We start from the raw sequence: 56,884 nt of genomic DNA on the forward strand, positions 1-56,884 counted from the left end.
AGAGCCAGAGCCAGAGCCAGAGCCAGAGCCAGAGCCAGAGCCAGAGCCAGAGCCAGAGCCAGAGCCAGAGCCAGAGCCAGAGCCAGAGCCAGAGCCAGAGCCAGAGCCAGAGCCAGAGCCAGAGCCAGAGCCAACACCCGCGCCTGCGTTGCAAGACAAACCGGTGGCCAAAAGCGACCAAAAAGGTTGGTTTGCGCGTATCAAGTCAGGCTTGGGAAAAACCCGCGCCAATTTAACCGACGGTATTGCCGATCTGTTTCTAGGTAAAAAACAGATCGATGACGAGCTGCTGGAAGACTTGGAAACGCAGCTATTGATGGCCGATGTGGGGATTGACGCCACTAGCGAGATTATTGGCCGCCTGGAGGCGCGTGTCTCGCGCAAAGAGTTGAACAACCCTGAGGCACTCTACCGGGGCTTGCAAGAAGAGCTGTCCACCATGCTGGCGCCGGTGGCCAAGACGCTTGTTCTTGAGAAGGCAGGCACAGGGCCCTTTGTTATTTTAGTCGTGGGCGTTAACGGGGTGGGTAAAACCACCACCATCGGCAAGCTCACCCAGCGTTTTCAGCGCGAAGGCAAAAGCGTTATGTTGGCGGCCGGTGACACCTTCCGTGCCGCGGCTGTCGAACAGCTCAAAGTATGGGGCGAGCGCAACAAGGTACCGGTGATCGCCCAGCATACCGGCGCCGACAGTGCCTCGGTGATTTACGATGCGGTAGCGGCTGCCACCGCCCGGGGTATTGATGTGCTGATCGCCGATACCGCCGGGCGGCTGCATAACAAAAGCCACCTGATGGAGGAACTGAAAAAAGTCCATCGGGTGATGCAGAAGCTCGACGATACGGCGCCTCATGAAGTAATGCTGGTGCTGGATGCGGGCACCGGTCAAAACGCTATCTCCCAGGCCAGCACCTTTAACGACGCCGTACCGGTCAGCGGTATCACGCTGACCAAGCTGGACGGTACCGCCAAAGGCGGGATTATTTTCGCGCTGGCCAAACAGCTGGAAACGCCCATTCGCTTTATTGGCGTAGGGGAAGGCATCGACGATCTGCGCCCCTTCGAGGCCAATGATTTTGTCCACGCGCTGTTTGACCGCCAAGAGGACGATGCCAGCGCATGATCGCTTTTGAGCATGTAGGAAAACGCTACGGCGGACGCTTTGAAGCGCTGGCGCATCTTAACTTTCGGGTTGCCCGGGGCGAGATGGTGTTTCTGACCGGCCACTCCGGCGCAGGTAAGAGTTCACTGCTACGCCTAGTGATGCGCCTTGAGAAGCCTAGTCGCGGTCGCGTTGTCGTGGCGGGGCACGATATTGCCCAACTGCATGCCAGCCAAGTGCCGTTCTATCGGCGCCAAATTGGCGTGGTCTTCCAGGATCACCAGCTGTTATTTGATCGCAGCATTTTTCACAATGTCGCCCTGCCTCTGGAAATCCAGGGCATTGAGCCTCGTGAGTCTGCACGCCGCGTGCGCGCCGCGTTAGATAAAGTGGGGCTGTTGCATCGTGAGAAAGCGCTGCCTATCGAGTTGTCGGGCGGTGAGCAGCAGCGGGTGGGCATTGCCCGGGCGGTGGTCAATAAGCCCGCGCTGCTGTTGGCCGATGAGCCAACGGGCAATCTGGATCCCCAACTCTCGGCGGATATCATGGGGCTGTTTGAGGATTTTAACCGGATTGGCACGACGGTGATGATCGCCAGCCACGATTTGGCTCTGATTGCTCGGCTGCGCCATCGTATCCTGCGCTTGAGCGACGGTCGCCTGGTCGCGGATGAGGGGGCGATATGAAGCCGTCGACGACGCCAAAGCGCCGACAGGGCGCGGCATTAAAGACGCCGCGCAAAGCCGCTGCTAAACCAGCGGTCGATAAGGCCCCTCAGCGGGGCGCCAGATCGCAGCAGACACGCTTTTCCAGCCGGTTACGGGCATGGGGGCGCCACCACCGTAGTATGGCGTGGGATAGCTTTCAGCGCCTGGTGCGCTATCCGCTGGGTAATCTGCTGACCATGTTGGCGATTGCTATCGCGCTGGTACTGCCCGCGGCACTATGGCTAACCCTGGACAGCGCACGCCTGTTGGATGCGGAGCTTGATGAGAGTGCGACTTTAACGGTTTATCTTGAGTTGACTGCTGACGATGCCCAGTCGATGCGTATCGAAGAGGCGGTTAACGCGGAGCCCAACGTGCTCGAAACCCGGTTGATCAGCGCCGAGCAGGGTATGGCGGAGTTCCAGCAGTCGCTGGGACTGGATGATGCCCTGGCAGGGCTGGAGAGCAATCCGCTGCCTATCAGCATGGTGGTGCGCCCGGAAAGCGTTGACCCGGTTGCCATGCAGCAGTTGGCCGCCCGCCTTGAAGCGCTTTCTGGCGTTGATGAGGTGCGCCTGGATCTGGCCTGGGTGGAGCGGTTGAGGAACCTGGCAGAGTTGGGCCGCCGTGTGGCGCTGGCGCTGGGGGCGCTGTTTGGCTTAGGCGTGCTGCTGGTGGTCGGCAATACCATTCGTCTATCGGTGGAGAGTCGCCGCCGGGAGATTGAAGTGGTGATGCTGATTGGCGCCACACATGCGTTTGTCAGGCGGCCTTTTCTGTATAGCGGTGCCTGGTACGGGTTGGGCGGTGGGCTGTTAGCGTTGGGGTTGTTAGGCGTGGGCAATCACTGGCTGTCAATGCCGGTCGCTGCGCTGGCGGCGAGCTACGGGGCGAGCTTCTCTTTACCCCAACTCGATGTGACAGGCTCTACAATTCTGCTATCTTGCAGTACACTACTAGGCTGGTTGGGTGCTTGGTTGGCGGTTACACGTCATCTCTCAAGCATTCGGCCAAGATGATGGGTGAGTTTTAGGTAGATAATGCGATACGGCTGAATTACTTAACGTGCGAACTTTATTTTTACGTTAAGGTCTGAGAATTACAGGCGTCGTATCACTGAATTAGTATCACGATTTTGTAATAGGTTATTGATAACGTGCTACGTCAACCACGATGGGTTACAGGGGAGACCACCTGCACATGAGCACTAGTCTTCTACCGGTGGGGCAGCTTTCGCCCGGCGGCGATCTGGGCGGCTACATCCGCGCGGTCAATGGAATTTCGGTATTAACGGCCGATGAAGAGCGCGAACTCGCTTATCGCCTCTATGATGAAGGCGATCTGGAAGCCGCTCGTCGTTTGGTGCTGTCGCATTTGCGCTTTGTGGTGCATATCGCGCGTAGCTATTCGGGCTATGGGTTGCCTCAGGCAGATTTGATCCAAGAAGGTAACGTCGGCTTGATGAAAGCCGTCAAGCGTTTCGACCCGAACCAGGGCGTTCGTTTGGTCTCGTTTGCCGTGCACTGGATTAAAGCGGAAATCCACGAATTTGTGCTGCGCAACTGGCGCATCGTTAAAATCGCGACAACGAAGGCGCAGCGTAAGCTGTTCTTTAACCTGCGCGGGGCGAAGAAGCGTTTGGCCTGGCTGAATAACGACGAAGTTGATGCCATTGCCAAAGACCTCGACGTCAAACCCGAGGTTGTGCGCGACATGGAGGGGCGGCTCTCGTCTTACGATGCGGGTTACGACGCCCCGGCAGGCGATGATGAAGAGAGCACCTACCAAGCGCCAGTGCACTTCTTGGACGATGCTGCTTCCGACCCTGCCACGCAGTTGGAAGATAGCAACTTCGAGGAAGACTCGACTCGACGTTTACAGCTTGCTCTCGAAGGGCTTGATGAGCGCTCGCGGGATATTCTGCAGCGCCGCTGGTTGGCCGATAGCAAAGAGACGCTGCATGATCTGGCTGACGTCTACGGGGTCAGCGCCGAGCGTATCCGTCAGCTTGAAAAAAATGCCATGAAAAAACTGCGTCAGAAAATGGGCGAAGAGATGGTCGCCTAAGATCATACTTACTGCTCGATTAGCGGTTTTTCAGTATCAAAAAAACCGGCTCCTTTAATGGGGGCCGGTTTTTTTTGTGCCTCCATCACGCTGGTCTAAGCGGGCTGAGTCGTGGCGCGCAGTAATTGGGCTGACAGCAGCGACCACTGATCTTCCCAGTGTTCGGTGGGCAGTCGCTTAAAGTCGCTACGCACATACTGAGAAATTCGTCCCTCTGCCTGGGCCGCCAGCAAATTGGCAGCGGCAGAGGCGGGAATCGTGGGGCGCAGGCCTTCACGCAGTTCGGCTTCGCGCAGAATCTGCTTAAGCTGCATCTCCAGGCGCTCAAACAGCTGGTTTACCCGCTGGCGTAGTCGGGCTGTTTCGCCGGTGAGCACGTCGCCGCCCATTACCCGGGCCAGGCCAGGGTTTTTTTCAGCAAAGCCCAGCAGCAGCGCGAGTATGGTGCCACAGCGGGTGGTAGCGTCGGGAACGTCTTCTAAAATGCGCGTGATGCGGGCAAAAATGCTCTCTTCAATAAAGTCGATCAGCCCCTCGAACATACGTGCTTTGCTGGGGAAATGGCGGTAGAGCGCCGCTTCTGAAACGCCGACCTGGCGGGCGAGGGCGGCTGTCGTGATGCGCTTGCCGCTATCTTCCTCGAGCATTAACGCCAGGGCCTGGAGAATCTGCTCGCGGCGGCGTGGTTTTTGATCTTCGCTCATGATGTGGCCTCCGTCGCGGTTAGCTCGCGTCCTTGATTTGAGTACCTACCCCAGCGTTGGTGAAAATTTCCAGCAACACCGCATGGGGGACACGGCCATCAATAATGTGCGAACTATTTACGCCGCCCTTCACCGCATCCAGTGCGCAGCGGATTTTAGGCAGCATGCCGCCATAAATCGTGCCATCGGCGATCAGTTCATCCACTTGAGCAGTGCTTAAGCCGGTGAGGACTTCGCCTTCGGTGTTCATTAGGCCGGCCACATTGGTGAGCAGCATCAGCTTCTCTGCATTGAGCGCTTCAGCGATCTTGCCCGCAACCAGGTCAGCATTGATATTGTAGCTGTGGCCTGCGGCGTCGACGCCAATCGGCGCAATCACCGGGATAAAGTCCCGCGCCGCCAGCATCTCGATCAGCTCGGTTGAGATCGACTCCACTTCGCCCACGTGGCCAATATCGATAATCTCAGGGGCCGTCATTTCGGGGCTCTGGTGCTCAACCTTGAGCTGTCGGGCACGAATTTGTGAGCCGTCTTTACCGGTTAGGCCGATTGCTTTGCCACCGCTCTGGTTGATCAGGTTGACGATGCTTTTGTTGACCAAACCGCCCAAAACCATCTCCACCACATCCATGGTTTGCGAGTCAGTGACCCGCATGCCGTTGACGAAGCGCGACTCGATGTTGAGCTTTTTGAGCAGGTCGCCGATCTGCGGCCCGCCGCCGTGCACCACCACCGGATTGATACCGACTTCCTTCATTAGCACGATATCGCGGGCAAAGGAGTCGATCAGGGTGCTTTCGGTCATGGCGTTACCGCCGTATTTGACCACCACGGTTTTGCCGGAGAACTGCTGGATATAAGGGAGGGCTTCGGAAAGCACCTCCACAACGACCTTGGGGTCGCGACTGGCTGAACTCATGAGGTTGTCCCTTGCGAACGTTTATTGTGCTGCTAACGTTTATGTTGATTAAGTGATGAGGGTCGCGCTTTCTAGGTGGTCGCGATCCCTTCAGCGCCGAACTGTTTGGCGAGCTAGCTACTGAGTTCCCGCGTCAGTGGGGTAGCTCGATGTCTGGCGCGACGTGCCGAAGCGCGTCGTTAAAAACGGTCTTGATGCGTGCTAGCGCGGCCTCGTCTTTACCTTCAAAGCGCATGACCAATGCAGGCGTGGTGTTGGAGGCGCGACACAGTCCCCAGCCATCCTGGTAGTCAACGCGGATACCATCCAAAGTAGTTTTGATACCTTCGCCGAAGTCGCCCTCGCGAGCAAGCTTATCCATCAGAGAAAATTTGTTAGCGTCGCTAACCGCAATATTAATTTCCGGGGTCGCAACGTCTTGGGGGAAGTGGGCAAAAAACGTATCGGCGTCGGCGGCTTGGTTGGCGAGAATTTCTACCAGCCGAGCGGCGGCATAGAGGCCGTCGTCAAAACCGTACCAGCGCTCTTTGAAAAAAATGTGCCCACTCATTTCTCCACCCAACTGTGCACCGGTCGCCTGCATACGGGCCTTGATCATCGAGTGCCCGGTACGCCACATTTCGGGTTCGCCGCCGGCCTCGCTGATCACTTTGACCAGGTTGCCGGTGCACTTGATATCAAAAATAACTTTGGCACCAGGCTTACGCGCGAGCATATCGGTGGCAAACACCATCAGCAGGTGGTCGGGATAGATCAGCTTGCCGGTGGGCGTAACAACGCCCAGGCGGTCGCCATCTCCATCGAAAGCAAGGCCAATATCGGCCCCGGTTTCATGAACTGTGCGGATCAGATCCTGCATATTTTCTGGCTTGCCAGGATCGGGGTGGTGATGGGGAAAATGGCCGTCTATTTCGGCAAACAGCGGAATGGTCTCGATACCTAATCGTGCCAGCAGCTGTGGGCCCAGCTCTCCGGCAACGCCATTACCACAGTCGACCACGGCTTTAACCGGTCGATTGATCTTAACGTCGTCCAGAATGCGCGTTAGATACGTTTCACGGATATCTTGCTGAATGATTTGGCCTTGGCCATTGGCCAGGTTGCCCGATTGAATACGCTCGAAGAGCGCCGTAATCGCATCACCGGAGAGCGTTTCGCCGCCAAGCACGATTTTAAAGCCGTTGTAGTCAGGCGGGTTATGGCTACCGGTGACCATCACGCCCGATTGGGTGTCTTCCAGTATATGAGTGGCGAAGTAAAGCACCGGGGTGGGCACCATGCCGATGTCGATTACATCGCGCCCCGCGGCGCTCAGGCCTCGCATCAGCGCCGCTTGTAGCCGGGCGCCGGAAAGGCGGCCGTCGCGGGCGACCACCACGCTGGACTCGCCCCGCTCAGCGGCTTCAGAGCCCACCGCACGCCCGATCAGCTCGACAGTCTCTTCGGTTAGCGTTTCGTCAACGATACCGCGAATATCGTAGGCGCGAAAAATCGAAGCGGGTACAGGCTGTGCGTTCATAGGGCTTCCCTGCTAAACAGAGGTTGCCTTAACAAGGCTTCCTGGATAAGCGCGATCATTGGTTACTGACTGCCAGTACTGCCAAACCCACCGCTGCCCCGGGAGGAGTCCTCAAAAGCATCCACCAGAGAGAGTTCGGCCTGTACGACAGGTACAAGCACGTACTGTGCCAGTCGATCGAAAGGGGCTAGCGTAAACGTACTTTGACCACGGTTCCAGACCGAAACCATCAGCTCACCCTGGTAATCAGAGTCGATTAAACCGACTAAATTGCCTAGCACGATGCCATGTTTATGCCCCAAACCGGAGCGTGGCAGGATCATACCCGCCAAACCTGGATCTTCAATATAGATGGCAATGCCGGTGCGTACGAGCTGACAATCGCCGGGGGCTAATAATAACGGCTCATCCATCAGGGCGCGCAGATCCATTCCCGCCGAGCCTTCGGTGGCATAGTGCGGCATGTAGTCATGCAGGCGCTCGTCTAATACTTTGCACTGCAGGCGGGGACGGGCACTCATGGGGACTCTCCAGATGTTTGCGTAGGGGCTTTGGTGGGTAGCAGCGCGAGGGCTTGACGGATGATGGTGGTGGCCAGCTGTGGCTTTGGCTGCGCTGCTTCTGCACGGCACTCGACGCCTTCGGGGGTGCGCCAGAGCAGCAATGCAGCATTCTGGTCGCTGCCAAAGCCCAGGCCAGCCTGGGACACGTCGTTGGCGACGATCATGTCCAGCCCTTTGCGCTGTAATTTATCCCGCGCGTAGCGCTCAATTTCCTGGGTCTCGGCGGCAAAGCCGATCACCAGCGGGCGCTGTTTTTCGGGGAGCGCGGAAACGCTGGCGATAATATCGGGATTTTTAATCAGGGTAAGCGTGAGCGTATCGCTATCATCCTGCTTTTTGAGCTTATGCTCGGCAGGCGCTGCCGCGCGATAGTCAGCGACCGCCGCGCAGCCGATAAACAGCGCTGACTGAGGCGCTAGTCGCTGCGCTTGTGCGTGCATTTGCTCGGCTGACTCAACGTCAATCCGCGTCACACCCTGGGGCGTGGGTAGGTTAACCGGCCCGCTGATCAGCGTTACTTTGGCCCCTTCAGCCACGGCCGCGGCGGCCAGGGCAAAGCCCATTTTTCCCGAGCTGTGGTTGGAAATGTAACGCACGGGATCCAGCGGTTCCCGGGTAGGGCCGGCGGTAATCACCACATGAGGGGCATTACTGTGCGGTGCTGTGGTGAAAGGAGCTGCAAACAGCGCCGTTACCGCGCTAAAGATCTCTTCAGGTTCACTCATGCGACCTGGCCCCACATCGCCGCAGGCTTGGTCGCCAGCGGCGGGGCCAATCAACTGCCAATCATCGTCCGCCAACTGCTGTACGTTGCGCTGGGTAGCAGGGTGGCGCCACATGGCCTGGTTCATTGCTGGGGCAATCAGCTTGGGCGCTTCTGAGGCTAAGCAGAGTGTGGTGAGCAGGTCGTCGGCCATGCCGTGCACCAGACGGGCGATAAGGTCGGCGGTGGCCGGAGCGATCAGCACCAGATCCGCCCAGCGGGCCAATTCAATATGGCCCATGCCCGCTTCGGCTTCGGGGTCGAGCAAAGAGGTGCGCACAGGCTCGCCAGAGAGTGCCTGAAGCGTGAGCGGGGTAATAAAGGCCTGGGCTCCGTCGGTCATCACCACGCGCACCTGGCAGCCCGCCTGCTTGAGTAGGCGCACAAGCAACGCGCTTTTGTAAGCAGCGATACCCGCACTGACGCCGAGCAGTACCCGCTTGCCTGCAAGTGTCGATGTGCTTGTCGTGTTAACAGCAGAGGCCATGGTCAGCGATCCCAATCCACGTTCGTAAGGAGGCTTACCATACCACTGGCACCAACAATTTGGCATATTGGGCGCAAACAAGGTTAAGCTAGGTTTAATGAGCTTATTGTTGTGAGGCTAAGTGTGGTGAGGCTGGCTTTGATTAATAAGGACGGGCAACGCAGGTAAGGTGCGATGGGAATCAATCACTGGCCGGAAGGTGAGCGGCCCCGGGAAAAGTTACTTAATGTCGGTGCCCAGGCGCTCTCCGACGCTGAGTTACTGGCGATTTTTTTGCGCGTTGGCGTGCAGGGGCGTTCGGCGGTCGATTTAGCGCGTGACTTACTCAGCAGTTTTGGTGGTTTGCGCCAACTGCTAGAGGCCGATCAGGATAGTTTCTGTTCTGCCCGTGGGTTAGGTAGCGCCAAATATGCCCAGCTCCAGGCGACGCTAGAGCTATCGCGACGCCATTTAGCCAGCCAGTTGGCGCGAGGCAATGCGCTGACATCGCCTGCCTTGGTGCGTCACTACTTGAGTTCGCAGCTACGCCATTTAGGGCATGAGGAGTTCGCGGTACTTTTTTTGGATACCCAGCACCGAATTATTCGCTATGAATCGCTGTTTCGCGGTACCCTAGACAGCGCATCTGTTTACCCCCGCGAAGTTGCCAAGCGTGCATTAGAACTTAGCGCTGGCGCCGTTATCCTGGCTCATAATCACCCTTCGGGTGTGGCCGAGCCAAGCGATGCTGATCGACGTATCACGGAACGCCTAAAAGAGGCGCTGGCACTTTTTGAGGTGCGCGTGTTAGATCATTTCGTGGTGGGGGATGGAGAAGTAATTTCTTTTGCCGAGCGCGGCTGGCTATAAGCAGCATCAAACGAGGTGCTGCTAATGGCAGTATTGACTAAGTAAAATGAGCAGAAAAGCGCTTTTTCGGCCTTTTTTGTGGGTTTTGCTTGCTGCAAGTCGGGTGCTCTGGTATAAAGTGCCACCTTTAAACTTGGGTTGAATAACGGATTTGGGTAAAGCTTGGCGGTTTATTGCGTCGACTCCTCCCTGCTCCGGTTTGCCCGACAGTTTTGAACACTCAGGTTATTATATCCTGGCCAAGCAGTTGGAGGCTCTCATGTCCAAAGTATGTCAGGTTACCGGTAAGCGTCCGGTAACTGGAAATAACGTTTCACACTCAATGCGTAAGACACGTCGTCGTTTCTTGCCAAACCTGCACACCCATCGTTTTTGGGTTGAGTCTGAAAACCGCTTCGTCAAGCTGCGCGTTTCCACTAAAGGAATGCGTATTATTGATAAAAACGGTATCGACGCAGTTTTGGTTGATATTCGTAAGCGCGGCGACGCTATCTAAGCCAGCTTTTGGGGCCAAGCGTTTCGGACCAAGCATTTTGGAAGGATTAAACCATGCGCGATAAAATCAAGTTGGTGTCTAGTGCCGGTACAGGACACTTCTACACCACTGATAAGAACAAGCGGAACACGCCGGATAAGTTCGAATTCAAGAAATTCGACCCGGTCGTCCGTAAGCACGTGATCTACAAGGAAGCCAAGATCAAGTAATCGCTTCCGCGATAATGATTGGCTTCCACTGCAGGCGAGCGCCTGTTCAAAAACCCGGCCCCAAGCCGGGTTTTTGCATGCATGCCTGTTACCCGTGGCATGCTTTGCAAACTTACCTTCACTAGGCTGTCACTGTAGGCCGTTACTGTTCCCAGATATGCTCAACTATGCCCGAACTGCCTGAAGTTGAAACCACCCGCCGCGGGATTGCTCCCTATATTGAAGGTCAGGAAGTGACCGAAGTGCTGGTGCGCCAGCCGCGGCTACGCGTCCCCGTGCCTGATGACCTGGCCGAGCGGTTGGTGGGGGCGCGCATTGGGGTATTGAAGCGGCGGGCTAAATACCTGCAGATTCCTATCCAGTCTACTGATGCGCTTGAAGGCGACGCTAACACGACGCTGCTATGGCACTTGGGTATGTCAGGTAGCCTGCGGATTGCCCGGGTGGGGGATTTACCTAAAAAGCATGACCACGTGGATGTTGTCACTGCCAGCGGCTATGTGCTGCGCTATCACGACCCCCGCCGTTTTGGCTTTGTGGATTGGCAGGCCACAGACGAAGCGCAGGATAAACGGCTCGCTCACCTGGGCCCAGAGCCGCTGTCGGATGCGTTTAATGGCAAATGGCTCTACACGCTCTCACGCAATAAGCGCGTGGCAGTAAAGCCATTTCTGATGGATAACCAGGTGGTTGTCGGCGCCGGGAATATCTATGCGGCGGAAGCGCTATTTATGGCCGGTATCGATCCGCGCCGCGCGGCGGGAAGGGTTTCCCATGCGCGCTATGACGCCTTGGCCCTAGCCGTAAAAGAGGTGCTGGCGGCGGCAATTACCCAGGGCGGCACCACGCTGCGAGATTTTGTCAGCGGTCAGGGCGAGCCCGGTTATTTCGCCCAGCGTTTGAATGTTTACGGTCGCCACGGCCAGCCCTGTTTGCGCTGTGGTGCGGAGCTTCGCCGCATTACGCTAGGCCAGCGTGCTAGCGTGTTCTGCCCCGGCTGCCAGCGCTGATGCCTACCTATCAGTGCTACTGTTTTAGTTAAGTATAGCTTTGCTTACGTTTTTTTGGAGATTGCTGTGACCCAACGTCTGCGCCTGAATAAAAATGCTGACCGCCGCTTGAAAGCGGGCCATCTCTGGATCTACTCCAATGAAGTGGATATAAAAGAGACGCCGCTAAAAAACTTTGCGGCGGGCGAAACCGCCCTGGTCGAAGCCTCCAATGGCAAAGTGATGGCTGTTGCGTATGTGAACCCCCATTCGTTGATTGCTGCCCGGGTCATGTCACGCGATCCTGAGATGCGTTTGGATCGCTCGCTGTTTGTGCACCGCTTTAATCAAGCGCTGGCATTGCGTCAGCGCCTTTATGCGCAGCCGTTCTACCGCTTGATTCATGGCGAAGGTGACTTGCTCCCAGGCTTGGTGATTGATCGTTTTGGCGATGTCCTCGTCGTGCAACTCAACACTGCGGGTATGCAGGCGCTGGCGGATGAGATTGTCGACGCGCTGGAAAAAGTCATCAAACCTGAAGTAATTGTTTTCCGGAACGATACTGGTGGCCGTCGTCAGGAGGGGCTAGAGGCCCACGTTGAGGTTATCAAAGGCACACTGCCAGACGAAGTGGTGCTCGAAGAGAACGGTGCTCGCTTTGTGGTGCCGGTGCTTAATGGGCAGAAAACCGGCTGGTTCTTTGATCACCGTGTTAATCGCGAATGGATCAATCGCCATGTGGAAGGTAAGCGCGTGCTGGACGTATTCAGCTACGTGGGCGGTTGGGGCGTGCAGGCGGCGGTGCACGGCGCCAAACAGGTAATGTGCCTGGACTCATCCGGCCCGGCGCTGGATCAAGTCGCCCGCAACGCCGCGCTTAATGGTGTGCAGGAGAAGGTAGCGGTGAGTGAGGGAGATGCGTTTGAAGTCCTGGCGGCGCTTAAGGCGGAGGGCGAAGAGTTTGACGTGGTTATTCTTGATCCGCCCGCATTCATCAAAAAGCGCAAGGATATTCCCAACGGCGAGCGTGCCTATGCCCGCTTGAACCGTGAAGCCATGCGGCTACTGGGTCGCGATGGTCTGCTAATGTCAGCCTCTTGCTCTATGCACTTGGCGCCCGAGCGTCTAATGGACGTAGTACGTGGAGCAGTTCGCCACCAGGATCGTCATGGTCAGGTGATTTTCCAAGGTCACCAAGGGCCAGATCACCCGGTGCATCCGGCTATTCCGGAAACATCTTACCTGAAAGCGCTCGGTGTGCGCGTGTTCCGCGACTAGCTCACGGAGTCAGGGTAGAGGGGATAAGTAGAGAGGAAACAGGGAGCTAAGGAGCTAAGCGATGGAGTGGGCGCTGCCCGATCCTTTTGTGATCGATATCCGCGTGGCTGATGAAGCGATTGATGCCTATCAGCACGTCAACAACAGCGAATACCTACGCTGGGTTGAGCAGATTAGCTGGGCGCACTCCGAGGCGCTTGGTCTCTCTCTCGAGCGCTACCGCGAGCTTGACCGCGCCATGGTGGTTCACCGCCATGAGCTGGATTACCTGGCACCTGCCTTTGCCGGCGATGCGCTACAGCTTGCTACCTGGATTGTCGATTGTGACGAGCGCTTCAGTCTGACCCGTCGTTTTCAATTGGTGCGTGTCGAAGGTGCCAAAACGCTGCTGAAAGCCCGCACGCGCTTTGCCTGCGTGGCGCTCTCAACGGGGCGGCCCAAACGCTTACCAGAGGAGTATCGGCGTATCTACGGCAACGCAGTTATTATGGAGTGACGAAGAATAAAGTGGATTTTTTCGTGTATAACCGGCAGTCGCTAGATTTTTCTCCTAAAAAACGCCTTAACCGGCGTTTTTTTTGTTTTGCTTTGCCGGGGTGGTGGTGATCGTCAACTGTGTTGTAATTTGCTTAACAAGAACACTGACCTTTAAAAGCACAGGAATACGCCAATGAAAATCGCCGTCCCCAAAGAGATCAAAAATCACGAATATCGCGTGGCCTTAACGCCGACCGGCGCACGGGAGTTAACCGGGCGTGGTCATCAGGTGAGCGTTCAGGCGAGCGCTGGCGAAGGCGCGGGCTTTGCTGATGCTGACTTTGAGGCCGCTGGCGCGCAGATAGAAGCCGATGTGGAGGCTTTGTGGCGCAATGCCGAGCTGATCCTCAAGGTGAAAGAACCCCAGCCAGATGAAGTGGCGCGTCTAACGCCGCAGCATACGCTGTTCACCTATCTGCACCTGGCCGCCGAAGAACCGCTTACCCGCGGGCTTATGGAGAGTGGTGCCACCTGTATCGCCTATGAAACGATCACCGATGCCCGCGGTGGTTTGCCGCTGCTGGCGCCGATGAGTACCGTAGCCGGCCGAATGGCGGTGCAAGCCGGTGCCCATAGCCTGGAGAAGGCCCAGGGTGGCGCAGGCGTGCTGCTGCCCGGTGTGCCTGGCGTGGCGCCGGGTAAGGTCACCGTGATTGGTGGCGGTGTGGTGGGTGAGAACGCTGCTCGCATGGCGTTGGGGTTGGGTGCCGAGGTGACTATTCTGGATAAGTCGTTAGCACGGCTGGAAGTGTTGGACGACCGCTATCAGGGTCGCATTAAAACGGTTTATTCCACCGCCGACGCACTGGAAACGGCCACCCGCGAGTCGGATATGATTATTGGCGCGGTGCTGGTACCCGGCGCCGCTGCGCCCAAGTTAATCACGCGCGCCATGCTGGCCGATATGAAGCCGGGTAGTGTACTGGTCGATGTGGCAATCGATCAGGGCGGCTGTTTTGAAACCAGCAAGCCCACCACTCATGCCGAGCCGACCTATATTGTCGATGGGGTGGTGCACTACTGCGTGGCAAATATGCCCGGCGCGGTGGCGCGGACGTCTACCCAGGGCTTGACCAACGCCACGCTGCCCTTTGTGCTCGCCCTGGCGGATAAAGGCTGGCAGCAGGCGCTACGCGATGATCCGCACTTCCTGCCGGGGCTCAACGTGCACGCAGGCCAAGTGACTTATCAAGCCGTGGCAGATGCCTTTGGGCTGGAAAGCAGTGATCCTGCGAGCGTTGTTGGCGGCTAAACGTTGGGAAACTAGCCGCTGGTGACTCATTAATTAGTCGCATTGGGGCTATCGGTCAGGGCTATCGATCAGGTCTAACGTTAGCTCAGTAGTGGGGCGGAACATCATCCTCGGGGCGCTGGTCGCCCTGGGGTTCGCTTGCTTGTAGGGCCTGGTGCTGCTCGCGCAGGCGTTCGCGCATTAGCCCACTGAGTTGCTCAAGTTTTTCCAGGCGTCGCTCCTGCTGAACCACCGCCTGATCCAGGGTGTCCAGCCAGTGCTCTTGGTGGGCTAAACGGCTCTCTAAAGATTCAAGACGTTGAGCCAGGTCAGCAGGCGATAATTCGTGGGTCATGATATCATTGCAACCTTATGTAGTAGTATGCCGGTGCTATTGGGAATGGGCCTGATAGTGCGGGTATTGTCCTTCGTCTGTTACCCATACAACAAGAGAGCTTTTTTTTTCTATGAATCCAAAAGTTGTGTTTCGCTGTTTCTTAATCAGTGTATTACTAGCCGCCCCCACGCCACTTCTGTTGGCGGGGATTGTTCATTTAACCAATAGTGCCCTCGCCGAGCTGTGGTTGGCCGAGTTGGCAATCAGTGGAGTTGGCAGTGTCTATGTCGCCGTTGCTATAGGGTGTTTTATTGTTCTGTGGATTGGCACATTAGCGTCAGCCGCTTTTGCGCCCTCGATTGTGGTGGCGCCGGTGGCTACTGCCAAGCCAACATCACGCCACCCCCAGGCAGCCGCTCCGTTGGACGATGATGAGGAGGAAGATATCATCGATCCTAACGATGGCCGTGAAGAGGGCGAAGTGAAGTGGTTCAATACCAACAAAGGCTACGGTTTTATTACCCGCGATAATGGCGAGGATGTGTTTGTGCACTTCCGGGCCATTCGGGGCCGTGGCCCGCGTATGCTGGCAGAAGGCCAAATCGTGCGTTATCACGTGATTAAAAATGAGCGTGGTTTGCAGGCCGACGATGTCAGTATTATTGAGTAAACCAAGCGTATAGATAGACAGTTGCCAGCTTCGTATTGATAGATGTTTATGCGTAGCTGGATAGCAAACGACCCCGCCTTGGCGGGGTCGTTGTCGTTAAAGCGCTCGGTTAACGCCCTGAATCGGGCCACTCTATTGCCCCCTCTTTACCGCCGGGCAGTACTTGCCAGAAGCGGTCAGGGTCATCGCCGGGGTGCCAGCCGCCCAATGAACAGCGCACTTCGGTTTGCAACGCTTCCGCGGCCTGTTGGGCGCACTCCTGGTCGGTCATCCAGGGAGTGTGGCTGCTATCAAACCAGAGGCTGGCAAATCCATCGGCGGCTTTATCGACCAGTAGCACGGGTACGCAGTCGCCCTGGTACTGGCCGCGGGTTTTCCATTGGCCTTTACCCGCAGGACTCAGCGGCGGTGCTATCAGCGCACTTTTAAGCCACTCATTGAGCGCATCGAGCGACACGCTGGCCAGGTAAATCTCTATATCGGGGTAACGCTCCATCATCGGTTTACCTCGCCGGAGCAGAGCAGCGCTTGCAGCGTCGCTTCGTAAATCCGGCTTAAATCGTCCAGGTCGCTGGCGCGAACACGCTCATTGACCTTGTGGATGGTGTCGTTGAGCGGGCCTAATTCAACCACCTGAGCACCGAGCGTGGCAATAAAGCGGCCATCCGAAGTGCCGCCGCTGGTGGAGAGCGCCGGGCGCTTGCCGGTTACCGCTTCAACGCCTTTAATGGCGGCGTCCACCAGCGCGCCTTCAGCGGTTAAAAACGGCTCACCGTTGAGCGTCCAGTCTACCTGATACTCCAGGCCATGCCGGTCTAGAATGGCCTCCGTGCGCGCTTTGAGCTCATCAGCGGTCACCTCGGTAGAGAAGCGAAAGTTAAACACCACTTCCACATCGCCAGGAATCACGTTGGTGGCGCCGGTGCCAGCCCGCAGGTTGGAAACCTGAAAGCTGGTGGCGGGGAAAAAGTCGTTACCCGCGTCCCAGTGCTCGTTAACTAACGCGTCCAGCGCTGGCATCGCCTGATGAATAGGGTTGCGGGCTAAATGCGGGTAGGCAACGTGACCTTGAATACCTTTGATGTGCAGCACGCCACCCAGCGAACCGCGGCGACCGTTTTTAATCGCATCGCCCAGGTAGGTGGTCGAGGAGGGTTCGCCGACAATGCAGTAATCAAGACGCTCATTACGCTCGCGCAGGTGTTCTACCACTGCGCGGGTGCCATCCACCGCCGGGCCCTCTTCATCGGAGGTGATCAGAAAGGCGATACGCCCATCGTGATCCGGGAAGTGGGTCACAAAGCGCTCAACGGCGGTCAGCATTGAGGCCAGACTGCCTTTCATATCGGCGGCGCCACGCCCACATAGCATGCCCTCATCATCGATGCAGGGCTCAAAAGGTGGATACTGCCAGTTAGTATGCGGGCCACTGGGAACAACGTCGGTGTGGCCAGCGAACGCCACCACCGGGCCATGATGGCCGCGTATTGCCCAAAAATTCTTCACATCGCCAAATGGCAGTTGCTCAATATGAAAGCCGAGCGCCGTTAAGCGCTCGATCATTAACTCTTGGCAGCCTTCGTCATCCGGTGTTACCGAGGGGCGGCTGAGCAGTTCAAAGGCGAGCTGCAACGTCGGCGACAGGGCTTCCGGCTCAGTTGTGGGCATGCAGCGCCTCGTTCAGGGCGATAGCGCTTTTGTTGGTCAAGCACTCAATGCGACCACTCTGCGAGTTGCGGCGCCAAAGCTGGTCGTCTTGGCCGGCCAGTTCGCGGGCAGCGACGGTCTTCACTACTTGGCCTTGATCATCCAGCAGTGCGACTTTGGAACCCGCAGTGATGTAAAGGCCGGCTTCCACCGTGCAGCGGTCACCCAAGGGTATGCCGATGCCCGCGTTGGCACCGATCAGGCAGCCTTCGCCCACTTTAATGACGATATTGCCGCCACCGGAGAGGGTGCCCATGGTGGAGCAGCCGCCGCCCAAATCCGAGCCTTTGCCGACCATCACACCGGCTGAGATGCGACCCTCGATCATGCCGGGGCCTTCGGCGCCCGCATTGAAGTTGACGAAGCCTTCGTGCATCACGGTCGTACCTTCGCCCAGGTAAGCACCCAATCGTACGCGGGCGGTGTCAGCAATGCGGATGCCGGTGGGTACCACGTAGTCGGTCATCTTGGGGAATTTGTCCACACAGTCGACGGACAGCGCGCGGCCTGCCATACGTGCTTTCAGGCGCCGGGTAGGCAGTTCCTCAATATCTATCGCGCCTTCGTTAGTCCAGGCAATATTGCGCAGCAGGCCGAACATGCCGGTGAGATCAAGGCCGTGCGGCTTGACCAGTCGGTGCGACAGCAGATGCAGTTTTAGATACACCTCGGGGGCTGTTTGCGGTGGTTGGTCGGTGTCCAGAAACATGGCGACCAGCGGGCGCTGGCTGGCAGAGAGTGCTTCGGCAAGCTCGGCCTGAACTGAGTGTCCAGCGGCTTCCAGGGCCTTGGCCAAGCGTGTGCAGTCTTCAGGCAAAAAGCTGATGGCGGCGTTGCCTTGGGGGGCGTCCAGGGCCTGTTTGGCGGCTTCCACTAGGCTTGCGGGTGGGTTGAGCAGCGGCGCCGGGTAGTAGATTTCCAGCCAGTCGCCCTGGGTGTTTTGAGTGCCGATTCCAAGCGCAAAGCTCAGCATAAGAGGTTGTCCTGTGAGGTTGAGAGTGAGTGGTCAAAATAGGTGTGTTAATGCTTAGCCGCTTAGCTTGTCATAATCGCCGTCGCGGTAGCCGACTAAAATGGTGCCATCGTCTTTTTCCAGCAGCGGCCGCTTAAGCAGCGTAGGGTATTTCATCATTAGCTGGCGGGCGGAGTTGGCGTCGTAATCCTTTTCGTCATCGGAAAGTTCGCGCCAGGTTTTGCTGCGCTTGTTAATGACCTCGACCAGCGGCACACGATGTAAAATATGCTCCAGCAGCGCAGCGGAGAGACCATCTTTGCGCAGATCGTGGGTTTTATACAGCAGCGCTTTTTCATCCAAGGCTTTACGCGCTTTGCGGCAGGTATCGCAGTTATCGATGATATACAGCGTCAGCATGTGGCCTCCCTAGCATGTTGAAATAGCATGTTGAAACAGAGTGTTGAATCAGTTAACCACGCTCTACGAGATGACGAATTCGCTGGGCGGCTTCAAGGGTGGGCGCCAGTTCAGCCACCAGCGCCAAGCGTAAACGGCCTGCACCGGGATTAACGCCGTTTGCACCCGTGCGGCCCATTAGGCTGCCGGGCAGTACGCTAACGTGTTGCTCGGCAAACAGGCGTTGGGTAAAGGCGATATCGTCGCCACCGGGTACCGCGGGCCATAGGTAAAAGCTAGCTTGCGGCGCGGGAAAATCCATAACCGGGGCGAGCGCCTTGGTCACGGCACTAAATTTTTCGCGGTAGGCGTCGCGGTTGGCGTGCACGTGCTGCTCATCCTGCCAGGCGGCGATAGAGGCGTGCTGCAGCGGTAGTGACATGGCGCAACCGTGGTAGGTGCGGTAGCGCTTGAACGGCGTGAGTAGCATCGCATCCCCCGCGACAAAGCCTGAGCGCAGACCGGGCAGGTTGGAGCGCTTGGAGAGCGAGTGAAAGACCACGCAGCGGCGGTAATCATCGCGACCCAGCTCGGCGCAGGCTTGCAGTAGCCCCGGCGGTGGGGCAGCTTCGTCGAGGTAGAGCTCCGAGTAACACTCATCTGAAGCGATGATAAAATCGTGTTCGTCGGCCAGCGCAATCAGCTGTTTGAACTCATCAAGGGGTGTGACGGCACCGGTAGGATTGCCCGGCGAGCAGATAAACACGATCTGTACGTCTCGCCACGTCGTGGCGGGCACGGCGCTAAAATCTGGGCGAAAATTATTCTCGGCGGTGCAGTCTAAATAGAGCGGTTCGCCACCTGCCAGCAGCGTTGCGCCTTCGTAAATTTGATAAAACGGATTGGGCACGGCGACTTTCGCCGGGCGGGTGCGATCCAGCGCCGCTTGTACAAAGGCAAAAATGGCCTCCCGGGTGCCGTTCACTGGAACGACATGCTGCTCGCTGTCGAGTTCGCGTAGCTGAAAGCGTTGGCTTGCCCAGCTGGCGATGGCTTGGCGCAGCGCAGGCAAGCCGTTGGTTGCCGGGTAGCGGGCCATTTCCAGCTGGTGCGTTACCAGCGCTTCCAGTGCCGCGGGGTAGGGCGCGTGCTGGGGTTCGCCAATGGTCAGCGGGATATGCGCCAGGTTGGCTGGAGGCGTTAGGTCGGCTTTCAGCGCAGCCAGCTTTTCAAACGGGTAGGGATGCAGGGCGTCGAGGTCGGCGTTCATGATGTGTCCGTTGATGGCTGGCGGCGTAAACCGCCGATTATAGGCAAGCCCCGGTGCAGGCTCAAACCCCCAGCACCTCAATCAAACGTTCGCGCAGCTGCTGCTGGCGCTCGGGGTCGGTGAGCGGTTCGCCTGCCTTGGTGGTGATGAAAAAGACGTCCTCTACCCGCTCGCCGAGGGTGGCGATTTTTGCCGCGGAGAGGGAGATATCCTGCTCCATAAAGATGCGTCCTACCCGGGCCAGCAGGCCGGGGCGGTCAGGAGCCGTGAGTTCCAGCAGAGTGCGCTCATTGGCTGGATCCTGCTCAATCAGCACCTCTGTGGGCACCTTGAAATGCTTGAGCTGGCGTGGCGTATGGCGCGTGACGATATTGGGGTAGTCGTCCGGGTCATCGAGCTCTTCGACCAAATGCTGACGCATTTCCTCGATATGGCCCGGGTCACGGATGGGCTGACCGTGGCTGTCGAGAACGATAAAGGTGTTAAGCGTCCAGTCGTTGTGGGAGGTGGCGATGCGCGCATCGTGAATTGAGAGCCCCAGCTGCTCCATGGCAGCGGCGGTGGCGGCGAACAGATCATCCACCGAACGGGTATGGATAAACACCTTGGTGCCACCTTCGGCCATATCGGCGGTGGGCGCGCTGATCAGCACCAGCGGCAGCGGCGACTGGTTGTGATTCAGTATGCCCTGGGTCTGCCAGACGATTTCGCTGGGCGCGTACTGCAGGAAGTAATCCTCCCCTAGCGATTCCCAAAGATGATCAATCTGCTCACGATTAACGCCTATGGTTTGCAGCAGCGAGCGTGCTTCGGTGCGCGTCTCCCGCACCCAGTCGTCGCGGTCGGGCGGATTATTCAGGCCGCGGCGCAGGGCACGCTTGGTCTCCGCATGCAACTGGCGCAACAGCGATGCCCGCCAGCCGTTCCACAGCGTCGGGTTGGTGGCATTGATATCGGCGACGGTGAGCACGTACAGATAGTCCAGGCGGGTTTCGTTACGCACGATCAAGGCGAAATCGCGAATCACGTCGGGGTCGCTGATATCGCGTTTTTGCGCGGTCATCGACATCAATAGATGGTGCTCAACCAGCCAGCTGACCAAGTTGGTATCGTGCACCGAGACATTATGACGCCGACAGAACTGCTCAACGTCCCGGGCGCCGATTTCCGAGTGGTCGCCGCCGCGGCCCTTGCCGATATCGTGAAATAGCCCGGCGATCCACAGCAGATCCAGCTTGGGCAGTTGCTGCATGAGCGCCGCCGCCACCGGGAAGTCGCCTTTGGCTTCCGGTTTGCGGAAGCCGTGCAGAAACTTCAGCAGCCGCAGGGTGTGGGCATCGACGGTGTAGATATGAAAAAGGTCGTGCTGCATCAGCCCGACAGCACGGCCAAATTCGGGCAGGTACTTGCCCAGAATGCCGTAGCGGTTCATGCGGCGCAGCTGGCGCGGTACGTTGCCAGGGGCGCGCATAATGGCCATAAATAGCCGCTGGTGGCGCGGGTCTTCCCGGTAATGGTCGTCGATCTGGTGGCGATGATCACGAATTAGCCGGATGGTATCCGCACGCACCCCCTCAATTTCCGGGTGCTTGGCCATGAGCAGGAAGAGTTCGAGCATAGCCGCTGGCCGCTCGCGAAACAGGCTGCGCGAACGTACCTGGATATAGCCGCCCTTGGTCTCGAAACGTTCGTTGAGCTTAACGGTCTCCAGCGCCTCTTTGCCGCGCAGGATCACTTCGTCGAAATGTTGCAGCAGCATATCGTTGAGGCCCGCCAGCGCGGTGACATGGCGGTAGTAGCGCTTCATAAACTGTTCAACCGCCAGACGTTCCGGCGTATCGCGGAAGCCAAACATCTCGGCGATGGTGCGCTGGTGGTCAAACAGCAGGCGGTCTTCGGCGCGGTCGGTGAGCATATGCAGGGCATAGCGTACCTGCCATAAAAACGCCTGACCCTGGCTTAAAATGCGCAGCTCGGCATCGTTCATAAAGCCGTTGGCGACGATGTCGGTGTACTGTTCGGTACCGAAGTGGCGCTTGGCCACCCAGCCGATCATCTGGATATCGCGCAGTCCGCCGGGAGAGCTTTTGAGATTCGGCTCCAGGTGGTACTCGGAGTTGTTGTAGCGGTAGTGGCGGGAGATCTGCTCCTGCCACTTGGCTTCAAAGAAACGGTCGGCGGGCCAAATGTGCTCGGCGCTGAGGCGTTCGCGCATGGCTTCGCGCAGGCTTTCGGGCCCGGCGATCAAGCGTGATTCGAGCAGGTTGGTAATCACCGTGACATCCGCTTCGGCTTCACGCTCGCAGTCGCTGAGCGAACGCACGCTATGGCCAATCTCGAGGCCAATATCCCACAAAAAGGTGATAAAGGCGGTGAGTGGTTCGCGGTAGGGCGTGTCGTCGTCCTGCTCTAGCAGTAGCAGCAGGTCGATGTCCGAGTGGGGGTGTAGCTCGCCACGGCCATAGCCACCCACCGCTACCAGGGCAATGCCATCATCGGGCCATTCGTGCTGTTCCCAGGCAATCGCCAGCAACTGATCCAGGTACCAGGCGCGACCACGCACAAGGTCGCGAATATCTGCACCGGCGCGAAACTGTTCGTCTAGCCGGGTTTGCAGCTCACGCAGTGCGGCTTTAAAGGGCGCCACCGGGGAGCGCGAGCCGGCAAGCTCGGTGCGGAAAAGATCCAGGTCGTAGAGCGTGGTGTCCGGTTCAAACCGGTGGTGGTGAAGGAGCATCAGTTGGTCAGAAAGCTGAAGTCTTCATCGCCGCGCGCGGTCAGCACTTCGACGCCACTCTCGGTAACCAGCAGCGTGTGCTCCCACTGGGCGGAGAGGCTGCGGTCTTTGGTGACGGCGGTCCAGCCGTCGCGCAGCACTTTGGTTTTATAGCCGCCGACGTTAATCATCGGTTCGATGGTAAAGCACATCCCTGCGGCGAGTTTGATATCGGCATCCGGTGCGTAGCCGTCGTAGTGCAAAAACTGAGGCTCTTCGTGAAAATCGGCGCCGATGCCGTGGCCGCAGAAGTCGCGCACTACGGAGTAGCCGTGCTCTTCAGCGTGTTTTTGAATGACTCTAGCCAGTTCAGAAAGGCGCACGCCAGGTTTGACCAGTTCAATGCTTTTATACAAGCACTCCTGGGTGATTCGGCACAGCCGTTCGCCCTGGATCGTCTCACCGACCACGAACATCACGCTGGAGTCGCCGTGGTAGCCGTCGGTGGTCTTAACGGTGATATCCAGGTTCATGATATCGCCATTTTTAAGCTTCTTGGCGTCGTCGGGGATGCCGTGGCACACCACATGGTTGATCGACGTGCAGGTCGCTTTGGGGAAGCCGTGGTAGTTCAGCGGTGCCGGGGCTGAGCCCAGTTCGTTAACAATATACTCATGACAGAGACGGTCGATTTCACCCGTGCTGATGCCCGCTTGAATATGGGGGGTGATCATTTCGATCACGCTAGCCGCTTGGCGCCCGGCTTCGCGCATGTATTCGATTTCAGAAGGCGTCTTGATAGGAACGTTCATGAATGCTCGATATGAATGCAAAATGGAAAATTGAATGGCGCAATTTAAGACCGTCAAACGGAGTGCGACTTCATCTTGGCAATGATCTATGGTATAAAGCCGCGCGCTTTCCTGCAATCGTGATTCCGAGCTTCTTTGTTGGCTGGGTAGCACGCTGAAGGGCGGGGCGATGAATCTGTAGTGTGCCACTAAGGGGCGCACCACTTAACTACTAAGCCTTAAAAACACACATGCACCGGCACATGGTCCCGGGTGCCGCTGGCAGCGTTTTACGCCGTCAACGGTCGGATCCATGGGGTGCGTGGAGGCCTAACCCGAGTTTTAGGAGTTTTACCATGTCTCACGTTAATATGCGTGACCTGCTTAAAGCAGGCGCTCACTTTGGTCACCAGACCAAGTACTGGAACCCGAAGATGAGCAAGTTTATCTTCGGCGCGCGCAACAAGATTCACATCATCAACCTTGAGCACACCCTTCCGGCGCTGAACGAAGCGATCGATGTGGTCGAGAAGATGGCGGCATCCAACAACAAGATTTTGTTTGTTGGCACCAAGCGTAGCGCTAGCAAGGTAATTAAAGAAGAAGCTAACCGTGCGGGCCAGCCGTTCGTCAACCATCGCTGGTTGGGCGGCATGTTGACTAACTTCAAGACTATCCGTCAGTCCATCAAGCGTCTGCGTGATCTTGAAACCATGCGCGAAGACGGCACGTTCGAGAAGCTGACCAAGAAAGAAGTCTTGATGGCCACTCGCGAGCAGGACAAGCTTGAGCGTTCTATCGGCGGTATCAAGAACATGGGCGGCCTACCGGACGCACTGTTCGTGATCGACGTTGACCATGAGCGTATCGCGATCAACGAAGCCAACAAGCTGGGCATCCCGGTTATCGGCGTGGTGGATACTAACTCCAACCCCGATGGCGTTGACTATGTAATTCCTGGCAACGATGACTCTATCCGCGCTATCCAGATCTACGTAAAAGCGATTGCGGATGCGTGTGGTCGTGCCAAAGAAGCCAACGCTGAAGAGTTCGTTGAAGTGACCGAAGAGGCCGCTGCAGCTGAAGACAATACTGCCGCTGAGTAAGTGCAGCAGTAGGTGCGGTGAGAAAGTGAGCCGCATCGTGATGAAGGGGGCTATGCCCCCTTTTTCCCGCTAGAGGTTTCTAGCTGTAGGTTGTTAACTGTAAGTTCTTAACTTTAAGTTATTAACTACAGAGAAAGCACCTAGACGGGACGAATTTGCCGGCTGTTGAATGCCGGCTCCGCAATGCAGAGAGACATAGGGCAGCGTGATACATGATGGTCATTTATCATGCCTATACTCTGTGTTGCGTCTAACTCTCATAGAACCATTTCAGAGGTGAATTCTCATGGCAGCTATCAGCGCCTCTCAGGTCAAGGAACTTCGCGAACGTACCGGTCTCGGCATGATGGAGTGTAAAAAAGCACTCACCGAAACCGACGGTGATATCGAAGTTGCGATTGAAAACCTGCGCAAAAGCTCCGGTCTAAAAGCGGCGAAGAAAGCCGATCGTATTGCCGCCGAAGGTGTAGTGGTTACGCGTGTAGCGGAAGATGGCAGCTACGGCGTAATGGTTGAAATCAACTCCGAGACCGACTTTGTCGCTCGTGATGACAACTTCATCGCCTTTGCCGACAAAATCGCCGCGGCTTTCTTTACTGCCAAAAGTGAAGATGTCGCTGCCGTTATGGCAGGCGAGCTGGAAACTGCCCGCGAGCAGTTGGTTCAGAAAATCGGTGAGAACATCGGTGTACGTCGTGCCATCGTCGTGAACGCTGCTGACGGTGGACTGGTAGGCGAATACGTCCACGGTGGCCGCATTGGTGTTCTGACCGTGCTGAAAGGCGGTACTTCGGAAGTCGCAAAAGACGTTGCGATGCACGTTGCAGCCATTAACCCTGCGGTTGCGCATCCTGCCGATATGCCCCAAGAACAGTTGGATCAGGAAAAAGCGATTATTCTGGCACAGCCGGATATGGCCGGTAAGCCGGAGCAAATCGCTGAGAAAATGGTTCAGGGCCGCTTGAAAAAGTACCTGGCAGAAAACAGCCTGACCGAGCAGCCGTTTGTTAAAGATCCCAACCAGACGGTGGCTGAGTACGTCAAAGCGGCGGGTGGCGAAGTGGTTGGCTTTACGCGCTTTGAAGTTGGCGAAGGTATCGAGAAAGAAGAAGTCGACTTTGCTAAAGAAGTTATGGAACAGGCTGGCCGTCGCTGAGGTCAGAGGTTTCAGAAAGAAGATGGCGTGCGCGGGAGCGCACGCCTTCGCGTATCCGGCCCCTGTATAAATAATGCTAGTATAATCGGCCCTAATATAGCTGGTTTATACACTGGTTTTATACCAAGGGACTGCCCCGCCTGCCTGTTTACAGGTTTGCCTCAGGAGAGATGCCATGTCGAGTGATGTTCAAGAGCCTACCCCCCATGTAGCACCCAGCAAAGCCCCGGGCACCAAGTCAAAATACAAACGTATTTTGCTCAAGCTGTCTGGCGAAGCGTTAATGGGGGAGCACGATTTTGGTATTGATCCTAAGGTACTTGACCGCATGGCGCTGGAAATCGGCCAGCTCGTCGGTATTGGGGTGCAAATAGGCATCGTGATTGGTGGTGGTAATCTTTTCCGCGGGGCGGCGCTTAATGAGGCTGGCATGGATCGTGTCACCGGTGACCATATGGGCATGCTGGCCACCGTGATGAATGCACTCGCCATGCGTGACGCGTTGGAGCGCTCCAATATCCGCTCGCGAGTGATGTCGGCCATCCCCATGAGCGGCGTAGTAGAGCACTATGACCGGCGTACCGCCATTCGCTATTTAACCTCAGGGGACGTAGTGCTGTTCTCTGCAGGGACAGGTAACCCCTTCTTCACTACCGATTCGGCTGCCTGTTTACGCGGTATTGAGGTGGACGCCGATGTCGTGATCAAAGCGACCAAAGTCGATGGCGTCTACAATAAAGACCCGGTAAAACATTCGGATGCAGTGAAGTACGACCAGCTCTCTTATGATGACGCCCTGGATCAAAAGTTGGGTGTTATGGATTTGACCGCAATCTGCCTGGTACGTGACCATAATATGCCGGTGCGGGTATTTGATATGAATAAGCCTGGTGCCCTACTGAATATGGTGGTAGGGGGCAAGGAAGGCACGCTGATATACAGAGGGTAATGACGTGATCAACGATATTAAGAAAGATGCCGAATCGCGCATGAAGAAAAGCGTTGAGGCGCTGCATAGCAACTTCAATAAAATTCGTACCGGTCGTGCTCATCCGAGCATTTTAGACGCGGTTACTGTGGACTATTACGGTAGCCAGGTACCGCTTAGCCAAGTGGCATCAGTCAACGTTGAGGACGCCCGCACGCTGACGATTGCACCCTGGGAGCAGGGTATGGTGCAGAAGATCGAAAAAGCCATCATGACCTCTGATCTGGGTTTGAACCCGGCCAGTGCAGGCAATGTGATCCGAGTGCCAATGCCCATGCTCACCGAAGAGACCCGCAAAGGCTACATCAAACAGGCGCGCAGCGAAGCTGAAAACGCCCGCGTGGCCGTGCGTAACGTACGCCGCGACGCAAACGGTGATTTCAAGTCGTTGCTAAAAGATAAAGAGATCACCGAAGACGATCAGCGTGAAGGCGAAGACGCGATTCAAAAGCTGACCGACAAGTATATTGCTGAGATCGATAAGGCGCTGACTGCAAAAGAGCAGGATCTCATGCAGGTATAAACCTGTGCTTTATTCAGCCGCGGGCAGCTTAGGCTGCCCGTTTTGCCACACTCTGGCTGGTTTTTTTATGACTGATCTTTGGTGCGAGAACCCATGACGTCTCCGCAGCTTCCTGAAAAACAGCCGGACGATGCCAGTGCGTCTTCTCTGGCCGGGGAAGCCCCGCCGTCTCACGTTGCCATCATTATGGATGGCAATAACCGCTGGGCGCGCGCGCGCGGACTTTCGGGGGTGCGTGGGCACCGAGCCGGAGTGGAAACCGTCCGTGCGGTGATTCAGCGGGCTGCCGAGCGAGAGGTGCAAACACTTAGCCTGTTTGCTTTCTCCAGTGAAAACTGGAAGCGCCCAGCCGCAGAGGTTAACGCCTTGATGGAGCTGTTTTTGATGGCGCTAAAGCGTGAAGTCAAAAAGCTCAACGAGCGTAATGTGCGCCTCTCGATCATTGGTGAACAGCGGGGCTTCTCCCACGCCATCCAGAAGCATATTCAGCGTGCTGAAGCGTTAACCGCAGGTAACACGGGTATGCACTTGGTGATTGCCGCCAACTATGGGGGGCAGTGGGACATAGCGCGTGCGGCGCGTGTACTAGCCGAACAGGTGGCGGCTGGGGAGTTATCGCCTGAGGAGATTGACGAGGCGTGCTTTGATACCGCGATGGGGGTTGATGACGTGCCGCCGGTTGATTTGTGTATACGTACCAGCGGTGAGCAGCGGTTATCCAACTTTATGCTTTGGCAGTTGGCTTATGCCGAGCTGCACTTTTCTCCGCTGCTATGGCCCGACTTCGGTGCGGATGCGTTTGACGCGGCATTAAACGACTTCTGTCAGCGCCGTCGTCGCTTTGGCATGACGGACGAACAAATAGAGGCGCAGGGTGCTTAAACAGCGGATTATCACCGCAGCCTGGCTGGCACCCCTGGTGTTGGTTGGCCTGTTTGGTTTAGACGGCGGCGCATTCGCGCTATTTACGGCGTTGATGGTGCTACTCGCCACCTGGGAGTGGGCTAATCTGGCGGGCGTTACCCGCACGGTGCAGCGTGCCCAGCTAGTGGCCGTGATGGCCGTACTGATGCTGGCGATGTGGCTGACCGGCGCTGCCACGGCTATATGGCCGCTGTGGCTGGCTGCTGCTGGTTGGCTGGTGAATCTCTACTGGGTAATCCGCTACCCTACTGCAGGGGCGCAATGGCAGGCTCCCGCTCGGCGCTTGGCGATGGGGTTGTGGGTGCTGTTGCCCTGCTGGGTGGGATTTAACGTTCTGCGCGACATTGGTATGGCTTGGCTGCTGTTTGTGCTGTTGCTGGTGTGGTGCGCGGATATTGGCGCCTACTTTGTCGGACGGAATTGGGGTAAGCGCAAATTGGCGCCCCACGTGAGTCCTGGCAAATCGTGGGAGGGCGTATTCGGTGGCTTGGCGGCGACTGCTATCCTGGCCATCCTTTTCGCGCTGTGGCTGCAGTTGGGCCTGGCTGGCAGCATTACCCTGATACTCATCACCGCTGTGGTCACCTTGGCCTCAGTGCTAGGGGATCTACTGGAAAGTATGCTCAAGCGCCACCGTAACATCAAAGATTCAAGCCAGTTGCTCCCCGGCCACGGTGGGGTGATGGATCGCATTGATAGTCTCACCGCTGCGATTCCGCTATTTGCGCTGTTCTATGTGGAAGTCCTTGTTGAGGTGTTTGCTCAGGTACCGCCACTATGAGTCAGTGCGCTAATCAACCAACGACTATGCAGCGCGTAACGGTACTTGGATCGACAGGCTCTGTGGGCACCAGCACGCTGGATGTGATTGGTCGCCACCCTGACCGTTATAGCGTCCATGCCCTAACCGCACACACCTCGAAAGAGGCCCTGCTAGCGCAGTGTTTAACGCACCGCCCCGCGGTTGCTGTATTGGATGATCAAGCCGATGCTGCTTGGCTGCGCGAGGAGCTTAAGCGGGCGGGCCAGCCAACCGAAGTGAGTGCAGGCCCGGAGGCGCTGTGTGATGTTGCCCGGGATACGAGCGTCGACTGCGTAATGGCAGCGATTGTGGGCGCCGCGGGTTTGCTGCCTGCACTCGCCGCCGCGGAAGCAGGCAAACGCGTGCTACTGGCCAATAAAGAGGCGCTGGTGATGAGCGGCGCACTGTTTATGGAGGCTGTTTCCCGCTCGGGGGCGACATTACTGCCGATTGATTCCGAACATAATGCCATTTATCAGTGTCTACCTGCGGAGCATCGCGGTGGGCTTGCCAAACACGGTGTTCGTCAACTGCTACTAACGGCCTCTGGGGGGCCGTTTCGTACCTGGAGCCAGGCTGATATTAACAATGTCACTCCCGAGCAGGCCTGCGCTCACCCGAACTGGTCGATGGGGCGTAAGATATCGGTGGATAGTGCCACGTTGATGAACAAAGGTTTGGAGTTGATCGAAGCTTGCTGGTTATTTGACGCCACTCCTGAGCAGATCCAAGTGGTAGTACACCCCCAAAGCGTGATTCACTCCATGGCGGCGTATCACGATGGCTCTGTGATTGCCCAGCTGGGTAATCCAGATATGCGTACACCCATTGCCTATGGGCTTGCTTGGCCGGAGCGCATTGACGCTGGCGTTGAAACCCTCGATCTTTTTCAGGTGGCACGGCTCGATTTTGAAGCCCCCGATGAAGCCCGTTTCCCCTGCTTGGGGCTTGCCCGTGACTCAATGCGACAGGGCGGTATGGCCCCTGTTGTGCTCAACGCCGCCAATGAAGTCGCCGTAGACGCCTTTCTGCAGCGCCGGATCGGCTTTACGGCGATTGGACAATTGGTGGCTGACGTACTTTCACGCCCCTATCAGGGCCGTGTTGATAGTCTTGAAAGCGTATTGGCAACTGATCAATGGGCGCGACAGCAGACGTTTGAACTGATAACAAAAGCGTCCGCTTGAGCATTCGCTGGGCTGGTCGTTAGCGCGGGGCATTAAGGAGTTCAGTGTGGGCCTAATACAGAATATTTTAGCGGTCATTGTGGTGTTGGGCCTGTTAGTAACTTTCCACGAGTTTGGCCATTTTTGGGTGGCGAGGCGCTGTGGAGTCAAAGTGCTGCGCTTTTCGGTAGGCTTTGGTAAACCGCTATGGTCGCGAGTTGATCGCCAGGGCACCGAGTATGCGATAGCCGCCATTCCCCTGGGTGGCTATGTCAAAATGCTCGATGAGCGTGAGGCGCCGGTACCGGAAGATCAGCTCGATCAGGCATTTAACCGCAAGACCGTTTGGCAGCGCATTGCGATTGTGGCGGCAGGGCCTATCGCTAACTTTTTACTGGCGATCGTGGCTTACTGGGTGCTGTTTGTGGCAGGTACCACGGTGGTGTCGCCGATGGTAGGCAGCGTTGCTCCTGACTCTCCAGCTGCCGAAGCCGGACTTGCCAATGGCGATGAAATTGTCGCCATCCAGGGCGATGAGATGCGCTCTTGGGAGGATGTTAACCTCAAGCTGGTGTCGATTATTGGCTTCAGCGGAGAGTTGGATATCGTCGCCCGCCCCGAAGGCGCGAGCGACCCACAGCGCTTTGGATTGTCGGTGACTGATTATTTGGTTCGCCAGGATCCGCCTCAGCCGCTGCAAACACTGGGTATTACCCCTTGGCAGCCTGAATTTCCGGCTGTTTTAGGCCAAGTCGTGAGCGGGGAGGCCGCAGAACAAGCAGGTCTGGAAGCTGGCGATAAGATGGTGGCGGTTAATGGCGAACCAGTGGATGATTGGATGCACTTCGTTAATATGGTGCGCAGTAGTCCAGGTGAAACGTTGCGGCTCACCTATGAGCGAAATGGTGAACAGTCGAGTGTTGACTTAACCCCCGGGCGTAACCGTTTGGAAACCGGGGTTGAGGTTGGTTATATCGGCGCAGGGGCTGAGCAGGTCGAGTGGCCAGCAGCGTTTCAGCGTGAAATCCGTTATGGGCCTATTGAAGCGGTAGGTCAGGCGCTTTCGCGCACCGGTGAAATGACACTGCTCACCTTGGATGCTATCCGTAAGATGTTGGTCGGGCTGATTTCGCCCTCCAATCTGTCGGGGCCGATCACCATTGCGCAGGTCTCGGGTGATTCTGCCCGTGCGGGTATGGAAGCGTTTATTGGCTTTCTAGCGTATCTTTCTATCAGCCTTGGGGTGCTTAACTTACTACCCATCCCGGTGCTCGATGGCGGCCACTTGCTCTATTATTTTATGGAGGTGGTGCGTGGACGGCCAGTATCAGAAAGAACCCAAGCCGTAGGATTGCGCATAGGGCTTGCCATGGTCGGCACCCTGATGTTGATGGCCCTCTATTTTGATCTGATGCGCCTGTGGTAATGACGCGTGTAGCGCGCAGGATGCCTTGTCATCTGCCTGCACAAATGTATATGGTGCCTTTCTGGAATGATAGGCAGACCAACGCGAGCGAATTGACTGCATGAAAATCAAGACCCTTGGAATGGCGGCACTCTTGCTGGCAGGCGCCAGCGGCGCCCAAGCACAATCCTTTGATGTTTCAGACATTCGAGTGGAAGGACTGCAGCGGGTATCTGCCGCCTCGGTCTTCAATGCATTTCCGGTGAGTGCCAATGATCGCGTCAGCGAAGAGCAGTTAGCTGCCGCTGCCCGTGACTTGTTCGCCACAGGGCTATTTGACGATGTCTCCCTGGCACGCGAAGGCGATGTCCTGGTTATTCAGGTCGTCGAGCGCCCGACCATTGCGCGGCTTCAGATCAGCGGCAACGATCAGATCTCCGAAGAAGATTTGCGCAATGGCTTGCGTGAATCAGGGCTCTCGGAAGGCCAGGTACTGGAGCTCTCTACGCTTGAAGAGATACAGCGCGAGCTGGAAGGTGTCTATCAGTCTCAAGGTCGCTACAGCGCCAGCATCGATACCGAAGTGGAAGAGGTTGATGAGGGCCGGGTTCAGGTCAATATCAATATCAACGAAGGCGAAGTGGCCAAGATTCGCCAAATCAATATCGTTGGCAACGAAGCCTTTGATGATGAGACGCTGCGTGGCGTGTTTGAGTTAAATGATCGGCCTGGACGCTTTTTCGGCTGGTTCTCTAGCGACGAGTACTCCCGTGAAGCGCTTTCCGGTGATATTGAGCGGCTGCGTTCTTTCTACTTGGATCGCGGCTACGTCAACTTCGACGTTACCTCGACTCAGGTGTCGATTGGCCCTGAAAAGTCCGAGATCTTTATTACTCTGAACGTCGATGAAGGTGCCCAGTACCGAGTTGGCAACATCCGTTTCGCAGGTGATCTACAGATCAGCGAAAACGAAGCCCGCCAGTTACTCACCGTTAAAGAAGGGGAGATTTTCTCCCGCGGCGATGTGAATGCCTCCACCGAAGCCCTGCGCCAGCGTTTAGGTGCCGAGGGCTTCGCCTTTGCTGATATTCAAGGCGTGCCTGAAATGGCAGGGGACGGTGAAACGGTCGACCTGGTTATTGCCGTCAATTCCGGTGAGCGCGCTTATGTACGGCGTATCGAGTTTTACGGTAATACCACAACCCAGGATGAAGTACTGCGACGTGAGATGATTCAGTTGGAAGGCGCACCCGCTTCCACCGAAGCCATTACTCAATCGCGTCAGCGTCTTGAACGGCTGGGCTTCTTTAGCCAGGTAGAAGTGGATACTCAGTCAGTGCCTGGCGAACCGGACTTGCTCGATGTGACTTATAATGTCGAAGAGCAGCCCTCGGGCTCAGTCTCGGCAAGCGTTGGTTTCTCCCAGAGTGCCGGGGTTATTTACGGTGTTGGGCTATCGCAGAATAACTTCCTGGGTACAGGTAATCGCGTCAACGTAGGTGCTCAGCGCAGTGATACGTTTACCAGCGTTAACTTCGGGTTCACCGACCCCTACTGGACACTGGATGGCATTTCTCGCGGTTATAATCTGTTCTACCGCGAAACCGATTACGCCGATTCGGATATTTCAACCTTCTCGACGGATGCCTACGGCGCTGGTATCAACTTTGGTTACCCCATTAGCGAGTTGTCGCGTCTTAACTTCGGTGCCAGCGTTGAAGACCTAACGGTGAAAACCTACTTCGACACGGCCTCTGAAATACGTCGCTATGTGGAAGATCAGGGCGAAGACGCACAAAGCCTGAAGCTGACCGCCAGCTGGACACGCAACAACCTCAACCGCGGTATCATGCCCACCGATGGCAGCTATCAGCGCCTGTCGCTGGAAACCGGCGCGCCGGGCAGCGATTCTGAGTACTACAAGCTGCGTGCGCGGGCGCAACAGCTCTTCCCGATCAACAATGATGAGACCTGGGCATTCAAATTTACTGGCAACGTTGGCTATGCGGATACACTGGGCGGCAACGATCCGTTCCCCTTCTATGAAAACTTCTATGCGGGCGGTCTTGGTTCGGTACGTGGCTTCACGTCGAATACGCTTGGCCAGCGCACGACGCCAGCAACCGAAGGTGGCCGTGACCGTACTCTGGGCGGTAACGTTTCCATAGAAGGTAGCGCCGAGATCATTTTCCCGCTGCCCTTTGTTGAAAATCAGCGCGCGCTGCAAACATCGCTGTTCCTGGATGGGGGTAACACCTTCCTGACCTCTTGCTACGATGTGCTTGCGGAAGATGCAGGGCGCCAGCAGTGTAACTCCGGCGTTGATCTGGGCGATTTGCGCTACAGTGCCGGTATCGGCCTTTCTTGGCTAACGCCGGTGGGCCCGCTGACCTTCAGTGTTGCCGAGCCACTCAATGATAAGAGCGGTGATGATACCCAGTTCTTCCAATTCTCATTGGGGCAGTCGTTCTAAGGGATAAGTGGCCTAAGGGATAATCGCTCTGAAGGGCAATCGTGCTAATTTTGCTAGACCGTGTGCCATGGCGGCGCGCGCTAGCCTGACATAAGGAGATAACGATGATGCGTAGACTAACAGCGGTGGTATGCCTGTTGGGCGCGATGATTTTGCCCGCTCACGCCGCAGAAGTCGCGGTGTTGGACTGGCGAGCAGCATTGATGAATACCCAGTCCGCACAGGCCTCAATGAGCAGCCTGGAAGGGCAGATTGGCAATCAGCAGCGTGAAGCGCAGAACCTGGGTAATGAGCTACAGCAATTACAGCAGCGTTTGCAGAACGAAGGCGAAACCATGGCTCAGTCTCAGCGTGAGTCGCTAATTAGCGAACTACAAGAGAAGGGTAGCCGTTTTGAGCAGCTTCGCCGGGAGGTTATGCAGGCCCAGCAGCGCTCCGAACAGCAGTTTTTGGAAAGCGCAGAACCGAAGTTGGAGCAAGCCGTCGCACAGGTGCTGGAACGTCACGGTATTGATGTACTGGTTGAGCCCCAAGGCGTACTGCACTCTGGGGTAGATCTGCCCAATGTGACCGATGAAGTCACGCAGATTTTTGATACCTTGAACTAAATTTAAATGATGATTGGTGTGGCCAAGCCACACCAAAGCTTCCCTAGGCTCCCATGACGCACGCTTCTCATCACCTAACCCTCGCAGACATTGCGCGCCAACTAGGCGTTACCGTTAGCGGCAACGCCCAGCAGCCGATACGTGGCTTGGCGACGCTAAAAGAAGCGCAGCCAGATCAAGTCGCTTTCCTGGCCAACCGCGCCTATCTGAAAGATTTGGCGACGACCAAGGCGGCAGCGGTATTGCTGCACCCTGAGCATGGCAAACACTGCCCGGTAGCGCGTCTGGAAATCGATAACCCGTACTTGGGCTATGCCAAGCTATCGCAGCTGTTTGACCCGCTGCCTGCCCGCGACGTCGCCGGTATTCACCCCACGGCGGTAGTGGCAGAGGGCGCTCAGATAGGCGCCGACGTCTGCATTCAAGCGCACGCCGTGATTGAAGCGGGTGCGGTGTTGGGCGATCGCGTGGTGATTGGGGCGGGGAGCGTGGTTGGTGCCGACAGCATTATTGGTGAGGCAACGCGTCTGCACGCCAATGTCACTGTGTGCCATGGGGTGGTGATTGGTAAGCGAGTCATCCTGCAAAGCGGCTGTGTCATCGGCGGTGACGGGTTTGGTTTCGCCCATGACGGTTCTGGATGGCATAAAATTGCCCAGCTGGGGGGCGTGGTGCTGGGTGATGATGTTGAGGTGGGAAGCTGCTCCAGCATCGATCGCGGCGCGCTGGGTGATACGGTGATTGGCAATGACGTTAAAATTGATAGTCAGGTGCAAATTGCCCATAACGTCATCATTGGTGACCACAGTGCCTTAGCGGGCTGTGTAGGTATTGCTGGCTCTACCAAGGTCGGTAAGCACTGTATGCTGGGTGGTGGCGTTGGCTTGTCAGGCCATTTGACGATTTGCGATAGCGTTCAGGTCACGGGAATGAGTTTAGTGACGAACTCAATCCATGAGCCAGGGGTCTACTCCTCCGGAACTGGCGCCATGGCCAATAGTCAGTGGCGTAAGAACGCGGTGCGTTTTAAACAGCTCGATGACATCGCTAAGCGCCTATCCAGATTGGAAAAAAAGCAACGTGATTAGTAATGGCTGATTGAATTTTAACTGCTGCTGTTTTGAGGCTAGATGGCAGCGGGGTATAATCCCAGCCTTTTAATCAGCGAACGTGCTGGTATTTGCCTGACGCTCTTCAGGAGTACATCAGGCGTTTTGTTATTTTAGAGGTCGCTACGATGGTTATGGATATCAATGAAATTCGCGAGTACTTGCCCCACCGCTACCCGTTTTTGCTGGTGGATCGAGTAACGCAACTCGCCATCGGTGAATCCATCGTTGCGTACAAGAATGTCAGCATCAACGAGCCGTTCTTTAACGGCCATTTTCCGCATCACCCGATTATGCCCGGCGTGCTGGTGATTGAAGCGCTGGCCCAGGTATGCGGTATTCTCGGCTTTAAAACGGTCAATAAACTGCCTGCCGATGGCTATGTATACTACTTGGTAGGCAGTGACAAAGTGCGCTTTAAGCGCCCGGTAATGCCGGGTGATAAGCTCACCTTAGAAGCCGATGTGATTAAAGGTAAACGCGGTATTTGGAAATTTGCATGCCGTGCCACGGTTGACGGTGAGCTGGCCTGCGAAGCGGAAATTATTTGTGCCGAGAGGAAGGTGGCTTGATACATCCTACTGCCCTGGTCGACCCGACGGCGCGCCTTGCCGACGATGTTGAGGTAGGCCCTTTTAGCATTATCGGCCCCGACGTCACCATCGGTGCTGGTTCGGTGATTGGCCCCCATGTGGTGGTTAAAGGTCCCACCACTCTGGGTGAGCGCACGCGTATCTTTCAGTTCGCCTCGGTAGGCGAAGACTGTCAGGATAAAAAATACGCAGGCGAACCCACACGGTTGGTGATGGGGGACGATAACGTGATTCGTGAAGGCGCCACCATTCACCGTGGCACCGTTCAGGATCGCAGTGAAACCACCATTGGTTCGCGCAACCTGTTTATGGCTTATGTGCATGTCGGCCATGATTGTGTGATTGGTAACGACTGCATTTTGGCCAATCAGGTGACCCTGGCGGGGCATGTCACCGTCGGCGATCATGCCATTCTAGGTGGCTTGGCGGCAGTGCATCAGTTCTGCCACTTTGGTGATCACGCCATGGCCGGTGGTGGCTCGATTATTACCAAGGACACCCCAGCCTATATCATGATTAATGGCAACCCGGCGGAAGCGCGTGGCCTTAATCTGGTGGGATTAAAGCGCCGAGGCTTTAGCCGCGAGGCGATCAGTGCACTCACCACCGCCTATAAAATGGTCTACCGCCAAGGGCTAACCACTGAGCAGGCGCTGGTCGAAATGCGTAGCCGTTTTGATCTGCCCGAAATCGAGCATTTTGCCGCCTCTATTGAGCGTTCGACCCGCGGCATTACCCGCTAAACCATGCTGATCTACCTATGACCCTGCAACGCGTCTATCTCGTGGCCGGAGAACTCTCCGGCGATATTCTTGGTGCTGGGCTGATGCGTGAGCTCAAAGTTCGCCACCCCGACGTCGAGTTCCGTGGTATCGGCGGGCCACGTATGCAGGCAGAAGGCATGGAAAGCCGCTTCCCTCTCGAAACACTTGCGGTAATGGGGCTGGTTGAAGTGCTCAAGCACCTCCCCGAACTGATCCGTGTACGGCGCACCCTAAAAGCTGAAGCGCTAGCCTGGCAGCCCGATATTATGCTGGGCATCGATGCGCCGGACTTCAATTTAGGCCTGGAACGCCAGCTTCGCGAAGCAGGCATTACCACCGCCCACTACGTGAGTCCTTCCGTATGGGCGTGGCGCCAGGGGCGGGTAAAAGGCATCGCCAAGTCGGTCGACGGTATGCTGACACTGCTGCCGTTTGAAGCCGCCTTCTACCGTGAACATCGAGTGCCCGTTGCCTTTGTGGGCCATCCCCTGGCTGACGAAATGGCGCTGGAAAATGACCGTGTTGCCACCCGGCAGGCGCTGGAGTTGGCGCCTGATTGCCAGGTGTTGGCACTGCTGCCAGGCTCCCGGGCCAACGAAATTCGTTTTTTGGGCGACACCTTTCTTGCTGCGGCCGCCCAGCTCTGCCAGCGTCACCCGGCGCTTCAGGTGGTTATTCCCGCGGCTACCGCTGATCGCCGCCGTGAAATTAACGCGCTGCTGGCCAACTACCCGCAGCTGGCCGAGTGCACGACGCTGCTCGATGGCCAAGCCCGCGAAGCGATGGTAGCGAGTGATGTCGTTCTGCTGGCCTCAGGTACCGCAGCGCTGGAAGCCATGCTGTGCCACCGCAGCATGCTGGTGGCTTACAAAATGGCCCCGGCCACCCACTGGTTGGCCAAGCGGATGGTCAAAACCCAGTGGGTATCGCTGCCCAATTTGATCGCCCAGGAGACGCTGGTGCCTGAGCTGATTCAGGACGCCGCCTCATCAGAGGCGATTGCCGACCAGCTCAGCGCTATGCTGGCGGACGAAAATAGTCGCCATGCCCTGGAAACGCGCTTTGCCGAGATGCATGCTACGCTCCAGCGCAATGCCAGCCGCCGTGCCGCCGAAGCGATTAGCCTGCTGGCAGCGGGCCAGCCGTTGGAGGCTGCTGATGGAAAATAACGGCATGGCCATTGAGCACTGGTTGATTGATCACAAGGATTTTCCAACCCTTGAGATTGCCTATAGCGGTGAGCGGCTGGCAGGGGTGGATGAAGTGGGTCGCGGGCCACTGATCGGTAGCGTGGTGGCCGCCGCCGTTATTCTCGACCCCGCTCAGCCCATTGAAGGCCTTACCGACTCTAAAAAACTCACTGCACGCAAGCGAGAAGCGCTGGATAGTCAGATTCGTGAGCGGGCGCTAGCCTTTGCCGTGGCAGAAGCCAGCGCTGCCGAGGTGGATGCGCTGAATATCTACCACGCCACCCATTTAGCCATGCGACGGGCGATTGATGGGCTGACACCTGCGGCGGAATATCTACTCGTCGATGGCAACAAGTTACCCGGCCATCGGCTGCCAGGCCAGGCGGTGGTGAAGGGCGATTCACGCCACTGCGCCATTGCCGCGGCGTCGATTTTGGCTAAAGTCGCTCGCGATGCCCAAATGGTAACGCTGGATATGCGCTATCCTGAGTATGGCTTTGCGCGCCACAAAGGGTATCCCACCAAAGAGCATCTCGCCGCGCTTGTTGCTCATGGGCCCTTGCCAGATCACCGCCGCAGTTTTGCGCCTGTTCAGCGTCAGCTAGCGCTGCTTTAAGCCTGTTTATTTATTTAGCGAGAGTGTTATGACGGTACCGTTTGTTCATCTGCGTTTGCACAGTGAATACTCCCTGGTCGATGGCTTGGTGAAGCTTAAATCGCTGGTGAGTACTACTGCGGAACGAGCGATGCCAGCGCTGGCCTTGACCGATGAAGCCAACCTGTTCGGCTTGGTGAAGTTCTATAAAGCCGCCCAGGGGGCGGGCTTGAAGCCGATTATTGGCAGCGATTTATGGCTGCATAATCCCCACGACGAGTCGCACCCTTATCGGCTAACGCTGCTGGCGATGAATGACGTTGGCTACCGCAACCTCACCGAGCTGATCTCCAAGGGCTGGACGCACGGCCAGCGCCAGGGGCGCGCGATTCTCGATAAGCAGTGGGTGCTGGAACAGAGTGAGGGCTTGATCGCGCTCTCCGGTGCCCGGGAGGGGGAAATTGGCCGCCACCTGCTGTCTGACCACGAGCATGACGCCCGGGTACTGCTCCAAGAGTGGCAGGCGGCGTTCCCCGAACGCTTTTATCTGGAGCTGGTTCGCACTGGCCGTCCGCTGGAAGAGGCCTGCGTTCACGCCAGCGTCAAGCTGGCCATTGAGACCGGCACGCCGGTGGTGGCGACTAACGACGTGCGCTTTTTAGAGCGCGATGATTTTTGGGCGCATGAAACCCGTGTCGCCATCGGCGAAGGCAAAGCGCTGGATGACCCTCGCCGCGAGCGCCGCTACACCGAAGAGCAGTACCTGAAAAGCCCCGACGAAATGGCGGCGCTGTTCTCGGATATTCCCGAAGCGCTGGAAAACAGCGTGATGATCGCCGAGCGCTGCAGCGTCGATGTGCGCCTGGGCGAGATTTTCCTACCCGAGTTCGGTATTCCCGACGGCATGACCCAGGATGAGTTCTTCCGCAAGGTCTCCCACGACGGTTTAACCGAGCGGTTGGACTTTCTGTTTCCCGCAGAGCGCTACCCTCGCGATAGCGAAGAGTACCAGGCAATCGACCAGCGCTACCGCGACCGGCTGGAGTTCGAGCTCAACGTTATTATCCAGATGGGCTTCCCTGGCTACTTCCTGATCGTGATGGACTTTATCCAGTGGGCCAAGGACAACAGCGTGCCGGTAGGCCCAGGGCGGGGTTCCGGTGCCGGTTCGCTGGTGGCCTACGCGCAAAAGATCACCGATCTGGATCCGATCGGTTACGACCTGCTGTTCGAGCGCTTTCTGAACCCTGAACGTGTCTCAATGCCCGACTTTGATGTCGACTTCTGCATGGAGAAGCGCGACAAGGTGATTGAGTACGTGGCCGAGCGTTATGGCCGGAATGCGGTCTCGCAGATTGTCACCTTTGGCACCATGGCGGCCAAGGCCGTGGTGCGCGACGTGGCCCGCGCCCAGGGGCGCCCCTATTCGTTGGGCGACAAACTCTCCAAGCTGATTCCCTTTGAAGTGGGCATGACCCTGGCCAAAGCGATTGAGCAGGAGCCAGCGCTCAAAGAGTTTATCGGTAATGACGAAGAGGCAGAAGAGATCTGGGAGATGGCGCTCAAGCTGGAGGGCACCACCCGGGGCACCGGCAAGCACGCCGGGGGCGTGGTAATAGCGCCTACCAAGCTGACCGACTTCTCACCGCTGCTCTGCGACGAAGACGGCTCCGGCTTGGTGGTTCAGTTCGATAAGAACGATATTGAAGAAGCGGGGCTGGTCAAGTTCGACTTCCTGGGCTTGCGCACGCTGACAATTATCGACTGGGCGCTGGAAATGGTCGACAAGGTGCGCAGCGTCAACGGTCAGGAGCCGCTCAATATCGACAGCATTCCGCTGGACGACTCGCCGACCTTTGAGATGCTCAAACGCGCCGAAACCACGGCGGTGTTCCAGCTCGAATCCCGCGGCATGAAGGAACTGATCAAGCGCCTGTTGCCCGACTCCCTGGACGACATGATCGCCCTGGTAGCGCTGTTCCGCCCCGGCCCCTTGCAGTCGGGCATGGTCGACGACTTTATCAACCGTAAGCACGGCCGGGCCGAAGTCTCTTATCCCCACCCGGATTACCAGCATGAGCTGTTGAAACCGGTGCTGGCGCCCACCTACGGCATTATTCTCTACCAAGAGCAGGTCATGCAGATCGCTCAGGTGATGGCAGGTTACAGCCTCGGTCAGGCCGATATGCTGCGCCGCGCCATGGGTAAGAAAAAGCCCGAAGAGATGGCCAAGCAGCGCGACGGCTTTATGGAGGGCTGTGCCGCCAACGGGATCGATAAAGACCTGGCCGGTAACATCTTCGACCTGGTAGAAAAATTCGCCGGTTACGGCTTTAACAAATCGCACTCGGCCGCCTACGCGCTGGTGTCTTACCAAACCGCATGGCTGAAAGCCCACTATCCGGGGCCCTTTATGGCCGCCGTTATGTCCACAGAGATGGACAACCTGGATAAAGTGGTACCGCTGATTGAGGAGTGTCGCAACCTCCGACTCACCGTGACCCCGCCGAACGTCAACGTGGGTGGCTACAAGTTTACCGTCGATAGCGATGCGCGGGTGGTGTATGGGTTAGGCGCGATTCGTGGCGTGGGCGAAGGCCCGATTGGCGCCATTGTCGAAGCCCGTGAGACAGACGGTCCGTTCAAGGATATCTTCGATTTCTGTCGCCGCATTGATCCTAAAAGGATGAATAAGCGCACCCTGGAAGCGCTGATTCGCTCTGGCGCGCTGGATACTTTAGGCCCCAATCGTGCTGTGCTGTTTGCGGCAATGGAAGACGCGCTTAAAGCCGCCGCTCAGAACCATACCAATCAGAACCTGGGCATGCTGGACATGTTTGGGGATGCGTTCGCCGCTGACGAAGAAGGCGACGGTGACAGTAACGTATACGCCGAGTATATCAACGCCCGTGAGTGGACTGACCGCGAGCGGCTCTCAGGCGAGAAAGATACCCTGGGGCTTTACCTCACTGGCCACCCGATCGACGAGTACGAGCGGGAATTAAAGCGTTTTGTATCGACGCGGATCAGCGACTTAAAACCCTCCCGCGACCCCCAACGGGTGGCCGGGCTAGTGGTCGGCGTGCGCACCATGAAGTCCAAGCGTGGCGATACCATGGCGTTTATTACCCTGGATGACCGCACTGGGCGTATTGAAGCCTCGCTATTTGGGGAGCTATTTGAGCAGTTGCGTGGTCAGATTGAGGCCGATCAGGTGTTGATCGTCGAGGGCGAGGTCTCCAGCGACGAATTTTCCGGCGGCCTGCGCCTGCGCGGTAAAGACGTCACGCCAATGGTGACGGCGCGTATTCGCTATGGCCAAGCGGTGGAGCTGGCGCTGGATGCGGGGCAGATCAATGGCCGCTTAATTGAGACTCTGCGCGACAGCCTGACGCCGTACCGCGACGAGGAAGGTTTGCCGGTACGCCTGCAGTACCGCCACCCGGCAGCGGTTGCTTGGCTCGAGCTTGCCGATGAGTGGAAAGTGGCGCCTAGTGACGATTTGCTGCTGGCGCTGCGGGATGTCCAGGGCCAGGCAGGTGTGCAACTCCGTTATCGTTAAAAAATCGGTAGGGTAGGCACTCAACTTGCGTGGCTGGGTCAGGGTGCGATAATGCGCTTTATTCTCTTTAATTCTTATCAATGTATATTTTGATCAGGCTTCTTTCTATAGGCAGCGCCGATGAATCCTAATTATCTCGATTTTGAACAGCCGATTGCCGAACTTCAGGCAAAAATTGAGGAACTGCGCTTAGTCAGCTCCGATAGCCAAGTCAACCTTTCTGACGAGATTGCTCGGCTGGAAGAAAAAAGCCGCAAGCTGACGGCATCAATCTTCAAGGATTTGACTCCCTGGCAGGTTTCGCAGCTTTCACGGCACCCCCAGCGCCCCTATACGCTGGACTATCTCGAACACATCTTCACCGACTTCGATGAACTGCACGGTGATCGCAACTTCGCCGATGATGCCGCGCTAGTCGGTGGCATCGCACGCTTGAATGATGCGCCGGTGATGGTCATTGGCCATCAAAAAGGCCGCGATGTAAAAGAGAAAGTGCGCCGCAACTTCGGCATGCCGCGGCCCGAAGGCTACCGCAAAGCGTGCCGCCTGATGGAAATGGCCGAGCGCTTTAAAATGCCGATTCTGACCTTTATCGATACCCCAGGCGCTTACCCAGGTATCGACGCCGAAGAGCGCGGTCAGTCCGAGGCCATCGCCTACAACCTGGCTGTTATGTCGCGATTGAAAACGCCGATTATCTCAACGGTAGTTGGCGAAGGCGGTTCCGGTGGCGCGCTAGCCATTGGCGTCTGCGACGAGCTGCAAATGCTGCAGTACTCAACCTACTCGGTCATCTCGCCGGAAGGCTGCGCCTCGATTTTGTGGAAGAGTGCCGCCAAAGCCTCTGACGCCGCCCAAGCCATGGGCATTACCGCCGAGCGTTTAAAAGAGCTGGGCTTTGTCGACTCGCTGATCAAAGAGCCCCTGGGTGGCTCACATCGCCATCCGCTGACCACCGCGGAACGGGTCAAAGAGGCGCTGACCGCCAGCCTGGAACGTCTACAGGCGATGGACACCGAGGCTCTGCTGGAGCGTCGCTACAAACGTTTAATGAGCTATGGCGCCCCAGCCGCGTAATTTACTGCAAGGCTTGCTTGAAGACGCCCTGGCGGAAACCCCGCCGGGGCGCTCTATTTGGGTAGCCCTTTCGGGTGGCTTGGATTCCTGTCTGCTGCTCGTCTTAGCCGCGCAGGTCTGCCAACAAGCAGACCGCCCCCTGCGCGCCATCCACATTAACCACGGTCTACAGACGGCGGCAGAGACCTTCGAAAAACACTGTACAACACTCTGCGAGCGTTTGAGCGTGCCGCTGACGGTGGTCAATGTGACGGTAGATGTACATGGCGATGGCATCGAAGGCGCCGCCCGCAACGCCCGATATAAGGCGTTTTTTGCCACCCTTCCCGCGGCCGATACGCTCTGGCTGGCCCAACACCAGGATGACCAGGCGGAAACTTTTTTGCTCGCTGCCCTGCGCGGCAGCGGCGTGCGTGGCTTGGCGGGTATGCCCTATCGCCGCGATGCCCAGTGCCTCACCCTCGTACGCCCCTGGCTAACGGTAAGCCGGGTCATGCTTGAATCAGCAGCGCAGTCGCTCGACCTGACGTGGTGTGAAGACCCTACCAATAGCGATATCAGTTTCGATCGCAACCGGCTGCGCCATCGAGTGCTACCGGTGATGCGCGAGCGCTGGCCTACGGCGGTAACTGCGCTGGCGAACAGCGCTAACCATGCCAGTGAAGCGGATAGATTGCTGCGCGAATACGCCCAGGAAGAGCTGCAAAGCTTACGGGTAGATAGCCAGTACCTCGGTCAATGCATTGACGCGACTGCGCTGGGCGAGCGCTCCTGTGCACGCCAGCGGCTGCTGGTGCGCACTCTTTGCCAATGCCAAGGCTTGCCGACACCGCCCCAGAAGCGCCTAGAGAGCCTGCTTGAGCAGCTATCAGCCAAAGCGGATGCAGCGGTGTGCGTTGAGTGGCCGGGCGCTCAGGCGCGCCTGTGGCGCCAGCGGCTCTATCTGATGGCGCCCCTTGAACCGCTACCGCCTTGGAAAGCTAACTGGGATGGTCAAACGCCGCTGGAAACGCCCATCGGGCCGCTAGGCTGCCAGGTGCTCGTGTTACAACAGCCGCCGTCTCAACCGCTGAAAGCAACCTGGCGCCAGGGAGGCGAGGTTATTCAACTGGCCAAGCGAGGACGGCGGGATGTAAAACGGTTACTGCAAGAGGCGGATATACCCCCCTGGGAACGCGAGCGGCTGGTGGTCATCATGCAGGCGGGGGCATGTATTGGCGTCATACGTCCCCCAGCTCAGCTATTATGGCAGGCAGAGGGCGTTCGCTTCACTCGTCTTAATTTGCCTGCTTAATCAAAAGTTTAAAGCCGGCAGCTTCCATAAAGGCCTGCTCCTGCTCCAAATCAGTACTTAGCAGGGTGGGTTCATCATTGGCGGGCAGAGTGATCGTCAGGCTATCGCTTTCGGCGCTTATCCCTGGCAGAGAGGGAGCGGTTTCCGGGCGTGAATGGTTAAGCAGCACGGCTAAACGCAGCAGTCGGGCAAGCTTTTGGGTGGTGGCCTGTTGCGCTTCTGGCAGGGCCTGCCACTCCTTAAGTGGAAATTTGCGCCGGTGGGCACGTACTAAAAACGCCAGTTGGCGCTGTTCAGGGCGTGAAAATCCAGCGAGATCTGAATGTTCCAGCAGGTAAGCACCGTGGCGATGAAACTGGCTGTGTGAGATCGCCAGACCGATTTCATGCACGTGGCAGGCCCACTGCAAGTAGCGCCCTTGCTCGGGGCTGAGTGACCAGGCGTGGCGAACCTGGTTAAACAGACGCGCGGCGGTATCGGCAACGTTAAGCCCTTGGCGGGTATCCACATCGTAGGTGCGCTTTAGCGACTCCAGGCTCTTGGAGCGCGTGTCTTCCGCCGTATTGCGCCCGGCCATGTCGTAGAGCACGCCTTCACGCAGCGCGCCATCCGAATAGCGCATCTGGGTTAAATCCAAGGCCTCAAAAATTGCCCCAAGAATGGCAATACCTGCCGGGAAGACTTTGGCGCGGTCGGCTTTGAGGCCATCCAGCGCGACTTTATCCAGCTGTTTGCACTTCAGTAGCCGTTCGCGCAACTTCTGCAAACCGTCACGGGTGATCACACCTTCGTGGGGAGTGTCGCCATAGGCATGCAATACGCTGGCCGCGGCCTTAATGGTGCCGCTGGAGCCGACAGGGTCGTCCCAGCCCAGGCGCTGATAGGGGCGCTGAATATTGGCGAGCTCGGAAAGCGCGGCGAGCTCGGCACGGCGCATGCGTTTTTCGTTTAATTCGCCGTCGGGGAAGAAACGCCGGGAAAAGGTGACGCAGCCCATGCGCAGGCTTTCCAGCGCTTTGGGCTCAAAGGCTTCGCCGATGATAAATTCGGTTGATCCGCCGCCAATATCGACGATTAATCGGCGGCCATTTTCCGCCAGCGCGTGGGCGGCGCCTAAATAGATCAGGCGCGCCTCTTCACGGCCGGCAATAATTTCGATGGCGTGACCTAACTGGGCCTCGGCACGCTCGATAAATGCCTGGCTATTATCGGCATCGCGCAGGGCGTTAGTGCCGACAATACGCAAGTTGGCGTTGGTAATGTCGCTTAAAAACGGCGCAAAGCGGCCCAGGCAGTCCAGCGCACGCTGCATTGCTTCTTCGCTGAGCAGGCCGTCATCGTCCAAGCCCGCAGCGAGCTGCACCTTTTCACCCAAGCGGGCCACCACCTGGAGGCGCTCGTGCTGGTAGTTAGCCACCAGTAGGTGAAAGCTGTTAGAGCCCAGATCTATAGCGGCGAAGCGCTGCGGCGCACCGCTATCTACCTCAACGGCAGAGGGGGCAATGGGGAGCGTAATGTCCTTGGGCATGAGCTTTCCTTCGTGTTGGCTGTGCCAAGGTTGCGGCGACCTTTATCTATTGTCAATTGCCAGACGCCTAAAGGCTTGCGTTTGTCGCGGCGCTTGACTACCATCGAGCTACTGGCTTGATCTGACCTGGTTAGTTAGTGTGTCCACAAGCGCTTCGCTGTTGAGATGACTGCCGTTTAGATAGCTGCGGTTTAGATAAATAATCTTGCACGCGTTGTTCAAGTAAGGCACCTTGGTCGCCCCAGACGTTATTTATTGTTGTGCCTTTAGCGTCAGCCAGAATTCCAAGTCGTCAGATAGCCCATTGGTTCAGCCACTCTCCTGTGGAAACCAGATTAAGCAACTGTTAGCACCCTCGAGTTGAGTCTTAATGATGACAAGTACTAGTGTTGTATGTACTAAGGTTGTTAGCTAAGCCCAACCCAGTTCCTTTCATCTTCGAGCGCGTGCCTTTACCGGGGTCTGAACGCATCACACGGCGTCACTTTCACGCCTCCTGTCTTACTCCCGGCGCCTGGCGCCCAGCTTCCATGAGCAACTTTCTAACACACCGATGAATCTCACTGAACTCAAGCAAAAAACCGTTCCCGAGCTCCTCGATATCGCCCGTGAAATGGGTATTGATAACTTGGCCCGTTCGCGCAAGCAGGACATCATTTTCGCCATCCTCAAAAAACACGCCAAAAGTGGCGAGGATATCTATGGCGATGGTGTGCTGGAAATTCTTCAGGATGGCTTCGGCTTCCTGCGTAGCGCTGACAGCTCCTATCTCGCCGGTCCCGACGATATCTATATATCGCCTTCGCAGATCCGCCGTTTCAATCTGCGCAAGGGTGACTCCATTTCCGGCAAAATCCGCCCGCCGAAGGAGGGTGAGCGCTACTTCGCCCTGCTGAAGGTCAGTCAAATTAACTTTGACCGTCCGGAAAATGCCAAGCATAAGATCCTGTTTGAGAACTTAACACCGCTGTTCCCAGACGATCGTATGCGTATGGAGATCGGTAACGGCTCCACGGAAGACCTTACCGCGCGGATCATCGATCTAACCGCGCCGATTGGTAAAGGCCAACGTGGTCTGCTGGTGTCGCCGCCCAAGGCGGGTAAAACACTGATGTTGCAGAACATCGCGACCTCCATCACGCGCAACAACCCCGAGTGCCACCTGATCGTACTGCTGATCGATGAGCGCCCTGAGGAAGTGACGGAAATGTCGCGCACCGTGCGTGGCGAAGTGGTGGCATCGACCTTTGATGAGCCGCCTGCGCGCCACGTGCAAGTGGCCGAAATGGTCATCGAGAAAGCCAAGCGTTTGGTTGAGCACAAGAAAGACGTGGTCATCCTGCTCGACTCGATTACCCGCTTGGCGCGTGCCTACAACACCGTGGTACCCAGCTCCGGCAAAGTGCTTACCGGTGGTGTCGATGCTCACGCTCTTGAAAAGCCGAAACGCTTCTTTGGTGCGGCGCGTAACATCGAAGAGGGCGGCAGCCTGACGATTATCGCCACGGCGCTGGTGGATACCGGCTCCAAGATGGACGAAGTCATCTTCGAAGAGTTCAAGGGCACCGGTAACATGGAAGCCCATCTGGATCGTAAGCTGGCTGAGCGTCGCGTGTTCCCGGCGATCAATATCCGCCGCAGTGGTACCCGTCGTGAAGACCTCCTGGCTTCTGAGGATGAAATGCAGCGTATGTGGATTCTGCGCAAGCTGCTCAATCCGATGGAAGACACCGCCGCCACTGAATTCCTGATTGACCGTTTGAAAGATACCAAGACCAATCTCGAATTCTTTGAAGCGATGAAACGTCGCTAAGTGATAACGCAAGTGCGACGCTAGCGTGTAGTGCTGAACCGCCGCTATGATCAACGCCGCTAACGTCATCTAGCGGCGCATTCGCCAGCCAGGGAGCGTGCCTTGAAGTATAAAGACTTGCGAGAGTTCATCGCGGCGCTTGAAGCCCAGGGTGAACTCAAGCGTATCCACGTCGAAGTCGATCCTTATCTGGAAATCACTGAAATTTGCGACCGTACCCTGCGTGCCGGTGGCCCGGCGTTGCTGTTTGAAAACGTCAAAGGCCACGACATGCCGCTGTTGGGCAATCTGTTTGGTACCCCCAAACGGGTAGCGCTGGGCATGGGCCAGGAGTCGGTGGAAGCGCTAAGAGAAGTCGGCAAGCTATTGGCGTTTCTTAAAGAGCCTGATCCGCCTAAAGGCTTGAAGGATGCCTGGGACAAGCTGCCGATTTTCAAGCAAGTGCTCAGCATGGGGCCGAAAAACGTCAAGCATGCGCCGGTGCAAGAAGTGGTGTATGAAGACGACGAGGTCGATCTTGGTCTGCTGCCGATTCAACACTGCTGGCCTGGCGATGCGGCACCGCTGGTCACCTGGCCACTAGTGATTACCAAAGGTCCGCACAAGAAGCGCCAGAATCTGGGCATCTATCGCCAGCAGAAAATCGGCAAAAATCGCCTCATCATGCGCTGGCTCTCCCACCGCGGCGGCGCGCTGGATTTTCTAGAGTTTCAAAAGGCCCACCCTGGCGAGCCTTTTCCAGTAGCCGTGGCGCTTGGCGCCGACCCTGCGACGATTCTGGGCGCCGTGACCCCAGTACCGGATTCGCTCTCGGAGTACGCCTTTGCGGGCTTGCTGCGCGGTTCGCGTACCGAGCTGGTCAAGTGCGGCCACGCCGACCTGGATGTACCCGCGTCCAGCGAGATTATCCTCGAAGGCTTTATCTACCCGGATGATATGGCCGCGGAAGGCCCCTTTGGCGATCACACCGGTTACTACAATGAGGTCGACCACTTCCCGGTGTTTACCGTCACGCGGATGACCATGCGCCGTGATGCGATTTATCACTCGACCTATACCGGGCGACCGCCGGATGAGCCGGCGATTCTGGGCGTGGCGCTCAACGAAGTGTTCGTGCCCATCCTGTGCAAGCAGTTCCCCGAAATTGTCGACTTCTACCTGCCGCCGGAAGGCTGTTCTTACCGCATGGCGGTGGTGACCATGAAGAAGCAATACCCGGGCCACGCCAAGCGCGTGATGATGGGGGTATGGAGCTTCCTGCGTCAGTTTATGTACACCAAGTTTGTGATTGTGTTGGATGACGACGTGGATGCACGCAATTGGGAAGATGTGATCTGGGCGATCACGACCCGAATGGATCCCGCCCGGGATACCGTGATGGTCGAAAATACCCCAATTGATTACCTCGACTTTGCTTCGCCGGTTTCAGGCCTAGGCTCGAAAATGGGCCTAGATGCCACCAATAAGTGGCCAGGCGAGACTGATCGTGAGTGGGGCACACCCATTGTGATGGACGATGCCGTTAAAGCGCGTGTGGATGAACGCTGGGAAGCGCTGGGGATTGGCCTGGAGTTGCCACCCTCTCGCCGCTAAGTGCGATGTATCGCTGACCAAATTTGTAATAAAGAGGCTTTCATGAGTGCAAGGACGTTGACGTGCCAAGTCACCGAGGTTGAGAACTTAAGCCCCGACGTGTTTGGTGTGACGCTAACCGGACGCGCCGAAGCCATGCAGCACGCGCCGGGGCAATATTTAGAGCTCAAGCTGGACGAGACCACCTGGGTGCCGTTTTCGATCGCCAGTGCAGATCGCAACGATGGCGTTATTGAGCTGCATATACAGCACTGGCCAGAGCGGGATAACTCAGCGCGGCTGCGTGAACTGCTACAGGTCGCCAACCAACTCACGCTACGTTTGCCCGGTGGCGAGTGCGTGCTTGATCGTCAAAGCCAACGTCCATTAATGCTTATTGCGGCGGGCACCGGTTTTTCACAGATGAAAGCGATCATCGAAGCGGTGCTGCACGAACAGCCTGAGCGGGAAATTTCACTTTGGTGGGCAGCCCGCGAACACCGCGATCTCTATTTGGAGCAACTGGCCAGCCACTGGGCGCAAACCCACGCCAATATCTTCTTTCATGCGGTGACCGAATCGCCCTTGGAAGAGCCCATGGCTGTGGGGGAGCGGATTAGCCATCATCTGGGCCGTATTGATCAGGTGTTGAAAAGCGCTGATATCACCCCAGACGCCCACGACGTTTATATCTCTGGGTCGCCCAACATGGTGTACGCCTGCCTGGATGTGCTCGACATGAAAGGCATGAAGCTTGAGCGGGTGTTTTCGGATGTGTTTGCCTACGCACCGCGATCTACTTAATATGACCTCAGATTTTTGACACTCCCCCTGATATAGCGTTGATAAAAAAGGAGGCTAACATGGCCCATCACGACGAAAACTTTAAAGACGACTCTGGTTTCCTGTCCATTTTTCTAGGCGTGGTTGTTTTGGTGAGTATGAGCGCGTTGCCCGCTACCATTGGCTGGGTACAAGCTTTTAGCGGTTGAGTGTTGCCATTTGCAGCGCTTGCAGGCAGGATAAACCACAACGCCATGGCGGCAACCTGTCAGACCATTGACTGGTTTAGCTATTGCCAGCTGAACTAACAGAATCTAACGGAAGATGGGCATGCAGCGACTAACCAACCCACATACAGTGAACCCGCAGCCAGAATTGGCCAGCGGCTTCGCGTTTTGTGGGTATTGGTTTAGCCACGGTGTGCCCCTGGCCGACGCCTAACGTCGCGCCAACAGGCACACCACCCGGTTGCCTGCCGCAAGCACAGAAGCCCCGGTCGGTAACCCCGCCGGGGCTTTTGGCGTTTTGGGGCCTAGTTATTGTGAAACATGGCTACTGTTGGGCTTAGAGAATTATTCATCATTTTTTCATTAAGGAGCAGCATCATGATCTATCGCGCACTGACTAACGCATTCGCTACCGCCTTTGTGGGTTATGGCTATAGCTGGCGATTTAGCGACGCGCGGTCGGTGCTAGCTGCCACCTCCGACCGTGTTCACTTGGGTGGTCACACAGCCATACGATGTCACACGATTGCGGAGAATTAATCATGAATGCGCCTATCAGCCCTGTTATTAACACAACCATTGTATCCACTGCCCACGCGACTGCCCGACTAACGCCTTCAGCGTCTGAGTCCACTGCAAAGCGGCTGCCTACCCCCGCCGAGCTGCGTCAACGTGTCTCGTTAAGCGACTCGCTTAGCGAGCAAATTGCCCACCAGCGCCACGCTGTTCAACAGATTTTGAGTGGACACGATGACCGTCTCCTCGTGGTGGTCGGCCCCTGTTCCGTACATGACCCCGATGCAGCGTTGGAGTACGCTGACCGCTTGGCCGCGTTAAGTGAAGAGGTTAGCGAACGTATTTTGCCGGTCATGCGCGTCTACGTTGAAAAGCCGCGCACCACCGTGGGCTGGAAAGGGCTGGCCTACGACCCAGGCTTGGATGGCAGCGGTGATATGCCCCGCGGTTTGGCGCTCTCTCGTGAACTAATGCATGCGGTAGCCGCCCGGGGGCTGCCTGTAGCCACCGAGCTTTTACAGCCGATGTTAGCGCCCTACCTTGACGATTTACTAAGCTGGGTTGCGATAGGCGCACGCACCACGGAATCGCAACTGCACCGTGAGCTGGCCAGTGATCTGTCGGCAGCGGTGGGGTTCAAAAATGCCACCAGTGGCGATGTACAAGTGGCTATCGATGCTATGAGTGCGGCAGCCCACCCGCACCAGCGTTTCGCAGTAGACCCTCAAGGCTACCCGATCGTCCAGCAAACGTCAGGCAACCCGCATACCCACGTGGTGCTGCGTGGCGGGCATGGCGAGCCTAACTATCAGGCTCAACACGTACGTGCGGCAACCACCGCGCTGCGTAATGCCGGGCAAAATCCTCGGCTAATGGTGGATTGCAGCCATGCCAATGCGCGTAAAGATCATCGCCGCCAGAGTGAAGTGATGCTGGATGTATTGGCGCAACGTCAGGCGGGCGAAGCCAATCTGGTCGCGCTGATGCTGGAGAGTCACCTGTTCGAAGGCAAACAGCCGCTCAAGCCTGGCGCCATGCGCTACGGGGTATCGGTCACCGATGCCTGTGTCGGCTGGGAAACGACCGAGCATTTACTCAAAACGGCTGCAGAGCGTTTGGCGTAATTGCATTTGTAAACACTATTGCTTGTTTGCCCTGGCCAGCCCCGTATCATAGGGCGTTTGCAGCGATAATGAGGCTGGCTATGGTATTTACCTTAGAACATCACGACCCCGAAACCTACCGCCGCAAAGCCCGCATGATCAGCTTTGCCATGGCGGGACAACTGATTATTTTTGGCCTCCTATTTTCAATGCTCCTGACGTCAACCTTTGGCAGCAGCCTATGGCTCAATGCCCTCGGCGTGCTGCTTGGGCTATTGGCGACCAGTGCGCTATTTGCCGTGCTGCGTGAGCGCCCATGGATGACGGAGGTGCGCTACGTCTGGCAGCTCAAACATCACCTTTCGCAAGTCAGTGGCTATCTTTCGCAACTGCGTAAAGCGGTGGAAGAGAACAACCGCACGGCGCTGGATCTGCTCACTTTCTATCATCAGGGAATGGCGCAGCTGGCGGAGCTTAACGGGCGCACTACCGACGATGACGCCGAACGGCTAGCGGAAAAAATGCAGGTTAAAATCAAACGCGAAGAGTTGGGATTGCCCCCGCAGGTAGAGAGTATCGATACGCACGATCTACAGGCGTTCAAACGCGGGTAAGTCGTTAAGAAAGCAATAGAATGAGTTATACAGGGAGCATGGCGTATGAATACGTTAAAAGCATGGGGCGGGGCCATCGCCGCAGCCGGTATGATGGTGGTACTCGGGGGGTGTGCAGCCACACCCTCAGCAGAAACGACAGCCGCTAATCAGGCAACGCTGGATAACCGGGCACCCTTCCTGCCTTCGGCGCTTTTCCCTGGCTCCGCCCAGACGTTTGCTGCGTGGCACTGCGAGCCTGCACAGCAGCACTTAGTGACTGCCACCAATGCCGACGATTTGCGCCTATGGTCGCTGCACGGTGCATGGCGGCTACCCCAAGCCGTCGTGGCTAGCGGCGCCCGCTACCAAGATGGTGAGATCAGTTTCTGGAACCGAGGAGACAAGGCGCTAGTGGAAACACCGCGAGGGCAACTGCAGTGTTCGCTGGCCGAGCAGCGTGATGCCTTAACCCGTGCTGAGAAGCCCGGTGTGATGCTCTTTGGCCAGGGCAACGAGCCAGGCTGGACGGTTGCGCTCGCGAATGACACCCCAACGCTGACACTGGAGATGAACTATGGGGAAGAGCGCCTTCAACTACCCTATATGGTCAGTGTAATGGACAATGAGGCTGGCCGGGTCGTGGTTGAAAACGCCGATGTGGAGCCTTTTTTCCGCGTGCGCATTGACGCCGGCGCCTGCTTTGACAATATGAGCGGCAAGCCTTTCCCAGCACGGGTTACGCTGACCTATGGCGGGGAGCAGTATAGTGGCTGTGGCCAAGGTATTGCCCCCTAGACGACCCTGATGAAGAGTTAGATCAGCAACGATAAACAACACGCTCGGCCCGCCACTCTGGCGGCACAAAGTCGCTGGCGCAGAGGGCCGAGGTGTTGCCAGCGGCACGTGCGGCGAGACGCGAAAGCGTTTCCAGCTGAATACCGCGGGTGTTGTCCAGCTGTTCGCTTACCGCAAGTGGTTCCCAGCGCTCACCCTCGAGGGTCGCCAGGGTAAAGCTGAACGGATGGAAGCCCGGGAAGCCAAGCCGAATATCGGTGGCGATCAGTGTCTCTTTCCCGTCCAGCAGGCGTGTTTCGTAGCGCAGAAAGGGGCCTGCAAACCAGTTCAGGCGTCGCCCTTGATGGCTGGCCAGTGCTACGTCCTCAAGCGCAGCATTACGAATAAGCGGCTCAAAACGCGGCTGACGGTCACCATCGAACACACCGATCAGGCTTTCATAATAGCGATCCCCGTCAATCACCGTGGCCCGCCATAGCACGATGTTAAACGGTGTTGGCTGTATCAATAGCGGCGCCTCTTCCAATCCCTGCTCTGCCAGAGCCGGTGCCAGACGTTGCTCGACCACTAACTTCGCCCCCGCCGACATCACGAGGTAAACACTGGTGATGGCCAATCCCCATGTGCAGGCTTTACGCACCCGCTGGGAGATCAAGGCGACCCCCAAAGCGAATAACAGCGGCAGGGTATAGAGGGGATCGATAATAAAAATAATCGGCCAAGCGGCGGGAGTGAGGTCAAACGGCCAAAGCAACTGGGTGCCGTAAGTGGTTAGCGCATCAAGCAGAGGGTGGGTAATCAGAATCAGCGCAAAAAAGCACCACCAGTGGGGCAGGCTAATAGCTTTTGTGGGAGCCAGCCACGCGCATAGTAACGCCAGCAGAGTCGCCAACCCTGTTAGTACAAAAAGCGAATGACTAAACCCGCGATGCTCGGTGACATTGGCCACGGCGTCGCCATAATCCAACGCTACATCAAGGTCGGGCAGGGTGCCCAGTACGGCGCCGATAAGAATGGCCTTACGACCTAAACGTCGGCCCAGCACGGCACCGCCAATGGCTGCGCCGAGCGCGGCTTGAGTCATCGAGTCCACAGGTTTCTCCGACGGGTAAACCCAGCTAAGATAAACGTTATGATTAAATTATACAGCGTCGTGGTGATTTATTTTCGCTGTCACGTTTTTGTAAAGCACGACTAAGCGCGTTTTTTTATCAGGAGTCGATATGCAATATCTACATACCATGGTGCGTGTCAGTGACCTAGATGCTTCGCTGCACTTTTACTGCGATCTGCTGGGGCTTAAAGAAGTGCGTCGTAAAGAGAATGAGAAAGGCCGCTTCACACTGGTGTTTCTGGCCGCGCCAGAAGATGAGCCACGCTCAGAGCGGCTGACTGCACCAGAGCTTGAGCTCACTTATAACTGGGATCCCGAAGAGTACACTGGTGGGCGCAATTTCGGTCACCTAGCCTACCGGGTGGATGATATATATGCGCTCTGCCAACACCTTCAGGACAATGGCGTGACGATTAATCGTCCGCCTCGTGATGGTCATATGGCGTTTGTTAAGTCACCGGATGGTATCTCTGTCGAGTTGCTGCAGAAAGGTGATGCCTTAGCGCCGCAAGAGCCCTGGGCCTCGATGGAAAACACCGGTAGCTGGTAGCTATTCCGGCAAGAGCTGTTCCAGTAAGAGCTGTTCCAGTAAGAGCTATTCCAGTAAGAGCCATGACACTAAGACTATGCTACTAAGACTATGCTACTAAGACTATGCCACAAGGAAAGTTCATCATGACCATACAAGGTGGGCGTTTACTGCCACTGCTCGCTTTTGCTGCACTACTGTTAAGTGCTTGTAGCAGCTCGCCAGGGCCAAGCTCTACGCCACAACGGGGCGCCAGCGATGCCTCGCTTGAAGGGGCTATTGTTGAGCAGCGTTGGAATCTGCTGTTGGTGGGGACTGATGAGCGGCTCTCTATGCCGGAAACGCCCTTTTTTCAGATCTCCCGCGATGGCAGTGTTAGCGGTCACGACGGCTGTAACCGCTTTACTGGTGGAGTGACGCTAGGCGAGAACCAACGCATCGAGTTTAGCCAGTTGGCTACCACCCGCATGGCGTGCCCGCAAATGGCCGATGCCAAGCGAGTCACCGATATGATGGAGACCGCCTATCGTTACTTGATTGACCACGATCGGCTAGTCTTTTTTGGCCCCGACAGCCGGGTCTTAGGCGGCTGGCGCGAAGGAAACTAACTGCGCCAGTCAGTCCTCAAAAGGCGGATTGAAGCGAGCGATAAAGCGCGTATCAATCCGCTTTTTCCATTGCCATACCCACTTGCCGGATATCCCCAAGCCTCCGCGGCTGGCAATGGCGCGGCCATCACCGGTGCCAATCAGTGCCAATACACGCGTTGGTGGCTGCCAGGGGGATAGGGTTTCACCCTGGCAGGCGCGGCGGAGGTTGTCCGCTAAGTGGGGCCCCATACGCACTGCGTATACACCCGCATTGGGTAGCGCTGGGGTCAATGCTGCGCAGTCGCCCGCGGCGAAAATATTTGGCTGGCCGGTGACTTCCAGGGTGTTTTCTACCTGAATAAAGTTGTGTTTATCCAGTGGCAGCGCGGTGCTTGCAAGCCAAGAGTGGCCGATAGCCCCGGTTGCCCAGAGCACGATGTCCGCATCAATGCGGGTACCTTCCCGGGTTGTCACCCCGCCTTCAATCAGTGTTTCTCCGCGTTGCTCAACGTGAACGGTAATGCCTGCTTTTGAGAGCGCGCGCCGGGTTAGCCAGCGTGGCAAGCGCCCGGCTTCGGGCAAGAGTGCATTAGCGGCAGTGAGTAAGTGCCCCTCCCAATCAATATCCGGGCGCTGTTTGCGCAGTTGGATCAGCACACTCATTAGTATTTCACAGCCTGCGGCACCGCCACCAACGCCCAGCACTCGTTGGGAGCCGCCACTGGGTAAGTGGCTAAGCTCATTTTTCAGTACTTGCCAGCGTTGGTACAGGCTGCTTAAAGGACGCATGGCGAGCAGCTTGGGAAGGTTCTCCCCAAGCTGCTGGGGAAGCGCCAGGGTCGAGCCGATATTGAAGGAGACCACGTCAAAATTAATGCGCTCGCCATTCATCAGGGACACATAACGCGCCTGGGTATTGATTGTATTCGCTGGGGAAAGTATTAATCGGGCGTTGGCCCGTTGGCATAGCGCCGCTACGTTGATTTGTGTCTCGCGTAGCGTACACTCTCCCGCTAGCCAAGCGGGTACGCTGCCAGAGTAAGCCGCTAAGGGGCTATCGCTCACCACGGTAATTGCAATGTCTGAAGCAGGCTGTTGGGCAAAGGCTTCGAGGACAAAGG

At 56.9% G+C, this 56,884-nt stretch carries 55 protein-coding genes (1 of these 55 cut by a window edge); 39 read left to right on the forward strand and 16 right to left on the reverse strand.

Annotated features, from left to right (window positions below):
• The 4 genes from ftsY to rpoH form a co-directional block, all read left to right on the forward strand.
• Window positions 1-1,123: signal recognition particle-docking protein FtsY (gene ftsY / locus QT231_RS06210; protein ID WP_308336054.1), on the forward strand; the 1,123-nt coding region annotated here is incomplete at its 5' end.
• Entirely contained in the window at window positions 1,120-1,788 is a 669-nt protein-coding gene (ftsE, locus tag QT231_RS06215; RefSeq protein ID WP_308336055.1) for a cell division ATP-binding protein FtsE, read from the forward strand. The genes ftsY and ftsE, both read left to right, overlap by 4 nt.
• The gene (gene ftsX / locus QT231_RS06220) at window positions 1,785-2,828 is read left to right on the forward strand and encodes a permease-like cell division protein FtsX (protein ID WP_308336056.1); all 1,044 of its coding nucleotides are present in this window, start codon (window positions 1,785-1,787) and stop codon (window positions 2,826-2,828) included. Before ftsE ends, ftsX begins: the two co-directional genes overlap by 4 nt.
• 181 nt (window positions 2,829-3,009) lie before the next feature.
• Entirely contained in the window at window positions 3,010-3,876 is an 867-nt protein-coding gene (gene rpoH, locus QT231_RS06225) for an RNA polymerase sigma factor RpoH (protein WP_308336057.1), read from the forward strand.
• 95 nt (window positions 3,877-3,971) lie between these two features.
• Here rpoH and slmA read toward each other — a convergent pair whose 3' ends face one another.
• From slmA to coaBC, 5 genes are all read right to left on the reverse strand, one after another.
• Window positions 3,972-4,580 carry a nucleoid occlusion factor SlmA gene (gene slmA / locus QT231_RS06230; protein WP_308336058.1) on the reverse strand — a complete coding sequence of 203 codons (609 nt, stop codon included), beginning with the start codon at window positions 4,578-4,580 and terminating at the stop codon, window positions 3,972-3,974.
• A gap of 19 nt (window positions 4,581-4,599) precedes the next feature.
• Entirely contained in the window at window positions 4,600-5,499 is a 900-nt protein-coding gene (gene argB, locus QT231_RS06235; protein ID WP_308336059.1) for an acetylglutamate kinase, read from the reverse strand.
• A gap of 133 nt (window positions 5,500-5,632) precedes the next feature.
• Entirely contained in the window at window positions 5,633-7,018 is a 1,386-nt protein-coding gene (locus QT231_RS06240) for a phosphomannomutase/phosphoglucomutase (protein WP_308336060.1), read from the reverse strand.
• A 62-nt stretch (window positions 7,019-7,080) separates the two neighbouring features.
• Entirely contained in the window at window positions 7,081-7,539 is a 459-nt protein-coding gene (gene dut, locus QT231_RS06245) for a dUTP diphosphatase (RefSeq protein ID WP_308336061.1), read from the reverse strand.
• Window positions 7,536-8,831: a bifunctional phosphopantothenoylcysteine decarboxylase/phosphopantothenate--cysteine ligase CoaBC gene (gene coaBC / locus QT231_RS06250; protein WP_308336062.1), complete on the reverse strand. Its 1,296-nt coding sequence runs from the start codon at window positions 8,829-8,831 to the stop codon at window positions 7,536-7,538. Before coaBC ends, dut begins: the two co-directional genes overlap by 4 nt.
• 174 nt (window positions 8,832-9,005) lie before the next feature.
• On the opposite strand from coaBC, the gene radC reads away from it, so the two are divergent.
• The 7 genes from radC (at window position 9,006) to ald (ending at window position 14,441) form a co-directional block, all read left to right on the forward strand.
• Window positions 9,006-9,680 carry a DNA repair protein RadC gene (radC, locus tag QT231_RS06255; protein WP_308336063.1) on the forward strand — a complete coding sequence of 225 codons (675 nt, stop codon included), beginning with the start codon at window positions 9,006-9,008 and terminating at the stop codon, window positions 9,678-9,680.
• 259 nt (window positions 9,681-9,939) lie between these two features.
• Window positions 9,940-10,176 (forward strand): 50S ribosomal protein L28, encoded by a 237-nt coding sequence (rpmB, locus tag QT231_RS06260; RefSeq protein ID WP_008959893.1) that lies wholly within the window; start codon window positions 9,940-9,942, stop codon window positions 10,174-10,176.
• Window positions 10,177-10,229: 53 nt separating this feature from the next.
• Window positions 10,230-10,385: a 50S ribosomal protein L33 gene (gene rpmG / locus QT231_RS06265; RefSeq protein WP_007111734.1), complete on the forward strand. Its 156-nt coding sequence runs from the start codon at window positions 10,230-10,232 to the stop codon at window positions 10,383-10,385.
• A gap of 167 nt (window positions 10,386-10,552) precedes the next feature.
• On the forward strand, window positions 10,553-11,395 hold the full coding sequence (gene mutM / locus QT231_RS06270; protein ID WP_308336064.1) for a bifunctional DNA-formamidopyrimidine glycosylase/DNA-(apurinic or apyrimidinic site) lyase: 843 nt from the start codon (window positions 10,553-10,555) through the stop codon (window positions 11,393-11,395).
• 66 nt (window positions 11,396-11,461) lie between these two features.
• Window positions 11,462-12,652 (forward strand): class I SAM-dependent rRNA methyltransferase, encoded by a 1,191-nt coding sequence (locus tag QT231_RS06275; RefSeq protein WP_308336065.1) that lies wholly within the window; start codon window positions 11,462-11,464, stop codon window positions 12,650-12,652.
• Window positions 12,653-12,713: 61 nt separating this feature from the next.
• A complete protein-coding gene (locus QT231_RS06280) occupies window positions 12,714-13,148 on the forward strand; it encodes a thioesterase family protein (RefSeq protein ID WP_308336066.1) in 435 nt (144 codons plus the stop codon).
• Between the two features lie 174 nt (window positions 13,149-13,322).
• The gene (ald, locus tag QT231_RS06285; RefSeq protein ID WP_308336067.1) at window positions 13,323-14,441 is read left to right on the forward strand and encodes an alanine dehydrogenase; all 1,119 of its coding nucleotides are present in this window, start codon (window positions 13,323-13,325) and stop codon (window positions 14,439-14,441) included.
• Window positions 14,442-14,526: 85 nt separating this feature from the next.
• Here the strand turns inward: ald and QT231_RS06290 are convergent, their stop codons facing one another.
• The gene (locus QT231_RS06290; RefSeq protein ID WP_308336068.1) at window positions 14,527-14,775 is read right to left on the reverse strand and encodes a SlyX family protein; all 249 of its coding nucleotides are present in this window, start codon (window positions 14,773-14,775) and stop codon (window positions 14,527-14,529) included.
• A 112-nt stretch (window positions 14,776-14,887) separates the two neighbouring features.
• On the opposite strand from QT231_RS06290, the gene QT231_RS06295 reads away from it, so the two are divergent.
• Window positions 14,888-15,427, forward strand: a complete 540-nt coding sequence (locus tag QT231_RS06295) for a cold shock domain-containing protein (RefSeq protein WP_308336069.1) — start codon at window positions 14,888-14,890, stop codon at window positions 15,425-15,427.
• 109 nt (window positions 15,428-15,536) lie between these two features.
• Here QT231_RS06295 and QT231_RS06300 read toward each other — a convergent pair whose 3' ends face one another.
• The 7 genes from QT231_RS06300 to map all read right to left on the reverse strand — a co-directional run bounded on the left by QT231_RS06300 (window position 15,537) and on the right by map (window position 23,283).
• Entirely contained in the window at window positions 15,537-15,926 is a 390-nt protein-coding gene (locus tag QT231_RS06300; RefSeq protein WP_064235996.1) for a hypothetical protein, read from the reverse strand.
• The gene (dapE, locus tag QT231_RS06305) at window positions 15,923-17,095 is read right to left on the reverse strand and encodes a succinyl-diaminopimelate desuccinylase (RefSeq protein WP_308336070.1); all 1,173 of its coding nucleotides are present in this window, start codon (window positions 17,093-17,095) and stop codon (window positions 15,923-15,925) included. The genes QT231_RS06300 and dapE overlap by 4 nt, the downstream gene beginning before the upstream one ends.
• Entirely contained in the window at window positions 17,082-18,107 is a 1,026-nt protein-coding gene (gene dapD / locus QT231_RS06310; protein ID WP_308336071.1) for a 2,3,4,5-tetrahydropyridine-2,6-dicarboxylate N-succinyltransferase, read from the reverse strand. Before dapD ends, dapE begins: the two co-directional genes overlap by 14 nt.
• Window positions 18,108-18,161: 54 nt before the next feature.
• Window positions 18,162-18,506 (reverse strand): Spx/MgsR family RNA polymerase-binding regulatory protein, encoded by a 345-nt coding sequence (locus QT231_RS06315; RefSeq protein ID WP_308336072.1) that lies wholly within the window; start codon window positions 18,504-18,506, stop codon window positions 18,162-18,164.
• A gap of 52 nt (window positions 18,507-18,558) precedes the next feature.
• Window positions 18,559-19,755, reverse strand: coding sequence for a succinyldiaminopimelate transaminase (gene dapC / locus QT231_RS06320; RefSeq protein WP_308336073.1), 1,197 nt, complete (start codon window positions 19,753-19,755; stop codon window positions 18,559-18,561).
• 61 nt (window positions 19,756-19,816) lie between these two features.
• A complete protein-coding gene (locus tag QT231_RS06325; RefSeq protein ID WP_308336074.1) occupies window positions 19,817-22,492 on the reverse strand; it encodes a [protein-PII] uridylyltransferase in 2,676 nt (891 codons plus the stop codon).
• A complete protein-coding gene (map, locus tag QT231_RS06330; RefSeq protein ID WP_308336075.1) occupies window positions 22,492-23,283 on the reverse strand; it encodes a type I methionyl aminopeptidase in 792 nt (263 codons plus the stop codon). Before map ends, QT231_RS06325 begins: the two co-directional genes overlap by 1 nt.
• A gap of 335 nt (window positions 23,284-23,618) precedes the next feature.
• Between map and rpsB the strand changes: the two genes are divergently transcribed.
• The 18 genes from rpsB (at window position 23,619) to tilS (ending at window position 44,597) form a co-directional block, all read left to right on the forward strand.
• Window positions 23,619-24,368 carry a 30S ribosomal protein S2 gene (rpsB, locus tag QT231_RS06335; RefSeq protein WP_088698829.1) on the forward strand — a complete coding sequence of 250 codons (750 nt, stop codon included), beginning with the start codon at window positions 23,619-23,621 and terminating at the stop codon, window positions 24,366-24,368.
• A 286-nt stretch (window positions 24,369-24,654) separates the two neighbouring features.
• The gene (gene tsf / locus QT231_RS06340; protein WP_308336076.1) at window positions 24,655-25,524 is read left to right on the forward strand and encodes a translation elongation factor Ts; all 870 of its coding nucleotides are present in this window, start codon (window positions 24,655-24,657) and stop codon (window positions 25,522-25,524) included.
• 175 nt (window positions 25,525-25,699) lie between these two features.
• Window positions 25,700-26,473: a UMP kinase gene (pyrH, locus tag QT231_RS06345; protein ID WP_308336077.1), complete on the forward strand. Its 774-nt coding sequence runs from the start codon at window positions 25,700-25,702 to the stop codon at window positions 26,471-26,473.
• A gap of 4 nt (window positions 26,474-26,477) precedes the next feature.
• Window positions 26,478-27,035, forward strand: a complete 558-nt coding sequence (gene frr, locus QT231_RS06350) for a ribosome recycling factor (protein WP_088698826.1) — start codon at window positions 26,478-26,480, stop codon at window positions 27,033-27,035.
• A 93-nt stretch (window positions 27,036-27,128) separates the two neighbouring features.
• The gene (gene uppS, locus QT231_RS06355; RefSeq protein WP_308336078.1) at window positions 27,129-27,917 is read left to right on the forward strand and encodes a polyprenyl diphosphate synthase; all 789 of its coding nucleotides are present in this window, start codon (window positions 27,129-27,131) and stop codon (window positions 27,915-27,917) included.
• Window positions 27,910-28,740: a phosphatidate cytidylyltransferase gene (locus QT231_RS06360; RefSeq protein ID WP_308336079.1), complete on the forward strand. Its 831-nt coding sequence runs from the start codon at window positions 27,910-27,912 to the stop codon at window positions 28,738-28,740. Before uppS ends, QT231_RS06360 begins: the two co-directional genes overlap by 8 nt.
• A complete protein-coding gene (gene ispC / locus QT231_RS06365) occupies window positions 28,737-29,948 on the forward strand; it encodes a 1-deoxy-D-xylulose-5-phosphate reductoisomerase (RefSeq protein ID WP_308336080.1) in 1,212 nt (403 codons plus the stop codon). Before QT231_RS06360 ends, ispC begins: the two co-directional genes overlap by 4 nt.
• Before the next feature lie 46 nt (window positions 29,949-29,994).
• Window positions 29,995-31,353, forward strand: a complete 1,359-nt coding sequence (gene rseP / locus QT231_RS06370; protein ID WP_308336081.1) for an RIP metalloprotease RseP — start codon at window positions 29,995-29,997, stop codon at window positions 31,351-31,353.
• A 100-nt stretch (window positions 31,354-31,453) separates the two neighbouring features.
• Complete coding sequence (gene bamA / locus QT231_RS06375) at window positions 31,454-33,805, forward strand: outer membrane protein assembly factor BamA (protein ID WP_374694380.1); 2,352 nt, start codon at window positions 31,454-31,456, stop codon at window positions 33,803-33,805.
• 107 nt (window positions 33,806-33,912) lie between these two features.
• Window positions 33,913-34,413 (forward strand): OmpH family outer membrane protein, encoded by a 501-nt coding sequence (locus QT231_RS06380; RefSeq protein WP_308336195.1) that lies wholly within the window; start codon window positions 33,913-33,915, stop codon window positions 34,411-34,413.
• A 53-nt stretch (window positions 34,414-34,466) separates the two neighbouring features.
• Window positions 34,467-35,501 carry a UDP-3-O-(3-hydroxymyristoyl)glucosamine N-acyltransferase gene (gene lpxD, locus QT231_RS06385; protein ID WP_308336082.1) on the forward strand — a complete coding sequence of 345 codons (1,035 nt, stop codon included), beginning with the start codon at window positions 34,467-34,469 and terminating at the stop codon, window positions 35,499-35,501.
• Between the two features lie 149 nt (window positions 35,502-35,650).
• Window positions 35,651-36,094, forward strand: a complete 444-nt coding sequence (fabZ, locus tag QT231_RS06390) for a 3-hydroxyacyl-ACP dehydratase FabZ (protein WP_071695290.1) — start codon at window positions 35,651-35,653, stop codon at window positions 36,092-36,094.
• Window positions 36,091-36,858 carry an acyl-ACP--UDP-N-acetylglucosamine O-acyltransferase gene (gene lpxA, locus QT231_RS06395; protein WP_308336083.1) on the forward strand — a complete coding sequence of 256 codons (768 nt, stop codon included), beginning with the start codon at window positions 36,091-36,093 and terminating at the stop codon, window positions 36,856-36,858. The genes fabZ and lpxA overlap by 4 nt, the downstream gene beginning before the upstream one ends.
• A 17-nt stretch (window positions 36,859-36,875) precedes the next feature.
• Window positions 36,876-38,048 carry a lipid-A-disaccharide synthase gene (gene lpxB, locus QT231_RS06400; protein ID WP_308336084.1) on the forward strand — a complete coding sequence of 391 codons (1,173 nt, stop codon included), beginning with the start codon at window positions 36,876-36,878 and terminating at the stop codon, window positions 38,046-38,048.
• The gene (gene rnhB / locus QT231_RS06405; protein WP_308336086.1) at window positions 38,038-38,685 is read left to right on the forward strand and encodes a ribonuclease HII; all 648 of its coding nucleotides are present in this window, start codon (window positions 38,038-38,040) and stop codon (window positions 38,683-38,685) included. The genes lpxB and rnhB overlap by 11 nt, the downstream gene beginning before the upstream one ends.
• Before the next feature lie 28 nt (window positions 38,686-38,713).
• On the forward strand, window positions 38,714-42,226 hold the full coding sequence (gene dnaE, locus QT231_RS06410; RefSeq protein WP_308336087.1) for a DNA polymerase III subunit alpha: 3,513 nt from the start codon (window positions 38,714-38,716) through the stop codon (window positions 42,224-42,226).
• A gap of 120 nt (window positions 42,227-42,346) precedes the next feature.
• Window positions 42,347-43,303: an acetyl-CoA carboxylase carboxyl transferase subunit alpha gene (accA, locus tag QT231_RS06415; RefSeq protein WP_308336088.1), complete on the forward strand. Its 957-nt coding sequence runs from the start codon at window positions 42,347-42,349 to the stop codon at window positions 43,301-43,303.
• Entirely contained in the window at window positions 43,284-44,597 is a 1,314-nt protein-coding gene (gene tilS / locus QT231_RS06420) for a tRNA lysidine(34) synthetase TilS (RefSeq protein WP_308336089.1), read from the forward strand. The genes accA and tilS overlap by 20 nt, the downstream gene beginning before the upstream one ends.
• Here tilS and ppx read toward each other — a convergent pair.
• The gene (gene ppx, locus QT231_RS06425) at window positions 44,581-46,125 is read right to left on the reverse strand and encodes an exopolyphosphatase (RefSeq protein WP_308336090.1); all 1,545 of its coding nucleotides are present in this window, start codon (window positions 46,123-46,125) and stop codon (window positions 44,581-44,583) included. The two genes, tilS and ppx, sit on opposite strands and share 17 nt — an antisense overlap.
• Before the next feature lie 553 nt (window positions 46,126-46,678).
• Here ppx and rho point away from each other — a divergent pair.
• The 7 genes from rho (at window position 46,679) to QT231_RS06460 (ending at window position 53,530) form a co-directional block, all read left to right on the forward strand.
• Complete coding sequence (rho, locus tag QT231_RS06430; RefSeq protein WP_007111700.1) at window positions 46,679-47,938, forward strand: transcription termination factor Rho; 1,260 nt, start codon at window positions 46,679-46,681, stop codon at window positions 47,936-47,938.
• Between the two features lie 102 nt (window positions 47,939-48,040).
• Window positions 48,041-49,531, forward strand: a complete 1,491-nt coding sequence (gene ubiD / locus QT231_RS06435; protein WP_308336091.1) for a 4-hydroxy-3-polyprenylbenzoate decarboxylase — start codon at window positions 48,041-48,043, stop codon at window positions 49,529-49,531.
• 42 nt (window positions 49,532-49,573) lie between these two features.
• Complete coding sequence (locus tag QT231_RS06440) at window positions 49,574-50,314, forward strand: FAD-binding oxidoreductase (RefSeq protein WP_308336092.1); 741 nt, start codon at window positions 49,574-49,576, stop codon at window positions 50,312-50,314.
• Between the two features lie 59 nt (window positions 50,315-50,373).
• The gene (locus tag QT231_RS06445) at window positions 50,374-50,502 is read left to right on the forward strand and encodes a hypothetical protein (protein WP_276206545.1); all 129 of its coding nucleotides are present in this window, start codon (window positions 50,374-50,376) and stop codon (window positions 50,500-50,502) included.
• A gap of 560 nt (window positions 50,503-51,062) precedes the next feature.
• Window positions 51,063-52,160, forward strand: a complete 1,098-nt coding sequence (locus tag QT231_RS06450) for a 3-deoxy-7-phosphoheptulonate synthase (RefSeq protein ID WP_308336093.1) — start codon at window positions 51,063-51,065, stop codon at window positions 52,158-52,160.
• Window positions 52,161-52,240: 80 nt separating this feature from the next.
• A complete protein-coding gene (locus QT231_RS06455; RefSeq protein WP_064236090.1) occupies window positions 52,241-52,753 on the forward strand; it encodes a DUF3087 family protein in 513 nt (170 codons plus the stop codon).
• Window positions 52,754-52,798: 45 nt separating this feature from the next.
• The gene (locus QT231_RS06460; protein ID WP_308336094.1) at window positions 52,799-53,530 is read left to right on the forward strand and encodes an MliC family protein; all 732 of its coding nucleotides are present in this window, start codon (window positions 52,799-52,801) and stop codon (window positions 53,528-53,530) included.
• Window positions 53,531-53,552: 22 nt separating this feature from the next.
• Here the strand turns inward: QT231_RS06460 and QT231_RS06465 are convergent, their stop codons facing one another.
• Complete coding sequence (locus QT231_RS06465) at window positions 53,553-54,623, reverse strand: metal-dependent hydrolase (protein ID WP_308336095.1); 1,071 nt, start codon at window positions 54,621-54,623, stop codon at window positions 53,553-53,555.
• 130 nt (window positions 54,624-54,753) lie between these two features.
• On the opposite strand from QT231_RS06465, the gene gloA reads away from it, so the two are divergent.
• Window positions 54,754-55,194 carry a lactoylglutathione lyase gene (gloA, locus tag QT231_RS06470; RefSeq protein ID WP_041157525.1) on the forward strand — a complete coding sequence of 147 codons (441 nt, stop codon included), beginning with the start codon at window positions 54,754-54,756 and terminating at the stop codon, window positions 55,192-55,194.
• A gap of 125 nt (window positions 55,195-55,319) precedes the next feature.
• Window positions 55,320-55,781 carry an META domain-containing protein gene (locus tag QT231_RS06475; protein ID WP_308336096.1) on the forward strand — a complete coding sequence of 154 codons (462 nt, stop codon included), beginning with the start codon at window positions 55,320-55,322 and terminating at the stop codon, window positions 55,779-55,781.
• A gap of 9 nt (window positions 55,782-55,790) precedes the next feature.
• Here QT231_RS06475 and QT231_RS06480 read toward each other — a convergent pair whose 3' ends face one another.
• On the reverse strand, window positions 55,791-56,884 hold the 3' portion of the coding sequence (locus QT231_RS06480) for an FAD-dependent oxidoreductase (protein WP_308336097.1). 46 nt of this gene lie beyond the right edge of the window; the window shows 1,094 of its 1,140 coding nt (coding positions 47-1,140); its start codon lies off the right edge, out of view; its stop codon occupies window positions 55,791-55,793.

It is taken from the genome of Halomonas sp. SpR1 (assembly GCF_031010175.1).
Taxonomy (GTDB): domain Bacteria; phylum Pseudomonadota; class Gammaproteobacteria; order Pseudomonadales; family Halomonadaceae; genus Vreelandella.

What these genes read in the sequence shown, in the direction of transcription:
- QT231_RS06315 (WP_308336072.1), bottom strand. Translation starts at nt 18,506, where the DNA reads ATGCTGACGCTGTATATCATCGATAACTGCGATACCTGCCGCAAAGCG.
- QT231_RS06280 (WP_308336066.1), top strand. Translation starts at nt 12,714, where the DNA reads ATGGAGTGGGCGCTGCCCGATCCTTTTGTGATCGATATCCGCGTGGCT.
- QT231_RS06325 (WP_308336074.1), bottom strand. Translation starts at nt 22,492, where the DNA reads ATGCTCCTTCACCACCACCGGTTTGAACCGGACACCACGCTCTACGAC.
- rpsB (WP_088698829.1), top strand. Translation starts at nt 23,619, where the DNA reads ATGTCTCACGTTAATATGCGTGACCTGCTTAAAGCAGGCGCTCACTTT.
- coaBC (WP_308336062.1), bottom strand. Translation starts at nt 8,831, where the DNA reads ATGGCCTCTGCTGTTAACACGACAAGCACATCGACACTTGCAGGCAAG.
- lpxB (WP_308336084.1), top strand. Translation starts at nt 36,876, where the DNA reads ATGACCCTGCAACGCGTCTATCTCGTGGCCGGAGAACTCTCCGGCGAT.
- QT231_RS06290 (WP_308336068.1), bottom strand. Translation starts at nt 14,775, where the DNA reads ATGACCCACGAATTATCGCCTGCTGACCTGGCTCAACGTCTTGAATCT.
- rho (WP_007111700.1), top strand. Translation starts at nt 46,679, where the DNA reads ATGAATCTCACTGAACTCAAGCAAAAAACCGTTCCCGAGCTCCTCGAT.
- ald (WP_308336067.1), top strand. Translation starts at nt 13,323, where the DNA reads ATGAAAATCGCCGTCCCCAAAGAGATCAAAAATCACGAATATCGCGTG.
- rpmG (WP_007111734.1), top strand. Translation starts at nt 10,230, where the DNA reads ATGCGCGATAAAATCAAGTTGGTGTCTAGTGCCGGTACAGGACACTTC.
- dut (WP_308336061.1), bottom strand. Translation starts at nt 7,539, where the DNA reads ATGAGTGCCCGTCCCCGCCTGCAGTGCAAAGTATTAGACGAGCGCCTG.
- ispC (WP_308336080.1), top strand. Translation starts at nt 28,737, where the DNA reads ATGAGTCAGTGCGCTAATCAACCAACGACTATGCAGCGCGTAACGGTA.
- fabZ (WP_071695290.1), top strand. Translation starts at nt 35,651, where the DNA reads ATGGTTATGGATATCAATGAAATTCGCGAGTACTTGCCCCACCGCTAC.
- accA (WP_308336088.1), top strand. Translation starts at nt 42,347, where the DNA reads ATGAATCCTAATTATCTCGATTTTGAACAGCCGATTGCCGAACTTCAG.
- ppx (WP_308336090.1), bottom strand. Translation starts at nt 46,125, where the DNA reads ATGCCCAAGGACATTACGCTCCCCATTGCCCCCTCTGCCGTTGAGGTA.
- QT231_RS06460 (WP_308336094.1), top strand. Translation starts at nt 52,799, where the DNA reads ATGAATACGTTAAAAGCATGGGGCGGGGCCATCGCCGCAGCCGGTATG.
- rpmB (WP_008959893.1), top strand. Translation starts at nt 9,940, where the DNA reads ATGTCCAAAGTATGTCAGGTTACCGGTAAGCGTCCGGTAACTGGAAAT.
- gloA (WP_041157525.1), top strand. Translation starts at nt 54,754, where the DNA reads ATGCAATATCTACATACCATGGTGCGTGTCAGTGACCTAGATGCTTCG.
- bamA (WP_374694380.1), top strand. Translation starts at nt 31,454, where the DNA reads ATGAAAATCAAGACCCTTGGAATGGCGGCACTCTTGCTGGCAGGCGCC.
- QT231_RS06380 (WP_308336195.1), top strand. Translation starts at nt 33,913, where the DNA reads ATGCGTAGACTAACAGCGGTGGTATGCCTGTTGGGCGCGATGATTTTG.
- QT231_RS06300 (WP_064235996.1), bottom strand. Translation starts at nt 15,926, where the DNA reads ATGATGGAGCGTTACCCCGATATAGAGATTTACCTGGCCAGCGTGTCG.
- radC (WP_308336063.1), top strand. Translation starts at nt 9,006, where the DNA reads ATGGGAATCAATCACTGGCCGGAAGGTGAGCGGCCCCGGGAAAAGTTA.
- uppS (WP_308336078.1), top strand. Translation starts at nt 27,129, where the DNA reads ATGACGTCTCCGCAGCTTCCTGAAAAACAGCCGGACGATGCCAGTGCG.
- tilS (WP_308336089.1), top strand. Translation starts at nt 43,284, where the DNA reads ATGGCGCCCCAGCCGCGTAATTTACTGCAAGGCTTGCTTGAAGACGCC.
- QT231_RS06475 (WP_308336096.1), top strand. Translation starts at nt 55,320, where the DNA reads ATGACCATACAAGGTGGGCGTTTACTGCCACTGCTCGCTTTTGCTGCA.
- dapE (WP_308336070.1), bottom strand. Translation starts at nt 17,095, where the DNA reads ATGCCCACAACTGAGCCGGAAGCCCTGTCGCCGACGTTGCAGCTCGCC.
- dnaE (WP_308336087.1), top strand. Translation starts at nt 38,714, where the DNA reads ATGACGGTACCGTTTGTTCATCTGCGTTTGCACAGTGAATACTCCCTG.
- rnhB (WP_308336086.1), top strand. Translation starts at nt 38,038, where the DNA reads ATGGAAAATAACGGCATGGCCATTGAGCACTGGTTGATTGATCACAAG.
- dapD (WP_308336071.1), bottom strand. Translation starts at nt 18,107, where the DNA reads ATGCTGAGCTTTGCGCTTGGAATCGGCACTCAAAACACCCAGGGCGAC.
- QT231_RS06445 (WP_276206545.1), top strand. Translation starts at nt 50,374, where the DNA reads ATGGCCCATCACGACGAAAACTTTAAAGACGACTCTGGTTTCCTGTCC.
- QT231_RS06455 (WP_064236090.1), top strand. Translation starts at nt 52,241, where the DNA reads ATGGTATTTACCTTAGAACATCACGACCCCGAAACCTACCGCCGCAAA.
- QT231_RS06440 (WP_308336092.1), top strand. Translation starts at nt 49,574, where the DNA reads ATGAGTGCAAGGACGTTGACGTGCCAAGTCACCGAGGTTGAGAACTTA.
- pyrH (WP_308336077.1), top strand. Translation starts at nt 25,700, where the DNA reads ATGTCGAGTGATGTTCAAGAGCCTACCCCCCATGTAGCACCCAGCAAA.
- slmA (WP_308336058.1), bottom strand. Translation starts at nt 4,580, where the DNA reads ATGAGCGAAGATCAAAAACCACGCCGCCGCGAGCAGATTCTCCAGGCC.
- rpoH (WP_308336057.1), top strand. Translation starts at nt 3,010, where the DNA reads ATGAGCACTAGTCTTCTACCGGTGGGGCAGCTTTCGCCCGGCGGCGAT.
- tsf (WP_308336076.1), top strand. Translation starts at nt 24,655, where the DNA reads ATGGCAGCTATCAGCGCCTCTCAGGTCAAGGAACTTCGCGAACGTACC.
- mutM (WP_308336064.1), top strand. Translation starts at nt 10,553, where the DNA reads ATGCCCGAACTGCCTGAAGTTGAAACCACCCGCCGCGGGATTGCTCCC.
- ftsX (WP_308336056.1), top strand. Translation starts at nt 1,785, where the DNA reads ATGAAGCCGTCGACGACGCCAAAGCGCCGACAGGGCGCGGCATTAAAG.
- QT231_RS06240 (WP_308336060.1), bottom strand. Translation starts at nt 7,018, where the DNA reads ATGAACGCACAGCCTGTACCCGCTTCGATTTTTCGCGCCTACGATATT.
- QT231_RS06450 (WP_308336093.1), top strand. Translation starts at nt 51,063, where the DNA reads ATGAATGCGCCTATCAGCCCTGTTATTAACACAACCATTGTATCCACT.
- dapC (WP_308336073.1), bottom strand. Translation starts at nt 19,755, where the DNA reads ATGAACGCCGACCTCGACGCCCTGCATCCCTACCCGTTTGAAAAGCTG.
- QT231_RS06295 (WP_308336069.1), top strand. Translation starts at nt 14,888, where the DNA reads ATGAATCCAAAAGTTGTGTTTCGCTGTTTCTTAATCAGTGTATTACTA.
- lpxD (WP_308336082.1), top strand. Translation starts at nt 34,467, where the DNA reads ATGACGCACGCTTCTCATCACCTAACCCTCGCAGACATTGCGCGCCAA.
- argB (WP_308336059.1), bottom strand. Translation starts at nt 5,499, where the DNA reads ATGAGTTCAGCCAGTCGCGACCCCAAGGTCGTTGTGGAGGTGCTTTCC.
- map (WP_308336075.1), bottom strand. Translation starts at nt 23,283, where the DNA reads ATGAACGTTCCTATCAAGACGCCTTCTGAAATCGAATACATGCGCGAA.
- ftsE (WP_308336055.1), top strand. Translation starts at nt 1,120, where the DNA reads ATGATCGCTTTTGAGCATGTAGGAAAACGCTACGGCGGACGCTTTGAA.